The sequence below is a fragment of the Stenotrophomonas sp. YJH_SMC_57 genome (assembly GCF_059369755.1).
Genome location: NZ_JCAFSZ010000007.1, coordinates 107,073 through 163,982 on the forward strand (window position 1 = coordinate 107,073; position 56,910 = coordinate 163,982).

At 66.3% G+C, this 56,910-nt stretch carries 49 protein-coding genes (2 of these 49 running past the window's edge); 31 read left to right on the plus strand and 18 right to left on the minus strand.

The genetic code is table 11. The features are described from left to right. The 3 genes from AC5P7U_RS11165 to AC5P7U_RS11175 form a co-directional block, all read right to left on the minus strand. Positions 1-103 carry the 5' end (the start) of an EAL domain-containing response regulator gene (locus AC5P7U_RS11165; protein ID WP_040009725.1) on the minus strand. The gene continues 1,967 nt to the left of window position 1, outside the view, so the window shows 103 of its 2,070 coding nt (coding positions 1-103); the start codon lies at positions 101-103; the stop codon falls past the left edge of the window. A gap of 91 nt (positions 104-194) precedes the next feature. Continuing rightward, positions 195-1,379 carry a BaiN/RdsA family NAD(P)/FAD-dependent oxidoreductase gene (locus AC5P7U_RS11170; RefSeq protein ID WP_006434527.1) on the minus strand — a complete coding sequence of 395 codons (1,185 nt, stop codon included), beginning with the start codon at positions 1,377-1,379 and terminating at the stop codon, positions 195-197. Continuing rightward, complete coding sequence (locus AC5P7U_RS11175) at positions 1,376-1,924, minus strand: YaeQ family protein (protein ID WP_164088047.1); 549 nt, start codon at positions 1,922-1,924, stop codon at positions 1,376-1,378. The genes AC5P7U_RS11170 and AC5P7U_RS11175 overlap by 4 nt, the downstream gene beginning before the upstream one ends. 124 nt (positions 1,925-2,048) lie before the next feature. Between AC5P7U_RS11175 and AC5P7U_RS11180 the strand changes: the two genes are divergently transcribed. Next, on the plus strand, positions 2,049-2,927 hold the full coding sequence (locus AC5P7U_RS11180; protein ID WP_414555599.1) for a pseudouridine synthase: 879 nt from the start codon (positions 2,049-2,051) through the stop codon (positions 2,925-2,927). 6 nt (positions 2,928-2,933) lie between these two features. Here AC5P7U_RS11180 and AC5P7U_RS11185 read toward each other — a convergent pair whose 3' ends face one another. Continuing rightward, complete coding sequence (locus AC5P7U_RS11185; RefSeq protein ID WP_308309477.1) at positions 2,934-3,422, minus strand: YaiI/YqxD family protein; 489 nt, start codon at positions 3,420-3,422, stop codon at positions 2,934-2,936. 301 nt (positions 3,423-3,723) lie between these two features. On the opposite strand from AC5P7U_RS11185, the gene AC5P7U_RS11190 reads away from it, so the two are divergent. The 4 genes from AC5P7U_RS11190 to AC5P7U_RS11205 all read left to right on the plus strand — a co-directional run bounded on the left by AC5P7U_RS11190 (position 3,724) and on the right by AC5P7U_RS11205 (position 7,563). Next, positions 3,724-3,933, plus strand: coding sequence for a cold-shock protein (locus AC5P7U_RS11190; protein ID WP_004153307.1), 210 nt, complete (start codon positions 3,724-3,726; stop codon positions 3,931-3,933). Between the two features lie 194 nt (positions 3,934-4,127). Beyond that, entirely contained in the window at positions 4,128-4,817 is a 690-nt protein-coding gene (locus AC5P7U_RS11195; RefSeq protein ID WP_006434626.1) for a glutathione S-transferase, read from the plus strand. Positions 4,818-4,849: 32 nt separating this feature from the next. Beyond that, complete coding sequence (locus AC5P7U_RS11200; protein ID WP_312562463.1) at positions 4,850-6,415, plus strand: protein adenylyltransferase SelO; 1,566 nt, start codon at positions 4,850-4,852, stop codon at positions 6,413-6,415. Positions 6,416-7,026: 611 nt separating this feature from the next. Continuing rightward, positions 7,027-7,563 carry an adenine phosphoribosyltransferase gene (locus AC5P7U_RS11205; RefSeq protein WP_164087782.1) on the plus strand — a complete coding sequence of 179 codons (537 nt, stop codon included), beginning with the start codon at positions 7,027-7,029 and terminating at the stop codon, positions 7,561-7,563. A gap of 97 nt (positions 7,564-7,660) precedes the next feature. Here AC5P7U_RS11205 and dbpA read toward each other — a convergent pair whose 3' ends face one another. Both dbpA and AC5P7U_RS11215 read right to left on the minus strand, forming a co-directional pair. Continuing rightward, positions 7,661-9,037 carry an ATP-dependent RNA helicase DbpA gene (gene dbpA, locus AC5P7U_RS11210; RefSeq protein WP_133934431.1) on the minus strand — a complete coding sequence of 459 codons (1,377 nt, stop codon included), beginning with the start codon at positions 9,035-9,037 and terminating at the stop codon, positions 7,661-7,663. An 84-nt stretch (positions 9,038-9,121) separates the two neighbouring features. Continuing rightward, positions 9,122-10,201 (minus strand): YeiH family protein, encoded by a 1,080-nt coding sequence (locus AC5P7U_RS11215; protein WP_006434823.1) that lies wholly within the window; start codon positions 10,199-10,201, stop codon positions 9,122-9,124. Between the two features lie 102 nt (positions 10,202-10,303). On the opposite strand from AC5P7U_RS11215, the gene AC5P7U_RS11220 reads away from it, so the two are divergent. Both AC5P7U_RS11220 and AC5P7U_RS11225 read left to right on the plus strand, forming a co-directional pair. After that, positions 10,304-11,179, plus strand: coding sequence for a LysR family transcriptional regulator (locus AC5P7U_RS11220; protein ID WP_308309212.1), 876 nt, complete (start codon positions 10,304-10,306; stop codon positions 11,177-11,179). Between the two features lie 180 nt (positions 11,180-11,359). Beyond that, a complete protein-coding gene (locus AC5P7U_RS11225) occupies positions 11,360-13,240 on the plus strand; it encodes an ATP-binding cassette domain-containing protein (RefSeq protein ID WP_197564784.1) in 1,881 nt (626 codons plus the stop codon). A 101-nt stretch (positions 13,241-13,341) separates the two neighbouring features. On the opposite strand, the gene AC5P7U_RS11230 is transcribed toward AC5P7U_RS11225, so the two are convergent. Both AC5P7U_RS11230 and AC5P7U_RS11235 read right to left on the minus strand, forming a co-directional pair. Continuing rightward, on the minus strand, positions 13,342-13,803 hold the full coding sequence (locus AC5P7U_RS11230) for a c-type cytochrome (RefSeq protein ID WP_006430887.1): 462 nt from the start codon (positions 13,801-13,803) through the stop codon (positions 13,342-13,344). Positions 13,804-13,812: 9 nt separating this feature from the next. After that, positions 13,813-14,202, minus strand: a complete 390-nt coding sequence (locus tag AC5P7U_RS11235) for a c-type cytochrome (RefSeq protein WP_049457840.1) — start codon at positions 14,200-14,202, stop codon at positions 13,813-13,815. 205 nt (positions 14,203-14,407) lie between these two features. On the opposite strand from AC5P7U_RS11235, the gene AC5P7U_RS11240 reads away from it, so the two are divergent. Genes AC5P7U_RS11240 through AC5P7U_RS11250 form a run of 3 tightly spaced genes read left to right on the plus strand, consistent with a single transcriptional unit; the run spans position 14,408 to position 22,160 of the window. After that, on the plus strand, positions 14,408-15,559 hold the full coding sequence (locus AC5P7U_RS11240) for an efflux RND transporter periplasmic adaptor subunit (RefSeq protein WP_008266938.1): 1,152 nt from the start codon (positions 14,408-14,410) through the stop codon (positions 15,557-15,559). Continuing rightward, complete coding sequence (locus AC5P7U_RS11245; RefSeq protein ID WP_197564783.1) at positions 15,556-19,077, plus strand: efflux RND transporter permease subunit; 3,522 nt, start codon at positions 15,556-15,558, stop codon at positions 19,075-19,077. The genes AC5P7U_RS11240 and AC5P7U_RS11245 overlap by 4 nt, the downstream gene beginning before the upstream one ends. Next, positions 19,074-22,160: an efflux RND transporter permease subunit gene (locus AC5P7U_RS11250; RefSeq protein WP_197564782.1), complete on the plus strand. Its 3,087-nt coding sequence runs from the start codon at positions 19,074-19,076 to the stop codon at positions 22,158-22,160. Before AC5P7U_RS11245 ends, AC5P7U_RS11250 begins: the two co-directional genes overlap by 4 nt. 66 nt (positions 22,161-22,226) lie before the next feature. Here the strand turns inward: AC5P7U_RS11250 and AC5P7U_RS11255 are convergent, their stop codons facing one another. The 7 genes from AC5P7U_RS11255 to ykgO form a co-directional block, all read right to left on the minus strand. Beyond that, positions 22,227-23,072, minus strand: a complete 846-nt coding sequence (locus tag AC5P7U_RS11255; protein ID WP_006430954.1) for a phytanoyl-CoA dioxygenase family protein — start codon at positions 23,070-23,072, stop codon at positions 22,227-22,229. A 49-nt stretch (positions 23,073-23,121) separates the two neighbouring features. After that, the gene (locus tag AC5P7U_RS11260; protein WP_107432021.1) at positions 23,122-24,342 is read right to left on the minus strand and encodes a TraB/GumN family protein; all 1,221 of its coding nucleotides are present in this window, start codon (positions 24,340-24,342) and stop codon (positions 23,122-23,124) included. 4 nt (positions 24,343-24,346) lie between these two features. Further along, entirely contained in the window at positions 24,347-24,877 is a 531-nt protein-coding gene (locus AC5P7U_RS11265) for a GNAT family N-acetyltransferase (RefSeq protein ID WP_006430957.1), read from the minus strand. A 14-nt stretch (positions 24,878-24,891) separates the two neighbouring features. After that, entirely contained in the window at positions 24,892-25,779 is an 888-nt protein-coding gene (locus AC5P7U_RS11270; RefSeq protein ID WP_006430958.1) for a carbon-nitrogen hydrolase, read from the minus strand. A 162-nt stretch (positions 25,780-25,941) separates the two neighbouring features. Further along, complete coding sequence (locus AC5P7U_RS11275) at positions 25,942-26,979, minus strand: agmatine deiminase family protein (protein WP_006430959.1); 1,038 nt, start codon at positions 26,977-26,979, stop codon at positions 25,942-25,944. 39 nt (positions 26,980-27,018) lie between these two features. Continuing rightward, positions 27,019-27,318, minus strand: a complete 300-nt coding sequence (locus tag AC5P7U_RS11280; RefSeq protein WP_404830627.1) for a hypothetical protein — start codon at positions 27,316-27,318, stop codon at positions 27,019-27,021. Between the two features lie 176 nt (positions 27,319-27,494). Then, positions 27,495-27,620: a type B 50S ribosomal protein L36 gene (ykgO, locus tag AC5P7U_RS11285; protein ID WP_005409283.1), complete on the minus strand. Its 126-nt coding sequence runs from the start codon at positions 27,618-27,620 to the stop codon at positions 27,495-27,497. A gap of 197 nt (positions 27,621-27,817) precedes the next feature. Between ykgO and cmk the strand changes: the two genes are divergently transcribed. The 8 genes from cmk to galU all read left to right on the plus strand — a co-directional run bounded on the left by cmk (position 27,818) and on the right by galU (position 36,105). Then, on the plus strand, positions 27,818-28,495 hold the full coding sequence (cmk, locus tag AC5P7U_RS11290) for a (d)CMP kinase (protein ID WP_006430961.1): 678 nt from the start codon (positions 27,818-27,820) through the stop codon (positions 28,493-28,495). Positions 28,496-28,693: 198 nt separating this feature from the next. Next, complete coding sequence (gene rpsA / locus AC5P7U_RS11295) at positions 28,694-30,379, plus strand: 30S ribosomal protein S1 (protein WP_005416230.1); 1,686 nt, start codon at positions 28,694-28,696, stop codon at positions 30,377-30,379. A gap of 88 nt (positions 30,380-30,467) precedes the next feature. After that, complete coding sequence (locus tag AC5P7U_RS11300) at positions 30,468-30,773, plus strand: integration host factor subunit beta (protein ID WP_005409286.1); 306 nt, start codon at positions 30,468-30,470, stop codon at positions 30,771-30,773. A gap of 77 nt (positions 30,774-30,850) precedes the next feature. Beyond that, positions 30,851-31,135: a LapA family protein gene (locus AC5P7U_RS11305; protein ID WP_006430981.1), complete on the plus strand. Its 285-nt coding sequence runs from the start codon at positions 30,851-30,853 to the stop codon at positions 31,133-31,135. A 6-nt stretch (positions 31,136-31,141) separates the two neighbouring features. Beyond that, positions 31,142-32,320 carry a lipopolysaccharide assembly protein LapB gene (lapB, locus tag AC5P7U_RS11310; RefSeq protein WP_006430997.1) on the plus strand — a complete coding sequence of 393 codons (1,179 nt, stop codon included), beginning with the start codon at positions 31,142-31,144 and terminating at the stop codon, positions 32,318-32,320. Positions 32,321-32,323: 3 nt separating this feature from the next. After that, a complete protein-coding gene (locus AC5P7U_RS11315) occupies positions 32,324-33,313 on the plus strand; it encodes an MraY family glycosyltransferase (protein ID WP_006430998.1) in 990 nt (329 codons plus the stop codon). Positions 33,314-33,316: 3 nt separating this feature from the next. Beyond that, the gene (locus AC5P7U_RS11320) at positions 33,317-35,230 is read left to right on the plus strand and encodes a polysaccharide biosynthesis protein (RefSeq protein ID WP_006430999.1); all 1,914 of its coding nucleotides are present in this window, start codon (positions 33,317-33,319) and stop codon (positions 35,228-35,230) included. Further along, positions 35,227-36,105, plus strand: a complete 879-nt coding sequence (gene galU, locus AC5P7U_RS11325) for a UTP--glucose-1-phosphate uridylyltransferase GalU (protein WP_006431000.1) — start codon at positions 35,227-35,229, stop codon at positions 36,103-36,105. The genes AC5P7U_RS11320 and galU overlap by 4 nt, the downstream gene beginning before the upstream one ends. A gap of 562 nt (positions 36,106-36,667) precedes the next feature. Here galU and AC5P7U_RS11330 read toward each other — a convergent pair. The 3 genes from AC5P7U_RS11330 to AC5P7U_RS11340 form a co-directional block, all read right to left on the minus strand. After that, a complete protein-coding gene (locus AC5P7U_RS11330) occupies positions 36,668-37,876 on the minus strand; it encodes an acetyl-CoA C-acyltransferase (RefSeq protein WP_006431022.1) in 1,209 nt (402 codons plus the stop codon). Positions 37,877-37,945: 69 nt separating this feature from the next. Further along, entirely contained in the window at positions 37,946-40,318 is a 2,373-nt protein-coding gene (locus AC5P7U_RS11335; protein WP_197564770.1) for a 3-hydroxyacyl-CoA dehydrogenase NAD-binding domain-containing protein, read from the minus strand. Between the two features lie 53 nt (positions 40,319-40,371). Further along, entirely contained in the window at positions 40,372-41,025 is a 654-nt protein-coding gene (locus AC5P7U_RS11340; RefSeq protein ID WP_006431024.1) for a TetR/AcrR family transcriptional regulator, read from the minus strand. A gap of 325 nt (positions 41,026-41,350) precedes the next feature. On the opposite strand from AC5P7U_RS11340, the gene ndk reads away from it, so the two are divergent. From ndk to AC5P7U_RS11405, 13 genes are all read left to right on the plus strand, one after another. Then, positions 41,351-41,776, plus strand: coding sequence for a nucleoside-diphosphate kinase (gene ndk / locus AC5P7U_RS11345; RefSeq protein ID WP_008265389.1), 426 nt, complete (start codon positions 41,351-41,353; stop codon positions 41,774-41,776). Between the two features lie 10 nt (positions 41,777-41,786). Continuing rightward, the gene (gene rlmN / locus AC5P7U_RS11350; RefSeq protein WP_079221620.1) at positions 41,787-42,992 is read left to right on the plus strand and encodes a dual-specificity RNA methyltransferase RlmN; all 1,206 of its coding nucleotides are present in this window, start codon (positions 41,787-41,789) and stop codon (positions 42,990-42,992) included. Further along, complete coding sequence (gene pilW, locus AC5P7U_RS11355) at positions 42,979-43,764, plus strand: type IV pilus biogenesis/stability protein PilW (protein ID WP_006431060.1); 786 nt, start codon at positions 42,979-42,981, stop codon at positions 43,762-43,764. The genes rlmN and pilW overlap by 14 nt, the downstream gene beginning before the upstream one ends. A gap of 18 nt (positions 43,765-43,782) precedes the next feature. Next, a complete protein-coding gene (locus tag AC5P7U_RS11360; RefSeq protein ID WP_197564771.1) occupies positions 43,783-44,655 on the plus strand; it encodes a helix-turn-helix domain-containing protein in 873 nt (290 codons plus the stop codon). A gap of 65 nt (positions 44,656-44,720) precedes the next feature. Continuing rightward, complete coding sequence (locus AC5P7U_RS11365; RefSeq protein WP_006434876.1) at positions 44,721-45,359, plus strand: YfgM family protein; 639 nt, start codon at positions 44,721-44,723, stop codon at positions 45,357-45,359. Next, on the plus strand, positions 45,359-46,567 hold the full coding sequence (gene bamB, locus AC5P7U_RS11370) for an outer membrane protein assembly factor BamB (RefSeq protein WP_040007922.1): 1,209 nt from the start codon (positions 45,359-45,361) through the stop codon (positions 46,565-46,567). The genes AC5P7U_RS11365 and bamB overlap by 1 nt, the downstream gene beginning before the upstream one ends. Positions 46,568-46,584: 17 nt before the next feature. Beyond that, a complete protein-coding gene (der, locus tag AC5P7U_RS11375) occupies positions 46,585-47,982 on the plus strand; it encodes a ribosome biogenesis GTPase Der (protein WP_495221130.1) in 1,398 nt (465 codons plus the stop codon). A gap of 109 nt (positions 47,983-48,091) precedes the next feature. Further along, on the plus strand, positions 48,092-49,228 hold the full coding sequence (moeB, locus tag AC5P7U_RS11380; protein ID WP_414554809.1) for a molybdopterin-synthase adenylyltransferase MoeB: 1,137 nt from the start codon (positions 48,092-48,094) through the stop codon (positions 49,226-49,228). Between the two features lie 496 nt (positions 49,229-49,724). Continuing rightward, entirely contained in the window at positions 49,725-51,557 is a 1,833-nt protein-coding gene (locus tag AC5P7U_RS11385; RefSeq protein WP_053449528.1) for a monovalent cation:proton antiporter-2 (CPA2) family protein, read from the plus strand. 165 nt (positions 51,558-51,722) lie between these two features. Then, entirely contained in the window at positions 51,723-52,601 is an 879-nt protein-coding gene (gene folD / locus AC5P7U_RS11390) for a bifunctional methylenetetrahydrofolate dehydrogenase/methenyltetrahydrofolate cyclohydrolase FolD (protein WP_495221131.1), read from the plus strand. A gap of 300 nt (positions 52,602-52,901) precedes the next feature. Further along, positions 52,902-54,359 carry an IMP dehydrogenase gene (guaB, locus tag AC5P7U_RS11395; RefSeq protein ID WP_006435286.1) on the plus strand — a complete coding sequence of 486 codons (1,458 nt, stop codon included), beginning with the start codon at positions 52,902-52,904 and terminating at the stop codon, positions 54,357-54,359. 104 nt (positions 54,360-54,463) lie between these two features. Further along, entirely contained in the window at positions 54,464-56,029 is a 1,566-nt protein-coding gene (gene guaA / locus AC5P7U_RS11400) for a glutamine-hydrolyzing GMP synthase (RefSeq protein WP_005413109.1), read from the plus strand. A 581-nt stretch (positions 56,030-56,610) separates the two neighbouring features. Next, positions 56,611-56,910, plus strand: the 5' portion of a protein-coding gene (locus tag AC5P7U_RS11405) for an AAA family ATPase (RefSeq protein ID WP_197562931.1). The gene runs 1,098 nt beyond the window's last position; 300 of the gene's 1,398 nt are visible here — the first part of the coding sequence; the start codon lies at positions 56,611-56,613; the stop codon falls past the right edge of the window.

Below are 56,910 nucleotides of genomic sequence, written 5' to 3' on the forward strand. Positions count from 1 at the left end.
CCGCGATGCCACTGTTGCGCAGGGCGCTGACGATGGCTTCGGCATTCTCGCCGCTGTCATCGACGATCAGCAGGCGGATGGTGATGTCGTTCGCGTTCTGCATGCACTGCTCCCCAATCTGCAAATCTAGATACACGATGCGCGCCGAACCGTCCATGCGCGCACCCCTTGCGCGCATCGAACGGCGATGTGGTTCACACCACGCCGCCGGCCGCGTGGCCGCTGGCCCAGGCCCACTGGAAGTTGTAGCCGCCCAGCCAGCCGGTCACGTCCAGCACCTCACCAACGAAGTGCAGGCCGGGCACGCGCCTGGATTCCATCGTCGAGGACGAAACCTCGGCGGTGTCCACGCCGCCCAGGGTGACCTCGGCGGTGCGATAGCCTTCGGTGCCGCTGGCCACCAACGGGAACGCGCCCAGCAGCTGCGCGGCCTGGCGCAGCACCGGCTCGTCCAGCTGGCGCACCGGGCGGTCGGGCAGCCAGTGTTCGCACAGGCGCTGTGCAAGCCGCTTGGGCAGTACCTCGCCCAGCACCGTGCGCAGCTCGGCGGCGGGCCGCTCGCGCTTCATCTGGCGCAGCCATTCGCCCGCATCCTGGCCGGGCAGCAGGTCCAGCTCCAGCGTGTCGCCGGGTTGCCAGAAGGACGAAATCTGCAGGATTGCCGGGCCGCTGACGCCGCGGTGGGTCAGCAGCATGAAGTTCTGGAAGCTCTTTCCGTTGCAGCGCGCCTCGATCGGCAGGGCGACACCGCTGAGCTCGGCCAGCCGCTCCTGGTGCTTGCCGCTGAGCGTCAGCGGCACCAGCCCGGCGCGGGTCGGCAGCACCGCGTGGCCGAACTGGCGTGCGATCTCATAGCCAAAACCGGTGGCACCCATGCTGGGAATGGACAGCCCGCCGGTCGCGACCACCAGCGAGGCACAGTGGAACAGGCCGTGGCTGGTGTGTACGCGGAAACCGTCGCTGCCGTGCTCGATGCGCTGCACGCTGCAGTCGGTACGGACCTGCACGCCGGCCGCCTGGCATTCGTCCACCAGCATCTTCACGATCTGCTTGGATGAGACATCGCAGAACAGCTGGCCCAGTTCCTTCTCGTGGTAGGCGATGCCGTGCTTGCTGACCAGTTCGATGAAATGCCAGGGCGTGTAGCGGGCCAGCGCCGATTTGCAGAAGTGGGGATTGGCCGACAGGAAGTTGGCCGGGGTGGTACCGGTGTTGGTGAAGTTGCAGCGGCCACCGCCGGACATCAGGATCTTCTTGCCGATCTTGTTGGCATGGTCGATCACCTGCACCTGGCGGCCGCGCTGGCCGGCGGTGATCGCGGTCATCAGCCCGGCCGCGCCGGCGCCGATGACCACCACATCGCAGCGGATCGTGCTCATGCCTTGGCGCGCTTGCGCCAGTTCGGGATGATGTCGAGCTGGATCTGATCGTTGAGAATCTGCACTTCGCCATCCTGGATCAGCACGCTGAAGCGCATCGCACGCTGGATCTGCTGGCCCCACTGCTCGACGAAGGCACCGTCGAGGTCGACCACCGACAGGTTGTCGAAACGCGCCAGTCCCTTGCCCTGCTTGGTCCACCAGATATCGGAGGCGTTGCCACCGTAGTTCACCACCTGCACCTGGCGGCTGCGGTTGCTGGCCTTGCGGATGCGCGATTCGTCCGGATGGCCCAGGTCGATCCACTGCAGGATGTCGCCGGTGTAATCGTGTTCCCACAGGTCCGGCTCATCGTCGGTGCTCAGGCCGCGGCCAAATTCCAGGCGGTCGCCAGCATTGAGGGCGAAGGCGAGCAGGCGCACCATCAGGCGCTCGTCGGTCTCGGACGGGTGCTGGGCCAGGGTCAGGTTGTGGGTCGCGTAGTAGCCGCGATCCATGTCGCTGATCTGCAGTTCGGCCTTGCGGATGGTGGCGGTAAGAGCCATGGGGGATCCGTGGACTAAAGAGGACAATGATAGAGGTTTGCTCCAGGGGTGTCCGTTGCCGGGCTGTCGGCAAAGCGTCAACGTGGCACGCTTGCACGCTCTATCCACCGCAGGAATGGACGCGATGACCCCGCCCAGCCGCTTGCAGCTGCCGCCCGGCCACTGGCCCAGCCTGCTCGATGGCCTGTGCGCGCGTTTCCCGCGCATCGACCGCGCGCAATGGCAGGACCGCTTCGCCCGTGGTCGCGTGCAGGACGCGCAGGGCAGGGCGCTGGCGCCGGACCTGCCCTGGCAGGTGGGGCTGGAGATCCAGTACTTCCGCGAGGTGGCCGACGAGCCGGTGATTCCGTTCGCCGAGACCATCGTCCATCTGGATGCGCACCTGCTGGTGGCCGACAAGCCGCACTTCCTGCCGGTGACGCCGGCCGGCCGGCACGTGCGCGAAACCCTGCTGGCGCGTCTGATCGCCCGCACCGGCAACGCCGAGCTGGTGCCGCTGCACCGGCTGGATCGGCTGACGGCCGGGCTGGTGCTGTTCTCCACGCAGCCGGCCTCACGCGATGCCTACCAGCGGCTGTTCCGCGAACGGCGCATCGAGAAGATCTATGAGGCACTGGCACCGGCCCTGCCGGGCGTGGGGTTCCCACTGCAGCGGCATAGCCGGCTGGTGCCGGGCGAGCCGTTCTTCCGCATGGCCGAAGCGCCGGGCGAGCCCAATGCGCGGAGCCGGATTGAACTGATCGAGGCGGAGGGACCGATCTGGCGCTACCGGCTGCGGCCCGAGACCGGCCGCAAACACCAGCTGCGCGTGCACATGGCCGCGCTGGGCGCGCCGATCGAGGGCGATGACCTGTATCCGCAACTGAGGTCGCGCCCGCAGGGGGCGGTCGAGCTGCCCCTGCAGCTGCTGGCACAGGGGCTGGCCTTCGATGATCCGCTCAGCGGGGAACGGCGGCAGTTCAGCAGCCAGCGCCGCCTGTGCCTGCCGGATCAGGCCGGGTAACGCGGTTCAGCGGCCGGGACGCCGGGCCAGCCAACGGTCCAGTTCGGCGGCGAACAGCTGCCGGTCGCGTGGGCCGAGGGGCGGCGGGCCCCCGGTCTGGACCCCGGCGCCGCGCAGCTCTTCCATGAAATTGCGCATCGACAGCCGCTCGGCCATGTTGTTCGGGGTGTACAGCTGGCCGCGCGGGTTCAGCGCCACCGCCTTCTTCTCCAGCACCAGCGCAGCCAGCGGGATGTCCTGGGTGATCACCAGATCACCGGCGGCAACCCGTTCTACGATGGCGCTGTCGGCCACATCCAGGCCCTGCGGCACCTGGATCGAGCGCAGCCAGCGCGAGGGCGGGGTGCGGATCCACTGGTTGGCGACCAGGGTCAGCTCGATCCCGACCCGTTCAGCGGCCCGGAACAGGATGTCGCGAATGACGCCAGGGCAGGCATCCGCATCCACCCAGATGCGAGGGAGGGCGGGTTCAGCTTGGGTTTCAGCTTCAGTCATTTACCCAGTGTAGGGTAGGAAAAACCTGAATGGGGACTCGGAGTTAGCCACGATCGGCTGTCAGCCCTTGTCACGCCTAGCGGGCAGGGCCTGCCCATGAACGTCCGGGCTATCGCTTTTTGCAGAAAACACGCGTATCGTTCGTCCCACTGTGTTTGCTAGGGTCACCGTGAATCGTGGCCTGGTGCAGTTGATCTCACGATCCGCTCATCGATCCGCTTTACCAACGCCTGCAACTCAGTCTCGGCCCCGATACCCGGTGGCTGCGATTTTTTCAACATGTGTTTCAGGAGTTAGTCAAATGTCTGATCGTCAGACCGGCACCGTCAAGTGGTTCAACGACGCCAAGGGCTTCGGCTTCATCACCCCGGAAAGCGGCCCGGACCTGTTTGTGCACTTCCGTGCCATCCAGGGCACCGGCTTCAAGACCCTGCAGGAAGGCCAGAAGGTTACCTTCATCGCCGTCCAGGGTCAGAAGGGTATGCAGGCTGACCAGGTGCAGGCGGTCTAATCCGTCTGCTACCGTTAGGTAGCCAGAACGCCGGAAGCGAAAGCTTCCGGCGTTTTTTATTGCCCGCCGTTTTGTAGAGTCGAGCTTGCTCGACTGCATTCAACGACGGTCTTTGAGACCAATCGAGAATGGTTCGACTCTACAGAGGGCAGGCACGCCGCGGTACGATGCAGGTCTTCCCAAGGATCATCCTCATGCGCATCGTCCACCACCTGGAAAACTCCCGTTCGCTGCGCGTGCTGTGGATGCTTGAAGAGTTGGGGCTGGACTACGAGCTCCGCCGCTATCCGCGTGATCCGAAAACACTGCTGGCGCCCCCGGAGCTGCGCAACGTGCATCCACTCGGCAAGTCGCCGGTGCTGCAGGACGGTGAGCTGTTGCTGGCCGAGTCCGGTGCGATCCTCGACTACCTTGCCGACCGCTACGACACCCAGCGCCAGCTCTCGCCGTCACCGATGCCGGCCGAAGGCGCCGAGCGCATTGCCTACCGCTACTGGCTGCACTACGCCGAAGGCTCGGCGATGCCGCCGTTGCTGCTGACCCTGGTGATGGGGCGCATCCGCAACGCGCCGATGCCGTTCTTCGCGCGCCCGATCGCGCGCAGCATTGCCGACAAGGCCGAGCGGGGCTTCATCGGCCCGCAGCGGCGCTTGCACCTGGACTGGATGGAGCGCCGCCTCGCCGAAAGCCCGTGGTTCGCGGGTGAGCGGTTCAGCGCGGCGGACATCCAGATGAGCTTCCCGATCCAGGCCGCGGCCGCGCGTGGCGGTGGTCTCGACGACAAGCCTGCACTGCGTGGTTTCCTCAAGCGCATCGGCGAGCGCCCGGCCTACCAGCGCGCCGAGGCCCACGGTGGCCATCTGCAGGCGCTCAGCGGCAATTGAGGCAGGCGGCTGTCGCCCCCATCTTCAAGGTCATGGATACCGACTCCCCCCGTTTCGACAACCGCTTGCTGCACAGTCTGCCGGGTGACCCCGAAGCCGGCCCGCGCCGCCGTGAAGTGCTGGGCGCGGCCTGGTCGCCGGTGATGCCGACCCCGGTGGCGGCGCCCACGTTGCTGGCGTGGGCGCCGGAGGTGGCCACGCTGCTCGGTTTCGAAGCCGCTGAAGTCGAAGGCGAAGGCTTCGCCCGCGTGTTCGGCGGCAATGCGCTGTACGCCGGCATGCAGCCGTGGGCGGCGAACTACGGCGGGCATCAGTTCGGCCACTGGGCCGGGCAGCTGGGCGATGGCCGTGCGATCTCACTGGGTGAACTGGTGGCGCCGGATGGACGCCACTGGGAGCTGCAGCTGAAGGGCGCGGGCCCAACGCCGTATTCGCGCGGTGCCGATGGTCGCGCGGTCCTGCGCTCGTCGATCCGCGAATTCCTGTGCAGCGAAGCGATGCACCACCTCGGGGTGCCGACCACGCGTGCGCTGTCACTGGTCGGCACTGGCGAAGACGTGGTGCGCGACATGTTCTATGACGGCCACCCACGTGCCGAGCCTGGCGCCATCGTGTGCCGCGTGTCGCCCTCGTTCCTGCGTTTCGGTTCGTTCGAACTGCCGGCTTCGCGCGGTGAAACCGTGTTGCTGCAGCAGCTGGTGGATGCCTGCATCGCCCGCGATTTCCCCGAGCTGGAGGGGCAGGGCGAGGCGCTGTATGGCGACTGGTTCACGCAGATCGCGGTGCGCACCGCCGAGATGATCGCGCACTGGATGCGCGTGGGTTTCGTGCATGGCGTGATGAATACCGACAACCTGTCCGTGCTCGGCCTCACGCTCGATTACGGCCCTTACGGCTGGGTCGAGGACTTCGACCCGGACTGGACGCCGAACACCACCGACGCGCAGGGCCGCCGTTACCGCTTTGGTACGCAGCCACAGGTGGCGTACTGGAACCTGAGCCGGCTGGCGCAGGCGCTGGCGCCGCTGTTTGCCGATGTGGCACCGCTGCAGGCCGGTCTGGCCGCCTACCAGTCCACCTTCGTGGCATGCACGCGCCGCGATGCCGCCGCCAAGCTCGGCCTGGCCGCGGCCGACGACGACGACCTGCAGCTCTACCTGCGCTGGCAGCAACTGATGCAGGACGGCGCCATGGACATGACCTTGGCCTGGCGCGCGCTGATGCGCATCGATCCGGCGGCACCGGATGCGGCGGTGCTGGACGCGGTGTACTACGACGAGACGCGCCAGCAGGCGGTGCGGGCGCCGTTGCAGCAGTGGCTGCAGGACTACGCGACGCGGTTGCGGGCCGATCCGCTGTCGGCCAGCGAGCGCGCTGTGAAGATGGCTGCAGCCAATCCGCTGTACGTGCTGCGCAACTGGCTGGCGCAGGAGGCGATCGACCGCGCGGAGCAGGGTGACCTCGGCGGCGTGCATGCGCTGCAGGAGGTGTTGCACGACCCGTACACCGAGCGCCCGGGGCTTGAACACTTCGCCGGCAAGCGCCCGGCGTGGGCCGACAACCGCGCCGGCTGCTCGATGCTGTCCTGCAGTTCCTGAGGATGGGTGTTGGCAGGGCTGCGCCCTGCACCTGCAGAGGCAACAGCCAAAGCCAAAGCCAAAGCCAAAGCCAAAGCGGCTCTGGATTGCTGATGGTCTGGCGGGGCGGTGTGGAACTGCAGGACACGCCGTAAACCCATCCATGGGGGCTCGATGGCGCCATCCATGGCGCCAACGGTCCTGCAGCCCCACACCGCCCCACCTCCGACAGATTCCCGCTGCGGTGGGTGGGTGTCGACCTTGGTCGACACGTGGATCCACGCCAAGCGTGGATGCTTTTCGATTTCAATTCGAAATGTTCGATTCCGACGGAGATTCATCCACGCATGGCGTGGATCTACTGCAGATCGCAGAGATCTGTCGAAGGCGGGGTGGGTCCGGTTGCGGGAGTGTCCGCGGCATGGATGCCGCGGCCAAGCCCCCAAGGATGGGTTTACGGCGTCTCCCGCAACCGGACCCACCCCGCCATCCCTCGGAATGCGGCTTTTGCTTTCGCCTTTGCTTGCGCGGTGGCCTCTGCAGGTGCCGGGCGCAGCCCGGCCGAGACCCCTCAAGAGGCAGGCAACGGCCGGAACAGGTACCCTATGCCGCCATCAGATAGCTAATGTGACATGACCGACGCCCTCGTCGCTCCGCAGTGGGCCTCCCGCCTGCGCGACATCGCCGACTTCCCCAAGCCCGGCATCCTCTTCAAGGACATCATGCCGCTGCTCGCCCACGGCGATGACTTCCGTGGTGCGATCACCGCGATGGCCGACCGTTGGCGCGACCAGAAGCTGGACGCGGTGGTCGGCATTGAATCGCGTGGTTTCATCCTCGGCGCCGCGATGGCGCTGGAACTGGGCGTGGGCTTCGTGCCGGTACGCAAGCCGGGCAAGCTGCCGGGCCAGGTGCTGCGCGAGGAGTACACGCTGGAATACCGCAGCGACTGCATCGAAGTGCACGCCGATGCGCTGCCGGCCGGCGCCCGTGTCGCGATCATCGACGACGTGCTGGCGACCGGCGGCACACTGGTCGCCGCGTTGTCGCTGGTGCGCCGCCTGGGTGTCGACGTGGTCGGTGCCGGCGTGCTGGTCGAGCTGGACGGCCTGGGTGGCCGTGCCCGCTGGGAAGCGGATCTGCCGCTGCACACTGAACTGGTGTTCTGATCGAAGGGTGAGTGCCAACCAAGGTTGGCACCTACCAGAGCGAACCGCCGTCAACCGGTAGTTGCCAACCTTGGTTGGCACCCACCCGGTCAGGCCATTACATCATCCGCACGCGGAATCGACGGCCCTTGATCTTGCCGGCTTCCAGCTTCGCCACGGCCTTGTTGGCCTGCTCGCGGGCAATCGCCACGTAGGAGCGGGTCGGGAAGATCGCGATCTTGCCGATGAACTTGCTCGACAGGCCGGCGTCACCGGTCAGTGCGCCGAGGATATCGCCCGGGCGCAGCTTGTCGGTCTTGCCACCATCGATGCGCAGCGTGCGCATCGCCGCCTGCGGCAGTTCGGCCGGGCGCGAAGTCGCCAGCGGCGTTTTCTGCCAGTCCAGCGGCTGACCCATCTGCGCTTCGATCGCTTCGGCACGGGTCTTCTCGCGGCCGGCCACCAGGCTGATCGCCAGGCCACTGGCGCCGGCGCGGCCGGTACGGCCCACGCGGTGCTGGTAGCTCTCCACGTCGGTCGGCAGTTCGTAGTTGATCACCGCCGCAAGCTCTTCCACGTCCAGCCCGCGCGCGGCCACGTCGCTGGCCACCAGCACGTTACAGCTGCGGTTGGCCAGCAGCAGCAGCACTTCCTCGCGGTCGCGCTGCTCCATGTCGCCGTGCAGGGCGAGGGCGGAGAAGCCGAACTGCTGCAGCGAGTTGGCCACTTCGTCCACGTCCTTGCGGGTGTTGCAGAACACCACCGCCGATTCGGGCGTGTACTTCAGCAGCAGGCCGGCCAGTGCCTTCTGGCGGTGGGCCGGTTCCACCTCGCAGAACAGGTGGCGGATCGCGGGCGCCTGGTCGGCACCTTCCACGGTCACTTCCACCGCATCGCGCAGCAGGTCGCGTGCCATGGCACGGATGCTGTCGGGGAAGGTGGCCGAGAACAGCAGGCTCTGGCGATCCTTGTGGGTGCGGCCGGCGATCTCGCGGATCGGCTCCTCGAAGCCCATGTCAAGCATGCGGTCGGCCTCGTCCAGTACCAGCGTGCGCACCGCACCCAGATTCAGCGCGCGCTTGCGCGCCAGTTCCTGCACGCGGCCGGGGGTGCCGACCACCACGTGCGGGTCGTGGCCTTCCAGCGACGCCAGCTGCGGGCCAAGCGGCACACCGCCCACCAGCAGCAGCAGCTTCAGGTTGGGAATGCCGGTGGCCAGCTTGCGGATCTGCTTGCCGACCTGGTCGGCAAGTTCGCGGGTCGGGCACAGCACCAGCGCCTGCACGCGGATCAGGCTGGGGTCGATGGACTGCAGCAGGCCCAGGCCGAAGGCGGCGGTCTTGCCGCTGCCGGTCGGCGCCTGTGCGATCACATCACGGCCTTCGAGGATGGCCGGCAGGCTCTGCGCCTGCACAGGGGTGAGGGTGGTGTAGCCGAGGGCATCCAGGCCGGGCTGCAGGGCCGGGCTCAGCGGCAGGGTCGAGAAGTCAGTCATGGCGCATTGTACCCGTCCGCGCGGCAGCTCCCGTCCTGGGGCCTTCATCCATGTGGATGCCGACCTGGGTCGGCACGCTCCTGCTCAGCCCAGCACCGCCAGCACGCCCTGGTGGATCGCCAGCCCACCGAACAGCAGCCAGGCGAACAGGATCAGCGCCAGCAGCAGCGGCTTCAGCCCAGCCTGGCGCAGCGCCGAGACGTGGGTAGTCAGGCCGAGTGCGGCCATCGCCATGGCCAGCAGCACAGTATCCAGCTGCACCAGCCCGGCCTGCAGGCCGGCCGGCAGCAGGTGCAGCGAGTTGAACCCGGCCACCGCCACGAAGCCAAACGCGAACCACGGCACCACGATGCGCGCCTTGCTGCCATCAGCGCTGGCCTTGCCGCCACGCGCCAGCCACAGCGACAGTGCGACCAGGAACGGCGCCAGCAGCATCACCCGCACCATCTTGGTGATCACCGCGGTATCGGCCGCCGCTTCGCTGACCGCGCGGCCCGCGGCCACCACCTGGGCCACTTCGTGCACCGTCGCGCCAGTGAACAGGCCGTACTGGCGCGCGTCCATCGCCAGCCAGCCATGCGACTGCATCAGTGCATACAGGGCGGGATACAGGAACATCGCCAGCGTGCCGAACACCACCACCGTCGACACTGCGACGGTGACCTGCGCCGTACGGCCGCGCACCACCGGCTCGGCAGCCATCACCGCCGCCGCGCCGCAGATTGCGCTGCCGGCACCGATCAGCATTGCCGCCTCGCGCTCCATCCTGAAAACACGCACGCCCAGCCAGCAGGCCAGGCCGAAGGTGCTGGCGACCACCAGCACGTCCATCAGCACACCGGTTACGCCCACATGGCCGATGTCCTGGAAGGTCAGGCGCAGGCCGTACAGCACGATGCCGGCACGCAGCAGCCAGTGTTTGGAAAAGCCGACGCCGGCCGCGCTGCTCGGCGCCAGCCGCGGGTAGAGGGTGTTGCCGACCACGATGCCGGCGACGATGGCCACGGTCAGCGCGCTCAGGCCGTGCGCCTGCAGCCACGGAAGCTCGGCCAGGTATAGCGAGGCCGCCGCGATCAGGCCCACCAGCAGAAGGCCGGGCAGGCGCGGTTGCCAGCGCTGGCGCAGGGCGGGCAGGGACCAGGGGGAGAGGGCAGGGGCATTCATGACGTGGACGGGGCTGAAGTGATGGCGCCAGCGTGCGCCAGTGTGATTGACCTGTAAAACGAATAATATTGGTGTAATCTACCTATCAAGCGGGTAATTGCCATGCGCCTGACCTTGCGCCAGCTGCAGGTCTTCGTCGCCATCGCCGACCACGGCAGCACCACCGCCGCCGGTCAGGCCATCGCGCTCTCGCAGTCGGCCAGCAGTGCCGCCCTGCAGGAGCTGGAGGCACATTTCGGCACCCCGCTGTTCGATCGCATCGGCCGTCGTCTGGCCCTGAACGGGCACGGCCGAGCGTTGCTGGAGCCGGCGCGCGCGCTGCTGGTCAATGCCGCCGACCTGGAGCGGCAGCTGGCCGCGGGCGGCGACCCGGCACAGGGCGCACCGCTGCGGCTGGTGCTGGCCGCCAGTACCACCATCGGCAACTACCTGCTGCCACCGCGCATCGCCCAGTTGCTGCGGCAGGCGCCGCAGGCCGAGGTCGACCTGCGCATCGACAACAGTGCCGGCGTGGTCGCTGCCGTGCAGCGGCTGGACGTCGATGCGGGCCTGATCGAGGGCCCGTGCCACGAGCGTGGCTTGCAGGTGACCGCCTGGCAGCAGGATCCGTTGGTGATCGTCGCGGCCGCCGACGCCCCGGCGCGATGGAGATTGGATGAACTGCGCAGCGCCCGCTGGCTGCTGCGCGAACCCGGCTCTGGTACCCGCGAGGCGGTCGAACAGGCCCTGCTGCCGCACCTGCGCGGTTTCGCCCAGACCCTGCAGCTGGGCAACACCGAAGCCATCAAGCAGGCCGCGATCGCCGGACTCGGCCTGGCCTGCCTTTCCCGCCACGCGCTGGAAGAGCCGCTGGCTCTCGGCCGCCTGCGCGTGCTGGACACCCCGCTGCCCACCCTGCAGCGTACCCTGTGGCTGGTACGCCACCCGGGGAAGCACTGGTTGCCGGGCTTGCAGGCGTTGCTGGGGGACTTGGGGTAAGCCATCGATTCCCATGTGTCGACCAAGGTCGACACCCACCAGAGCGGAATGCCGTCCCGGCAGATCGCGATGACCCGCCTGCCACCGTAAGCCGCTTTTGACGTTGCTTTGGCTGCGGCCGTTGCCTCTGCGGGTGCCGGGTGCAACCCGGCCGACGCCCCCAACCCGTACAATATCCGGATGCCTCTGATTACTCTGCAGAACGTCGACTTCAGCGTCGGCGGCCCGTTGTTGCTGGAAAAGGCCGAACTGTCGATCGAGCCGGGCGAACGCATCGCCCTGATCGGCCGCAACGGCGCCGGCAAATCCACCCTGCTCAAGCTGCTGTCCGGCGACCACAAGCCCGATGACGGCGAAGTCCGCGTGCAGCAGGGCGTGCGCGTCACCCGCCTGGAGCAGGAAGTGCCGCACGGCGCTGCCGGTTCGGTATTCGACGTCGTCGCCGATGGCCTGGGCGAACTGGGCCAGTGGCTGGCCGAATTCCACCATCTCAGCCATGCCGAAGTATTCGATGGCGAAGCACTCGGCAACGTGCAGGCCAAGATCGACGCCGCCAACGGCTGGGGACTGGACCAGCGCGTCAGCGAAACCCTGACCAAGCTCGACCTCGACGGCGACGCCGAGTTCGGCCGCCTGTCCGGCGGCATGAAGCGCCGCGTGCTGCTGGCGCGCGCGCTGGTGTCGAGCCCGGACGTGCTGCTGCTGGACGAACCGACCAACCACCTCGACATCGAAGCCATCGATTGGCTCGAAGCGTTCCTGAAGGGCTGGAGCGGCAGCGTGGTGTTCGTCACCCATGACCGCCGCTTCCTGCGTGCACTGGCCACCCGCATCGTCGAGATCGACCGCGGCCAGGTCACCAGCTGGCCGGGCGACTGGGCCAACTACGAGCGCCGCCGCGAGGAACGCCTCAACGCGCAGGCGCAGGAAAACGCACGCTTCGACAAGCTGCTGGCGCAGGAAGAAGTCTGGATCCGCCAGGGCATCAAGGCGCGCCGTACCCGTGACGAAGGCCGCGTGCGCCGCCTGAAGGCGATGCGCACCGAACGTTCGCAGCGCCGTGATCTCAGCGGCAACGTCAAGATGGAAGCCGCACAGGGCGTCAGCTCGGGCAAGAAGGTCATCGACGTCAAGGACATTTCGTTCGCCTTCGGCGAGCGCACCATGGTCCGCGATTTCACCACCACCATCCTGCGTGGCGACCGCATCGGCCTGATCGGCCCCAACGGCAGCGGCAAGACCACGCTGCTGAAGCTGCTGCTGGGCGAACTGCAGCCGGCCAAGGGCGAGGTCAACGCGGGCACCAACCTGCAGATCGCCTATTTCGACCAGTACCGTGCGGTGCTGCGCGAAGACTGGAGCGCGATCGAGAACGTGGCCGAAGGCCGCGATTTCCTTGAGTTCAACGGCAAGCGCAAGCACGTGCACGCCTACCTGCAGGACTTCATGTTCACCCCGGAACGCGCGCGTGCGCCGATCACCCGCCTGTCCGGTGGCGAGCGCAACCGCCTGCTGCTGGCCAAGCTGTTCGCGCAGCCGTCCAACCTGCTGGTGATGGACGAACCGACCAACGACCTGGACGTGGAAACCCTGGAACTGCTGGAAGAGCTGCTGGGTGAGTACACCGGCACCCTGCTGCTGGTCAGCCACGACCGTGACTTCATCGACAACGTGGTGACCTCCACGCTGGTGATGGAAGGCGACGGCGTGATCGGTGAGTACGTGGGTGGCTACAGCGACTGGCAGCGCTACGCGGCCAGCATCGCGGCACCTGCCGCGGCCCCGGCAGCCAAGCCGGCGGCAGCTGCACCGGCCGCCACGGCGGCTGCTCCCGCAGCGCCCAAGCGCAAGCTGGCCTACAAGGAAGCGCGCGAACTGGAACAGCTGCCGAAGACCATCGAGAAGTTGGAAGGCGACGTCGAAGGGCTGACCTCGGCGATGAACGACCCGTCGTTCTACACCCGCAGCAGCGCCGAAGTGACCGCGCACACGCAGCAGCTGGCCAAGGTCCAGGCCGAGCTGGATGCCGCGTACGCGCGCTGGGAAGAACTGGAAGGCTGAGCGCCGGTCGGCGCTGCCGGTGGACAATCAGTAGATCCACGCCATGCGTGGATGGCGGCATCAGTGCGGACCAAGGTCCGCACCCACCGGGGGGCCAGCGGTCATTTGACCCCGTGCAGATCCCGCAGCTGGCTCGGCCGGCTGCCGAAGTACGCCGCCAGATCGGCGATGTCCTGATCACTCAGGTCCTTGGCCTGCGGCGTCATCAGCGCATGCTGGCGGTCACCGGCGCGGTAGGCCTGCAGGGCATGCGCCAGGTAGTCACCGTACTGGCCACCCAGCTTCGGATAGGTCGCATCGATCGGCGCATTGCCGTCCGCCCCGTGGCAGTCGATGCAGCTCTGGTTGGTGGCCTTGCCCTTCACCTTGGCGCGGGCTTCGCCGGCGGCCTCGCGGCCTGCAGGCAGGCCGGCCGATGAAGAAGAACCGTGTTCGCCGCTGGCATGGCCCGGGTCGGCGGCGGATTTTTCGCTGTTTTCCACCTGCGACTGCGAACAGGCGGCCAGCAGCAGGGCAACGGACAGGGCGATGGCATGACGCATCGGATGCGCGGCTTTCGACATGGGCGGGCCTTACTTGACGGTGGACAGGTAAACAGAGAGATCGGCGATCTCCTGTTCGCTGAAGCTCATCGACTGCGCCTGCATCGTCGGATGCCGGCGCTTGCCCTGGCGGTACTCGGTCAGGGCCTGGGCCAGGTACTGCTGGGTCTGGCCGCCGATCTTCGGCACCCGGTAACTGGGGTAGGCGTTCTTGTAGCCGGTGATGCCGTGGCACCCCTGGCAGGTGTAGGCCAGGACGCGGCCATTGTCGAAGTTGCCGGTGGGGGCGGCAGGCGCCGCGGCAGCGGCGGGAGCCGGGGCCGGGGCAGGTGTGGCAGGAGCAGGAGCGGGCTGTGCGGCGGCCCCAAGGGGCAGGAGGACGGCCAGAGCGAGACAAGCGGCGAGCGGCTGCGGGCGCATGGTGTCGTTTCCGGGGATTCGGGTCTGGTCGTTCCGGCGTGGGGTACGGAACGCCCCGAGTATAGCCCCAGGTTTCATCTAGCTGAAATGGGGGTGGGCCGACCAGCGGCGTGAAGGCACCATGACCTTTGGGATATGGTGTGGCCGTGAAGTGGTGCATTACTTTGCTACCACACCTGTCCACGCATCCTCCAGGGACCTGACGATGTCGCACCCAACCTTCCTGTCCGGCCGTCGCAGCGGAATCTGCGCTGCCGCACTGCTGATCTCCACCTCCCTGCTGCTGGGCGGTTGCGCCGCAGGGCCCAATTCCGAAGCCAAGGCCGCCGAGACCAAGGAGGAGAAGAAGGTCGATGCGGTCCCGGTCGAAGTGGCGGTGGCCAGCCACCGCGCCGTGGCGGCCAGCTACACCGGCACCGCCGCACTGGAACCGCGCGCCGAATCGCAGGTGGTGGCCAAGACCTCCGGCGTGGCGTTGGCGGTGCTGGTCGAGGAAGGGCAGCGGGTGACCGCCGGCCAGCCGCTGGTGCGGCTGGACCCGGACCGCGCACGCCTGGCCGTGGCCCAGAGCGAAGCGCAGATGCGCAAGCTGGAAAACAACTACCAGCGCGCACAGAAGCTGGTTGGCCAGCAGATGGTCAGCGCCGCCGATGTCGACCAGCTGCGCTTTGACCTGGAAAACGTCCGTGCGCAGTACCGCCTGGCCACGCTGGAACTGTCCTACACCACGGTGGTGGCGCCGATCTCCGGCGTCATCGCGTCGCGCTCGATCAAGACCGGCAACTTCGTGCAGATCAACACGCCGATCTTCCGCATCGTCGACAACTCGCGGCTGGAAGCCACGCTCAACGTGCCCGAGCGCGAGCTGGCTACCCTGCGTGCTGGCCAGCCGGTGACGCTGGTTGCCGATGCGCTGCCGGGCCAGAGTTTCACTGGCACCGTCGATCGCATCGCACCGGTGGTCGATTCGGGCAGCGGCACGTTTCGCGTGGTCAGCGCCTTCGACGGTGCCGCGCACGCACTTCAGCCCGGCATGTTCGGGCGCATCCGCATCGATTACGACCAGCGTGCCGATGCGCTCGTGGTGCCGCGCCTTTCGTTGCTCGACGACGGTGAGCCGGCGGTGTTCCGGGTGCGCGAAGGCAAGGTCGCACGGGTTCCGGTCAAGCTGGGTTACGCCGAGGGCCCGTGGGTGGAGATCCGTGATGGCCTGGCGGCCGGTGATCAGGTGGTCACCGCCGGCAAGGTCGCCCTGCGCGACGGCACCGCAGTGCAGGTGATCGCCGATCCGAAGGCCAAGGCGAAGACGGTCGCAGCGTCCGCCACGCCGGCAGACAAGGCCGGGAGCAAGCAATGACCGCCCCGGGCCACGACCACGGTGCCTCGCCGGCGAGCGACGGCGCCGCCGCCGGCCTGCGCGGCGGCCTGGTGGAATTCGCCACCCGCCGCCGCGTGACCATCGCCATGTGCACGGTCACCCTGCTGCTGTTCGGCCTGATCGCGCTGGGCAACCTCAAGGTCAACCTGCTGCCCGACCTGAGCTACCCGACGCTGACCGTGCGTACCGAGTACACCGGTTCGGCGCCCACCGAAATCGAAACCCTGATCACCCAGCCGGTTGAAGAAGCGGTCGGCGTGGTCAAGAACCTGCGCAAGCTGAAGTCGGTCTCGCGCACCGGCCAGAGCGACGTGGTACTGGAGTTCGCCTGGGGCACCAACATGGACCAGGCCAGCCTGGAGGTGCGCGACAAGATGGAAGCGCTGAACCTGCCGCTGGAGGCGAAGGCCCCGGTGCTGCTGCGCTTCAATCCGTCCACCGAGCCGATCATGCGCCTGGTGCTGTCGAGCAGGACCGCGCCGGCCAGCGATGCTGACGCGATCCGCGAGCTGACCGGCCTGCGTCGTTATGCCGATGAAGACCTGAAGAAGAAGCTGGAGCCGGTCTCCGGCGTGGCCGCGGTCAAGGTCGGCGGTGGCCTGGAAGACGAGATCCAGGTCGACATCGACCAGCAGAAGCTGGCCCAGCTGAACCTGCCGATCGACACCGTCATCAAGCGCCTGAAGGACGAGAACATCAACATCTCCGGCGGCCGCCTGGAAGAGGGTTCGCAGCGTTTCCTGGTGCGCACCGTCAACCAGTTCGCCGATCTGGAAGAGATCCGCAACCTGCTGGTCACCACCCAGGGAAGCAATGGCAGCGCGGCTGATTCGGCGCTGCAGCAGATGTTCAACATCGCCGCCTCGACCGGCTCGGCGGCGGCCATCGCGGCGGCCTCGGCGGCGCAGAGCGCATCGTCCGGCGGCGGCTCCAGCGTGGTCGCCAACGGGGTGCCGGTGCGCCTGAAGGACGTGGCCACCGTGCGCCAGGGCTACAAGGAGCGCGAAGCGGTGATCCGCCTGGGCGGCAAGGAATCGGTCGAGCTGGCGATCTACAAGGAAGGCGACGCCAACACCGTGTCCACCGCCGAAGCGCTGCGCAAGCGCCTGGAGCAGATCAAGGGCACGTTCCCGGCCGATGTCGAGATGACCACGATCGAGGACCAGTCGCGCTTCATCGAGCACGCCATCGCCGACGTCAAGAAGGACGCGGTGATCGGCGGCCTGCTGGCGATCCTGATCATCTTCCTGTTCCTGCGCGATGGCTGGAGCACCTTCGTGATCAGCCTGTCGCTGCCGGTCTCGATCATCGCCACGTTCTTCTTCATGGGCCAGCTGGGGCTGAGCTTGAACGTGATGTCGCTGGGCGGCCTGGCGCTGGCCACCGGCCTGGTGGTGGATGACTCGATCGTGGTGCTGGAAAGCATCGCCAAGGCGCGCGAGCGCGGCCTGGGCATCCTGCAGGCCGCCATCGCCGGTACCCGCGAAGTGAGCATGGCCGTGGTCGCCTCGACCCTGACCACCATCGCGGTGTTCCTGCCGCTGGTGTTCGTCGACGGCATCGCCGGCCAGCTGTTCCGCGACCAGGCGTTGACCGTGGCGATCGCCATCGCGATCTCGCTGCTGGTGTCGATGACGCTGATCCCGATGCTGAGCTCGCTGAAGGGGCGGCCACCGCTGGCGTTCCCGGAAGAGGCGCCGAATGAACCGTGGCAGCCGCAGAACCGCTGGCAGAAGCCGGTCGCGCTGGGCCGCCGTGGCGTCGTCGCAACCGCGCGCTGGGGCTTCTTCGCGCTGGCCTGGCTGATCGTGCGTGTGTGGCGCGGCGTGGTGGCGGTGGTCGGCCCGGTGATGCGCAAGGCCAGCGATCTGGCGATGAAGCCCTATGCGGGTGCCGAGCGCGGCTATCTGCGCCTGCTGCCAAGCGCGCTGGCCCACCCCGGCAAGGTGCTGGGCGTGGCCACGATCATCTTCGTGGCGACCATGGCACTGGTGCCGATGCTCGGTGCCGACCTGATTCCGCAGCTGGCACAGGACCGTTTCGAAATGACCGTGAAGCTGCCGGCCGGTACGCCGCTGAAGCAGACCGATGCACTGGTGCGCGAGCTGCAGCTGGCGCATGGCAAGGGCGAGGGCGTGGCATCGCTGTACGGCGTCAGCGGCAGCGGCACCCGCCTGGATGCGAGCCCGACCGAAAGCGGCGAGAACATCGGCAAGCTGACCGTGGTGATGGAAGGCGGTGGCAACGCGCGTACCGAAGCGGCCATCACCGAACGCCTGCGCGGCACCATGGGCCAGCATCCGGGCGCCCAGGTCGATTTCGCACGGCCGGCGTTGTTCAGCTTCTCCACGCCGCTGGAAATCGAACTGCGCGGGCAGGACATGGCGACCCTGGAAGTGGCCGGCCAGCGCCTGGCGGCGATGCTGCGCGGCAATGCGCACTACGCCGACGTGAAGTCGACGGTGGAAGAGGGCTTCCCGGAAATCCAGATCCGCTTCGACCAGGAGCGTGCCGGTGCATTGGGCCTGACCACCCGCCAGATCGCCGACGTGGTGGTGAAGAAGGTGCGTGGCGACGTCGCCACCCGCTACAGCTTCCGCGACCGCAAGATCGACGTGCTGGTGCGGGCGCAGGAAGGCGACCGCGCCAGCGTGGAGAGCATCCGTCGCTTGATCGTCAACCCGGGCAGCACGCGCCCGGTCACCCTGGACGCGGTGGCCGATGTGGTCGCCACCACCGGTCCGAGCGAGATCCATCGTGCCGATCAGACACGCGTGGCCGTGGTGTCGGCCAACCTGCGCGACATCGATCTCGGCGCGGCCATGCGCGAAGTGCAGCAGATGGTGGCCGAGCAGCCGCTGGGTGCGGGCGTTGGCCTGCATATCGGCGGCCAGGGCGAGGAACTGGCACAGGCGGCGAAGTCGCTGATCTTCGCCTTCGGCCTGGCGATCTTCCTGGTCTACCTGGTGATGGCTTCGCAGTTCGAATCGCTGCTGCATCCGTTCGTGATCCTGTTCACCATCCCGCTGGCGCTGGTCGGTGCGATCCTCGCGCTGATGCTGACCGGCAAGCCCATTTCGGTGGTGGTGTTCATCGGCCTGATCCTGCTGGTCGGCCTGGTCACCAAGAACGCGATCATCCTGATCGACAAGGTCAACCAGCTGCGCGAGGCCGGCGTGGCCAAGCATGAAGCACTGGTGGAGGGGGCGCGCTCGCGCCTGCGGCCGATCATCATGACCACCCTGTGCACGCTGTTCGGCTTCCTGCCGCTGGCGGTAGCGATGGGCGAGGGTGCCGAAGTGCGCGCGCCGATGGCGATCACCGTGATCGGCGGCCTGCTGGTCTCGACCCTGCTGACCCTGCTGGTGATCCCGGTGGTGTATGACCTGATGGACCGTCGCGGTGATGCGTACTACCGTGAACGCGGCCGCAAGCACGCAGGTGAGATCGAGCCGGGTGCCGCCGGCAGCGCGGCGGGTGCGGAGGAACCGGCATGAGCGTTGCCGAGTTCTCCATCCGCCGTCCGGTCACCACCATCATGTGCTTCGTGTCGCTGGTGGTGATCGGCCTCATTGCTTCGTTCCGGTTGCCGCTGGAAGCGCTGCCGGACATCTCCGCGCCGTTCCTGTTCGTGCAGATTCCTTACACCGGTTCGACCCCGGAGGAAGTGGAGCGGACCATCATCCGCCCGGTCGAGGAATCGCTGGCGACGATGACCGGCATCAAGCGCATGCGCTCGTCGGCGACCTCCGAGGCGGCGCTGATCTTCATCGAGTTCAGTGATTGGGACCGTGATATCGCCATCGCTGCCTCCGATGCCCGCGAGCGCATCGATGCGATCCGCAGCGACCTGCCCGACGACCTGCAGCGCTATAACGTGTTCAAGTGGTCCAGCAGCGACCAGCCGGTCCTGAAGGTGCGCCTGGCCAGTACCACCGACCTGACCACCGCCTATGACATGCTCGACCGCGAGTTCAAGCGGCGCATCGAGCGTATTCCCGGCGTGGCCCGCGTCGATATCACCGGCGCGCCGCCGAACGAGGTGGAGATCGCCATCGATCCGAACCGGCTCAACGCGCACGGGCTGAGCATCAACGAACTGAGCGAGCGCCTGCGCACGCTGAACTTCTCGATCTCGGCAGGGCAGATCGACGACAACGGCCAACGCGTGCGCGTGCAGCCGGTGGGCGAGATCACCGATCTGCAGGAGATGCGTGACCTGGTGATCAACGCCAAGGGCCTGCGCCTGGGCGACATTGCCGACGTTCGGCTGAAACCGGCGCGCATGAACTACGGCCGCCGCCTGGACGGCAACCCGGCGGTTGGCCTGGACATCTTCAAGGAGCGCAGCGCCAACCTGGTGGAGGTCTCACGTGCCGCGCTGGCCGAGGTCGAATCGATCCGTGCCGAGGCGTCGATGCGCGACGTGCAGATCAAGGTGATCGACAACCAGGGCAAGGCGGTGACGTCATCGCTGCTGGAGCTGGCCGAGGCCGGTGCCGTTGGCCTGATCCTGTCGATCACCGTGCTGTTCTTCTTCCTGCGCCACTGGCCTTCGACCCTGATGGTGACGCTGGCGATCCCGATCTGCTTCACCATCACCCTGGGTTTCATGTACTTCGTCGGGGTGACGCTGAACATCCTGACCATGATGGGCCTGCTGCTGGCGGTGGGCATGCTGGTCGACAACGCCGTGGTGGTGGTGGAGAGCATCTACCAGGAGCGCGAGCGCATGCCGGGGCAGCCGCGGCTGGCTTCGATCATCGGTACCCGCAACGTGGCCATCGCGCTCAGCGCGGGCACGTTGTGCCACTGCATCGTGTTCGTGCCGAACCTGTTCGGCGAGACCAACAACATCAGCATCTTCATGTCGCAGATCGCGATCACCATCTCGGTCTCGCTGTTGGCTTCGTGGCTGGTTGCGGTCAGCCTGATCCCGATGCTGTCCGCGCGCATGGCCACGCCCAAACTGGTGCACTCGCAGACCGGCATGATCGCGCGGCTGCAGCGACGCTACGCCACGCTGCTGGACTGGTCGCTGCACCATCGCGGCTGGAGCCTGCTCGGCATCATGCTGGTGGTCCTGGTCAGCCTGGTGCCGATGAAGCTGACCAAGATCGACATGTTCGGCGGTGATGGTGGCAAGGACATCTTCATCGGCTACATGTGGAAGGGCGCCTACACCTATCGGCAGATGTCCGATGAAGTGGCACGGGTGGAGAACTGGATCGACCAGAACCGCGAGCGCCTGCATGTGAAGCAGGTGTACTCCTGGTACAGCGAGCAGGAAGGCAGCTCGACCGTGGTCACCCTGGACGAGAAGTACGCCAAGGACATCAAGGCGCTGCAGGAAGAGCTGCGCAAGGGCCTGCCCAAGTCCGCCCGCACCGACTACTTCGTCGGCAACCAGGGCGGCGACGGTGGCGGCGGTGGCAACCAGGGCGTGCAGGTGCAGCTGGTCGGCGACTCCAGTTCGATGCTGCAGGAGATCGGCCAGGAAGTGGTGCCGCTGCTGGCCCAGCGTGCCGAGCTGCGCGACGTGCGCATCGACAACGGCGAGAAGGGCGGCGAACTGAAGGTGCGCGTCGATCGTGAGCGTGCCGCGGCATTCGGCTTCAATGCCGAGCAGGTGGCCAGCTTCGTCGGCCTGGCACTGCGCGGCGCACCGATGCGCGAGTTCCGCCGCGGCGACAACGAGGTGCCGGTGTGGGTGCGTTTCGCCGGTGCCGAGCAGAGCAGCCCGGAGGACCTGGCCGGCTTCAGCGTGCGTACCGGTGATGGCCGCAGCGTGCCGCTGCTGAGCCTGGTCACCGTCGATGTCGGTTCGTCCGCCACCCAGATCGGCCGTACCAACCGCCAGACCACGCTGACCATCAAGGCCAACCTGGCCGAGAAGGTCACCGCGCCGGATGGCCGCAAGGCGATGGAATCGGTGCTCAAGCCGATGAACTTCCCGGCCGGCTATGGCTTCACCTTCGACGGCGGCGACTACGGCAACGACGACGAGGCGATGCAGCAGATGGTGTTCAACCTGCTCATCGCACTGGTGATGATCTACGTGGTGATGGCGGCGGTGTTCGAATCGCTGCTGTTCCCGGCGGCGATCATGAGCGGGGTGCTGTTCTCGATCTTCGGTGTGTTCTGGCTGTTCTGGATCACCGGCACCTCGTTCGGAATCATGTCCTTCATCGGCATCCTGGTGCTGATGGGCGTCGTGGTGAACAACGGCATCGTGATGATCGAGCACATCAACAACCTGCGGCGCGGCGGCATGGGCCGCACCCAGGCGCTGGTGGAAGGCTCACGCGAGCGCCTGCGCCCGATCATGATGACCATGGGCACGGCGATCCTGGCGATGGTGCCGATCTCGCTGACCAATACGCAGATGTTCGGCAATGGCCCGGAGTACGCGCCGATGGCGCGCGCGATCGCCGGGGGCCTGGCGTTCTCGACCGTGGTCAGCCTGCTGTTCCTGCCGACGATCTACGCGGTGCTGGACGACCTGCGCAGCGCCGTGACGCGCCTGATCCGTCGTGCGCGCGGTCTGGAGAGGGTACGGCCGGGCGCTGCCCGCCTGTAATGCGCGACAAAGTGTTGTGGTGTGGGGGGAGGCCGGTCGTAGTGGGGCGGTCTCCCCCCTTTTTTCTCAGGCCTTGCGCAGGAACAGCGTGCGCCGGGTGTATTCATGTCCGAAGTCGACATGGCCGAACCGCGCGATCTCACGCCGGCCGCGTCGGTAGTAGCGCCATGGTGCCTTCTCTGGCGGCTGGGTCTGTCCGTAGAAGACATCCATGTGGCCGACCGGCATCGACTTCGGGGTCACATGCATCACCACGCTGCGGCGCGCGCCGGACGAAGGGTGCGGGGCGCCGCCATGGAACAACTGCGGGTGCCAGACGATGACGTCACCCGCCTGCACGTGCACCGCTTGCGGTTGCAGGCCGGCATCTTCGCACTGGCGGGCTACCGCATCCTGGTAGGCAGTCCAGCCCTCCGGCGACATGGCGCTGACCGGGCTGTCGCCGAAGACCGTGCGTCGCAGCGTCTGCACATCAATGGGCGGCAGCAGGTGGCTGCCCGGGACCACCCGTAGTGGGCCGTTACTGTCATCAACTGCTTCCAGTGCCGTCCACACCCCCATGTAGCGCTCGCCCGGAGAGGTGCAGAACAGCGGCGTATCGCGGTGCAATGACTGTTCGGATCCGCGCTCGTAGTAGAGGCTGGTGTAGAGCGTAGTGGGTTCACCGAGGAAGCGGTCGCAGACGTCGATGGCCGGGTTGTCGGTGAGCAGGCGGGTCATCGCATCCACTGCCAGGTGCAGGTTGACGACCCGGTACATGCGCTTGTGAACGTCCAGGTTGCGCGTAACCGCTTTTGGGTTGCGCTGTTTGAAGCGCGCGATGCGCTCGTTGATGTCCTGGACCAACGCCGGCGCGATGGCCTGGCGAACTACTACATAACCATCGCGCATCAGCGCGTCATATGCTTCCATCGCTGTGTTCCTCCTTAAACGCCGAGTATAGCCACGTGGGGCGGGACCATCAGCCCGCCACCTTGCCCCAGACCTTGAACGTGGTCAGCCACAGGCCGAGCATGCTGCCGATGTTGGTCAGCATGAAGGTCAGCACCACGCGGGTGACGCGGTTGCGGTACCAGCCCTTCAGGCTCTGCGCATCGTCGCGCAGTTTCAGGAAGTCCTCGTACGCCGGCTTGCGCAGCCGCGCTTCCACCAGCGCCGAGAACGCACCGGTCGGGATGCTCAGGCGGAACGGCTTGAACGGGGCCACCGCGATCGCGGTGAGGATGCTCAGCGGATGGCCGCCGGCGAGCAGGCAGCCCAGGCCCGCCAGGCCACCGGTATACATCGCCCAGGTCGCCAGCAGTTCGGTACCCACGCCCAGTCCACCGCGATAGAAGCCCACGCCGATGCCGGTCGCGACGATGGCCAGGATGCCCAACGTGAACCACGGGATGTTGCGCTTCTTCGGCACCGCCTCCAGTTCCGCGCGCAGCGGCGCCGGTGCCTCGGTGTCGGTTTCCAGGTAGCGCGCCAGCCCGGCCAGGTGGCCGGCACCGACCACGGCCAGCACTTCGCGCTGCTGCGGGTCGTGCTCTTCGCGCAGGCGCGTGGCCATGTAGCGGTCACGCTCGCCGATGATGGTCTCGTACAGCGCCGGGCTCTCGCTGGCGAACTCGCCGAAGCTCGATTCCAGCATGTCGCCCTGCTTGAGCTTCTCGATCTCGTTCTCGCCCACTTCCTCGGATGAGAACAGGCCGGCGCCCAGTCCGGCGACCAGCTTCAGCTTGCCGAAGAAGCCCAGCCGCTGCGACGCACGGCGGAAGGTCAGGCCCACCTCGCGGTCGATCAGGTGTACCGGCAGGTTGCGCTCACGCGCCAGTTCCACTGCGCGCTTGAGTTCAGCGCCCGGCTCGATGTCCAGCTGTTCGGCCAGGCGGCGCTGGTAGGCGGACAAGGCCAGGTTGGCGGCGAACAGGGCGACGCGGCCCTTGCGGATCACCTCCACCAGGTCGAGCTTGGCCAGCGTGTCCGGATCGCTCAGCGCCTGCAGGCGCTGCGGATCCAGTTCGACGGCTACCGCATCGAAGCGGCCGCTGTCGATGGCCTTTTCCACGGCCTCGACGCTGGCGCGGGAGACGTGGGCGGTGCCCAGCAGGGTGTAACGCACGCCGTCGCGTTCGACGACGCGCACCGGCTGGCCGGCAAACAGGTCGTCGCCGGTCTCGGGAAGGGTTTCAGTCATGGATTCATTCATTGGAAGGTGCGGTGTCGGCGCCATCGCCGAGCGCGCGCTGCATCTGCACGGTATCCAGCCAGCGGCCATGCTTGCGGCCGAGGCCGCGGAACACGCCGACCAGCTCGAAACCGAAGCGTTCGTGCAGCTTGATCGAAGCGGTGTTGGTCGGTTCACCGATCACCGCCACCATCTGCCGGTAGCCGCGTGCCACGCAGGCGTCGATCAGGGCCTGCAGCAGGCCGGTGCCGACGCCGTTGCCCTGGAAACGGGCATCGACGTAGACCGAATTCTCGACGGTCCACTGGTAGGCCACGCGGGTGCGGTAGGTGTTGGCGTAGGCATAGCCGGCCACCTGGCCATCGATCTCGGCAACCAGGTAAGGGAAACCACGGTCGATGATGTCGCGCATGCGGCGCAGCATCTCGGTCGCGTCGGGGATGTCGTACTCGTAGGTGTTGACGAAGTCGGTCACTTCCACCGCGTAGATCGCGGTGATCGCGTCGATGTCGGCCGGGCCGGCATCACGGATGAGGACGGCCATGCGCGGGCTCCGGCTCAGTCGATGTAACGCTTGAGCAGGTCGCCGTACGCATCGATGCGGCGATCACGCAGGAACGGCCAGATGCGGCGCACATGCTCGCTGCGCTGCAGGTCCACATCACACAGCAGCACGGTGGCGTCGGTCCCGGCCTCGGCCAGGAATTCGCCCTGCGGGCCCAGCACGTGGCTGTTGCCCCAGAACTGGATGCCCGAGGCGCCCAGCGGCGAGGCTTCGTGGCCGACGCGGTTGCAGCTCAGCACCGGCAGGCCGTTGGCCACGGCGTGGCCACGGTGGCTCAGCACCCAGGCATCGCGCTGGCGCGTCTTCTCGTCCTGCACGTCGTCCGGGTCCCAGCCGATCGCGGTGGGGTAGAGCAGCAGTTCGGCACCAGCCAGTGCCATCAGGCGCGCCGCTTCCGGGTACCACTGGTCCCAGCACACCAGCACGCCGAGGCGGCCCACCGAGGTATCGATCGGGGTGAAGCCGATGTCGCCCGGGGTGAAGTAGAACTTCTCGTAGAAGCCCGGATCGTCCGGGATGTGCATCTTGCGGTACTTGCCGAGCAGGGTGCCGTCCTTTTCGAACACCACCGCGGTGTTGTGGTACAGGCCGGCAGCGCGGCGCTCGAACAGCGAACCGACCAGCACCACGCCATGCTGCTTCGCCAGTGCGCCGAGGCGCTCGGTGCTGGGGCCCGGAATCGGCTCGGCCAGGTCGAACTCGTCCACCGACTCGTGCTGGCAAAAGTACGGGCCGTTGTGCAGTTCCTGCAGCAGCACCAGCTTGGCACCCTGCGCAGCCGCCTCGGCCACGCGTGCTTCGATCACCGCCAGATTGGCGGCGGCGTCACCGTGGTTGCGCTCCTGGATCAGGGCGACGGTAAGGGGGCTGCGCGAGTTCATGCGGGGCGTTCCTGCGGGGGAAAACCAGCATGTTAGCGCGGATGGACGGCGACGGCGTGTCGCGCGCTGAATGGGTGCTGGTAGTGCCGGCCGCTGGCCGGCAATCCCGTGGATCCATCAGGCATTGCATGGTTGCCGGCCAGCGGCCGGCACTACCAATCCTCAGGCCTTCAACAACCCTGCCGGCAGCTGCATGGTGATGCAGTGCAGGCTGCCGTTCTGCCAGATCAGCGAGCGGCAGGGCACCTGCACGATCTCGCGGCCCGGGTGTGCCTGCGCCAGCACGTCGCGGGCCAGGTCGTCGGCCGGGTCGCCGTAGGCCGGCATCAGCACCGCGCCATTGACGATCAGGTAGTTGGCGTACGACGCGGCCAGGCGGCGGCCTTCGTCGATCACCGGCTGTGCCCACGGCAGCGGGAACAGGCGGTACGGCTGGCCATCCTTGGTGCGCAGCGCGGCCAGTTCGTTGCCCATCGCCTGCAGCTCGGCATAGTGCGAGTCGCTCTCGTCGTCGCAGGCCTGGTAGACGATGCTGTCGGCCGAGGCGAAGCGGGCGAGGGTGTCGATGTGGGCGTCGGTGTCGTCGCCTTCCAGATAGCCGTGGTCCAGCCACAGCACGCGGTCCTGCTGCAGCCAGTCGGCCAGGTCGGCACTCAGGCTGGCGCGGTCACGGTCCGGGTGGCGCTCGTGCAGGCACTTCCAGGTGGTCAGCAGGGTGCCTTCGCCGTCGGTCTCGATGCCGCCGCCTTCCAGCGCGAACGGAATGCTGCGCACCGGTGCGTCGTTGAACACGCCGGCCTGATCGAGCACGCCCACCAGCTGGTCATCCAGGGTGGCGTCGAACTTGCCGCCCCAGCCGGTGAAGCGGAAATCCAGCAGCTGGAAGCCGCCATCGGCGCGGCGCAGGGTGATCGGACCGGAGTCGCGCAGCCAGGTATCGTCGTAGGCCGCCGTGGTGAAGTGAACCCTGTCCATGTCGATGCGGTTGGAGCGCAGCCGCATCTCGGCATAGGTTTCCACGTCGTCGTCGGCCACGCAGATCAGCACCGGCTGGAAGCGGGTGATGGCCGCAACCAGGGCGATGTAGGTCTCTTCCACCTGGCCCAGGCGTTCGGCCCAGTCGGTGTCGGCGGTGGGCCAGGCAATCAGGACGCCGCTCTGGGCTTCCCACTCGGCAGGAAAACGAAGGGTCTGGTTCATGGTCTCGCTACACAGGCCCGCCCACGGCGGGTAAAGGGATCAACGGATCGGCGGTTTCGGGCCGACTTCGTTCGGGTCCGCCTGGTTGGCCACCACGTCGATCACCTTCTGCTTCTCGAAGTAGACGGTGAACTGCGGGTATACCCAGCGGTTGATGGTCGGCCATTGCCGCTTCTGCCCGCCGCGCGGCTGCAGCTGTTCGCTTGGCGCACCGAACTGCGCCTGCACCTGCTGCATGCTCTGGCCGCGCACGGGCAGAGCGCCGGCCGGCTTCTCGCGGGCACGGTCGACAAGCAGGGTATCGGCCAGCGCCGGAGTGGCGGCAGCCAGGGTGGCCATCACGGCCAGGGCGGACAGGTAACGCTTCATCTCGATCTACTCCCCAGTGGTCAAGAACGGCGATTACAGCAAAATCGGCAGGAAAAAGCCGCATAAAACAAAAAACCGCCCGAAGGCGGTTTCTTGCATCGGGTCGGCCCCGCATAGGGCCAGCCGCAGCCGGAAGGCTGTGAGGCTTAGCGCTGACGCGCCTTGAAACGCGGGTTCGACTTGCAGATGACGAAGATCTTGCCACGACGACGCACGACCTTGCAGTCACGGTGACGGGCCTTCGCCGACTTCAGGGAGGACAGGACTTTCATGGCATACCTCGGCGTAAACAGTAGTTGTTCGGGTGGAGCGTGGCCGCGATATGCGAAAGACAATCGGCAGTTGACGCTCGTTCAAGCCCGCCATTCTACCGGGCTTTTCCTCGTGGTTTCAAGTGGTTGCACAAAAGATCCCGCTGGGGGCGTCGGGCAGGGGCTAGAATGACCCCTTCACACGCTCTGGGAACCCCATGAATCCACTCGCTCCCGTCCTGACCATCGACGGCCCTTCCGGGGCCGGCAAGGGTACCATCAGCCGCATCGTCGCGCGCCGGATGGGCTGGCATTACCTGGATTCGGGCGCTCTTTACAGGGCGGTGGGCGTGGCTGCGAGCTGGGCTGACATCGACACCTCGGACGCCTCGGCCCTGGTGCGCTGCACGTTCGACACCCACGTTCAGTTTGTTGAACAGGGTGAATCGATGCGGGTCATGGTGAACGGCACCGATGCCACCGACGAACTGCGCCTGGAGACCACCGGGGCGCTGGCCTCGGCCATCGCGGCCATTCCGGAGGTGCGGGCCGCGCTGAAAGAGCGCCAGCGCGCATTCAGGGAGCTGCCCGGCCTGGTCGCCGATGGCCGCGACATGGGCACGGTGATCTTCCCGGACGCCTCCTTCAAGGTCTTCCTGACCGCCAGTGCCGAGGAGCGCGCCGAGCGCCGGCATAAGCAGTTGAAAGACAAGGGGGTTTCTGTTAACTTTGATGACCTCCTGCGCGAGATCATGGCCCGCGACGCCCGTGATGCTCAGCGTACCGTGGCGCCCCTGAAGCCGGCAGACGATGCTGTCCTCATCGACACCACAGGCATCGGCATCGATGATGTCGTTGCCAGAGTGATGGATCTGCTTCCGGTTCCGGCTGCCTGATCCGTTCGCGCGGGAGCACTGCCAGCAACATCGGTGGTGGTCGCGCATAGCAGTGCTGTACCAGCTCCGTCGCGCAATGATGCGTGGCGGTTTTCCTACTACACACGACCTGCGTTTCCGGGGTCGACCAACAGGCGGGCGGTCGCCATTCCCCTGAAGGGGACGCCACCGACCCATGTGTCCAACAGAGTAAATCTAATGACCGAATCATTTGCCGAACTGTTTGAAGCCAGCCAGGCCAACCTGGCCAAGCTGAAGCCGGGCGCCATCGTCAGCGGTACCGTTGTTGAAGTCCGCGGCGACGTCGTGGTGATCAACGCTGGCCTGAAGTCCGAAGGCATCGTGCCGATCGAACAGTTCCGTAACGACGCTGGCGAAATCGACGTCGCCGAAGGCGACATCGTCAAGGTCGCCCTCGACTCGATCGAGAACGGCTTCGGCGAAACCGTCCTGTCGCGCGAGAAGGCCAAGCGCGCGATGGTGTGGGACGAGCTGGAAGAAGCGTTGGAAAAGAACGAAACCATCACCGGCCGCATCAGCGGCAAGGTCAAGGGTGGTTTCACCGTGGACATCAAGGATGTCCGCGCCTTCCTGCCGGGTTCCCTGGTCGATGTGCGCCCGGTGCGCGATCCGGCCTACCTGGAAGGCAAGGAACTCGAGTTCAAGCTCATCAAGCTGGACCGCAAGCGTAACAACGTCGTGGTCTCGCGCCGCGCTGTCGTCGAAAGCGAGCACTCGGAAGAGCGCGAGCAGCTGATGGACAAGCTGCAGGAAGGCGCGATCCTGAAGGGTGTCGTCAAGAACCTGACCGATTACGGCGCGTTCGTGGACCTGGGCGGTATCGACGGCCTGCTGCACATCACCGACATGGCGTGGAAGCGCGTGCGTCACCCGTCGGAAGTCGTGAACGTCGGCGACGAGCTGGACGTCCGCGTGCTGAAGTTCGACCGCGAGCGCAACCGCGTTTCGCTGGGCCTGAAGCAGCTGGGCGAGGATCCGTGGGACAACATCGGTCGTCGTTACCCGGCCAACAGCCGCGTCTTCGGCAAGGTCTCCAACGTCACCGATTACGGCGCGTTCGTCGAGATCGAGCCGGGCGTCGAAGGCCTGGTGCACGTCTCCGAGATGGATTGGACCAACAAGAACGTCAACCCGTCCAAGGTTGTGCAGGTCGGTGACGAAGTTGAAGTCATGGTCCTGGACGTCGACGAAGAGCGTCGCCGTATCTCGCTGGGCATGAAGCAGGTTGCCGCCAATCCGTGGGAAACCTTCGCTGCCACCCACAAGAAGGGTGACAAGGTGTCGGGCCAGATCAAGTCGATCACCGACTTCGGCATCTTCATCGGCCTGGACGGCGGCATCGACGGCCTGGTCCACCTGTCCGACATCAGCTGGAACACCACCGGCGAAGACGTCGTTCGCAACTTCAAGAAGGGCGATACCCTGGACGCCGTCGTCCTGGCTGTCGATCCGGAGCGCGAGCGCATCTCCCTGGGCGTGAAGCAGCTGGAGCAGGATCCGTTCGGCCAGTACATGGCTGCCAATCCGAAGGGCTCCAAGGTCGAAGGCGTGGTGAAGGAAGTCGACGCCAAGGGCGCGATCATCGAGCTGGCTGACGGCATCGAAGGTTACGTCTCGGCACGCGACATCGCCAACGAGCGCGTTGACGACGCCACCCAGCACCTGAAGGTCGGCGACAAGGTCGAAGCCAAGTTCGTGGGCATGGACCGCAAGGGCCGTACCCTGCAGCTGTCGATCAAGGCCAAGGACGACGCGGAAATGCGCGAAGTGCTGGAGGAATACCAGTCCTCTTCGGCTTCCAGCGGCACCACCCAGCTGGGCGCGCTGCTGCGTGCACAGCTGAACGGCAACAAGTCCGAGTAATCGGCCTTACGCTGTACGTTGTTTCCTGGACGGCCCGGGCGTTTGCCCGGGCCGTTTCAGGCTGAGATGCCCCTGATGTGAGCCGGTGATGACCAAATCCGAACTGATCGAAATCCTTGCGCGCCGCCAGGCGCACCTGAAGGCCGATGATGTCGATCTGGCGGTGAAGTCATTGCTGGAAATGATGGGCGGTTCGCTGTCCGCCGGGGATCGCATCGAAATCCGTGGTTTCGGCAGCTTCTCGCTGCACTATCGTCCGCCGCGCCTGGGTCGCAACCCGAAGACCGGCGAATCGGTTGCCCTGCCGGGCAAGCATGTTCCCCATTTCAAGCCGGGCAAGGAGCTGCGCGAGCGGGTCAGCAGTGTGCTGCCGCTGGACGCTGATCCGGCCTGAGCCTACCGTCGCGCCACCGCGTGCGAATCAAGCCGCGAGTCGGATAAGCTACGGACTCCTGCCACTGGAGCTCTCGCATGAAGGTTTTTCGTCTGCTGGTCCTGCTGGCGGTCCTGATCCTTGGGCTGATCATCGGTGCGGTCAACATGACCGCGATGTCGATCAACCTGCTTTTCACTCAATTGCATACCTCGGTAGGCGTGGCGCTGATCGCTGCACTGCTGGTGGGTGTCATCGTCGGTGCCGGTCTGGTGCTGGTAAGCGTGGTCATTCCGCTCTACAGCCAGCTGCGCCGCGCCAACAAATCCGGGGCGGCGACGCCGGCCGCGGGTGTTTCCTCCCAATCTTTTGACGGACGCTGATCGAAGATGGAATTCGTCACCGAGTGGCTGTGGTTTTTCCTGTTCGTCCCGCTGGCTGCAGTGGCGGGATGGGTGATCGGCCGGCGCGGCGGGCAGCGCCACGGTGACAGCCAGGTCAGCCGCCTGTCGAGCACCTATTTCCGGGGCCTGAACTACCTGCTCAACGAGCAGCCGGACAAGGCCATCGAGCTGTTCCTGCATATCGCCGAGCTGGACAAGGAAACCTTCGAGACCCAGGTCGCGCTCGGCCACCTGTTCCGCCGCCGCGGCGAAGTCGATCGTGCCATCCGCCTGCACCAGGGCCTGGTCAACCGCCACGATCTGAGCGATGCACAGCGCGTGCAGGCGCTGCTGGCGCTGGGCGAGGACTACATGAAGTCCGGCCTGCTGGACCGTGCCGAAACCGTGTTCACCGAGCTGGCGCAGCTCGACCAGCGCGCCCCGCAGGCGCTCAAGCACCTGATCGGCATCTACCAGGCCGAGCGTGACTGGGAAAAGGCGATCGACAACGCGACCCGTTTCGAGGACGTGACCGGCGAGCCGATGGGCAAGCTGATCGGTCAGTTCGAATGCGAGCTGGCCGAGCGCTTCCGTGGTGCCGGCAAGCTGGAGGAGGCGAGGGCAGCGATCGCCCGTGCCTACCAGGCCGATGCGATGTCGGTGCGTGCAGGCATCATCGAAGGGCGCCTGGAGACCGATGCCGGCAACGCGGAAGCTGCGGTGCGCGCGTTCGAGCGGGCGGCCCGCAACGATCCGGAATACCTGCCCGAGCTGCTGCCGGCGCTGATGGCGAACTATCGCAAGGTCGGTGACCTCGCGGGCGCGCGTGCCTTCCTGTCGGAGATGACCGAGCACTATCGCGGCATCGCTCCGGTACTGGCGTTGACCCGGCTGATGGAAGAGCAGGAAGGCGTGGCGCCGGCCCGAGCCTATCTGGGGCGCCAGCTCAAGGATCGTCCGTCGGTGCGTGGCGAGTCCGCACTGATCGACCTGACCCTGGCCGAAGGCGCCGACTCCACGGCCACCCTGCATGACCTCAAGCACATCACCGATCAGTTGCTGGTGCGCAACCCGGCCTACCGCTGCACCCGCTGCGGTTTCGGAGCGCGGACGCATCACTGGCAGTGCCCGAGCTGCAAGGAGTGGGGGACGGTCAAGCCGCTGCTGAACTACGCGGTGCTCTGATCCATGCCGTGGTTCGTGATGGGGGCGCTGCTGGGACTGGCCCTGTTGAGCGCAGCCCTGACCTGGGCAGCCCGTGGCTATGCCGTGCGGCAGCAGTTGATGGACCAGCCCGGCGAACGCCGCAGTCATAGCGTGGCGACGCCGCGCGGTGGTGGCATCGCCATCGTCATCAGCCTGCTGGTTACGGCGGGCGTGGCCATGTTCGTCTGGCCGGACGCGGCGCCGAGCCTGCTGGTCGCCAGCCTTGGCCTGGTCCTGGTGGCCGGCATCGGCTGGTGGGACGACCACAGGCCCCTGCCTGCCCTGCGCCGGCTGCTGGTGCACTTCATTGCGGCGGCACTGCTGGCCATGCTGGTCAAGGCGAACGGTGGCAGCTGGCTGCTGGCCGGACTGGTGCTGCTGTTCACCGCTTCGCTGATCAACATCTGGAACTTCATGGATGGGATCAACGGCATTGCCGCCAGCCAGGCGATTGTTGTCGCATTGGGACTGGCGCCGCTTCTGCCCTGGCCCTATTCGCTTGCGGCCCTGGCATTGGGCCTGGCCTGCCTGGGCTTCCTGCCGTTCAATTTTCCGCGGGCGCGGATCTTCATGGGTGATGTCGGAAGTGGCGCGTTGGGCTATGCGGTTGCGGCCGTGCTGGCCATCGCCAGCGTACGCACGGACATCAACTGGCTCCTGCTGCTGGTGCCGGCCTCGGCTTTCCTTGTGGACGCAGGCTTCACACTGCTGGCGCGCATCATTTCAGGACAACGCTGGATGGAACCCCATACCCAGCATGTCTACCAGCGCGCGGTGCAGGCAGGAGCCAGTCACGCCCGGGTGACAGGGATGTACTTTGCTTTGGGTCTGTTCAGTATTACAGTGACTGTTGTCTGCTCCAAATTGCAGCCGAGGTGGGAGGCTGTCGTGGCGATCGCGTGGTTCAGTGCGCTGAGCGTCCTCTGGCTCCTCCTGCGCAATGGATTGCGCCATCGACAAGGAAATACCTGACTTATGGCTTCACCCTGGCGGGACAGAATCCTCGGCCTGATGCCGCGTTCGGCCATCGTCTGCCACGACCTGTTCATGGTCTGGGCATGCTGGCAGCTGCTCCACGCGGGGCGCTACTCGATCCTGCCCAACGCGCCCGAGCTTCCCCTCTGGAACATCGACACCACGCTGGTACTGCTGCTGCAGGGCCTGGTGTTCTGGCGCGTCGGCCTTTACCGCGGACTGTGGCGGTTTGCCAGCGTCAGTGACCTGCTGAACATCTTCAAGGCCAGCTTCATCGGCATGGTCGCGATCGTGCTGGTGCTGATGTGGAAGCGCTTCGATGGCGTGCCGATGTCGGTGCTGGTGATCTATCCGTTCGCGCTGTCGGCCCTGCTGGGCGCGCCACGCCTGCTGTACCGGGCCTGGAAGGACTACCAGGCGCTGCAGTCCGATTCCAGCGCACGTCGTGTGCTGATCCTCGGTGCCGGCCAGGCGGCTGAGACGCTGGTGCGTGACCTGCGGCGCTCGGGCAACTTCGAGCCGGTCGGCCTGCTCGACGACGCCCCCCATCTGCGCGGGGCCAAGCTGCAGGGCCTGCCGATCCTTGGCACCCTGGACGACGCGCCCACCGTGGTCCGCGAGACCGCGGCCAAGCTGCTGGTGATTGCCATCCCCTCGCTGGATGCCGCCGGCATGCAGCGGATCGTGGCCATCTGTGAAAGCACGGGCGTGCCGTTCCGCACCGTGCCCAAGCTCAGCGACATCCTGCAGGGCCAGTCGCTTCCCGGGCAGCTGAAGGAAGTGGCGATCGAGGACCTGCTCGGCCGCAAGCCGATCATGCCGGACTGGAACCTGATCCGTGGCTGGTTGGGTGGACGTACGGTGATGGTCACTGGTGCCGGTGGCTCGATTGGCTCGGAACTGTGCCGCCAGTGCGCGCGCCATGGTGCTGGCCGGATCATCCTGCTGGAGATCAGCGAACTGTTGCTGCTGACCATCGAGGGCGAACTGCGCCGCAGTTTCCCCGATGTCGAGATCGAGGCCGTGCTGGGTGACTGCGGTGACCCGGCCGTGATCCGCCATGCGCTGTCGCTGCATCCGGTGGATACCGCGTTCCACGCGGCGGCCTACAAGCACGTGCCGGTACTGGAGCGCCAGCTGCGTGAGGCGGTGCGCAACAACATCCTGGCGACCGAGAACGTGGCCCGGGCCTGCCTGGAGGCGCGCGTCGAGCATTTCGTCTTCATCTCCACCGACAAGGCGGTGGACCCGGTCAATGCGCTGGGTGCCAGCAAGCGCTATGCCGAGATGATCTGCCAGAGCCTGGACCAGAAGTCCACGCATACCCGTTTTGTCACCGTGCGCTTCGGTAATGTGCTGGCCTCGGCCGGAAGCGTGGTGCCGCTGTTCCGCGAGCAGATCCTGCGTGGCGGGCCGGTGACCGTTACCGATCCGGAAGTCAGCCGCTATTTCATGACCATTCCCGAGGCCTGCCAGCTGATCCTGCAGGCGGCCGCCTCGGCATCGCATGGCGCGATCTACACGCTGGACATGGGCGAGCCGGTGCCGATCCGCCTGCTGGCCGAACAGATGATCCGGTTGGCGGGAAAGCAACCCTACAAGGATATTCCGATCATCTATACCGGCCTGCGTCCCGGTGAAAAGCTGCATGAGACGCTGTTCTATTCGGACGAGGACTACCGTTCCACTGCGCACCCGAAGATCCTCGAGGCCGGCGTGCGCATGTTCTCGCGGGATCTGGTGCTGGCCAACGTGCCGCGTCTGCGCGATGCGGTCTGCAGCTACGACACCGACACCATCAAGGAAGTCCTGTTCGCGACGATGCCGGAGTTCTCTCCAATCGAACAGGATGCTTACATTTCATCCGCTAAAGTCGTGCCCTTTCCAGCACGCGAGGCCAACAGGCACCAATGAGCAAGCGAATTCGCAAAGCGGTTTTCCCGGTAGCTGGTCTGGGGACACGTTTTCTGCCAGCAACCAAAACCGTGCCGAAGGAGATGCTGCCGATCATTGATCGGCCGCTGATCCAGTACGCCGTGGATGAAGCAATCGAAGCGGGCTGCGACACGCTGGTGTTCATCACCAACCGCTACAAGCACGCGGTGGCCGACTATTTCGACAAGGCCTACGAGCTGGAACAGAAGCTCGAGCGCGCCGGCAAGCAGGAACAGCTGGAGCTCATCCGCCACGTGTTGCCCGACGGCGTGCGCGCGATCTTCGTGACCCAGGCCGAAGCACTGGGCCTGGGGCATGCGGTGCTCTGCGCCAAAGCCGTGATCGGCGACGAGCCGTTCGCCGTGCTGCTGCCGGACGACCTGATCTGGAACCGCGGCGCGGGTGCGCTCAAGCAGATGGCCGATCTCAACGAGGCCAGTGGTGCCAGCGTGATCGCCGTTGAAGACGTGCCGCACGAAAAGACAGCGAGCTACGGCATCGTGGCGACCGAGGCCTTTGATGGCCGCAAGGGTCGCATTTCGGAGATCGTGGAGAAGCCGAAGCCGGAGGACGCGCCGAGCGACCTGGCGGTGGTAGGCCGTTATGTGCTGAGCCCGAAGATTTTCGAGTTGCTGGAGCAGACCGGCAGCGGTGCCGGTGGTGAGATCCAGCTGACCGATGCGATCGCGCAGCTGCTGAAGACCGAAGAGGTCGATGCCTATCGATTCGAGGGCACCCGCTTCGACTGCGGTACGCACCTGGGGTTGGTGGAGGCGACGATCCGGTTCGCGCTGGATAACCCGAAGCTGGCTGGCCCGGCGCGGGAGAAGCTGGCGGCGATGCTGGCGGAATAAGGTTTATCAAGCGCTCCGTCAGCGCCTTCCTCCCAAAGTGGGGAGGCGTGGGCAGTCCGCTGCAGGACACGCCGTAAACCCATCCCTGGGGGCTCGATGGCGCCATCCATGGCGCCAACGGTCCTGCAGCGGACTGCCCACGCCTCTCGACAGTTTCCTGCGGGCGCGGACGGGAAGGGCGGAATCAAAGGCAGAAGCAAAAGCAGAAGCAAAAGCAAAAAGGCAGCCAGTGGCTGCCTTTTTTGCTTGCTGGGGTCAGATCCCTTTGCTGCGCAGAGGGCTCTGACCCCAGCTCTTGATCCTGCCTTTGCTCACCCCTCCGCCGCAGGGAGGCTGGAAGGGCCGGGTCGGCAGGGCTGCCCGGGACCGTTGGCGCCATGGATGGCGCCATCGAGCCCCCATGGGTGAGGGCGCTTTGCTTGCGAAGCACTGCTTCGCAAGCGCCCGAACGCACAGCCGCCAGCGGCTGGGCCGGACCCCGGAGGGGGGGGCACGGCGTGTCCCGGGCAGCCCTGCCGACCCGGCCCACGCCATGAAGCCTAACGAGGCAACGCCTTGAACCTTACAGCGCCTCGAAAATGCCCGCCGCGCCCATGCCGGTGCCGATGCACATCGTCACCATGCCGTACTTCTGCTGGCGACGACGCAGGCCGTGCAGCAGGGTCGCGGTACGGATCGCGCCGGTCGCACCCAGCGGATGGCCCAGGGCGATCGCGCCGCCCAGCGGGTTGACCTTGCTCGGGTCCAGGCCGCAATCACGGATCACCGCCAGCGACTGCGCGGCGAAGGCTTCGTTCAGCTCGATCCAGTCCAGCTGGTCCTGGGTCAGGCCGGCCTGCTTCAGCGCCTTCGGGATCGCGGCGATCGGGCCGATGCCCATCACTTCCGGACGCACGCCGGCCACCGAGAAGCTGACGAAACGCGCCAGCGGGGTCAGGCCGTAATCCTTGATTGCCTGCTCCGAAGCCAGCAGCACGGCGCCGGCGCCATCGCTCATCTGCGAGGAGTTGCCGGCAGTGACGGTGCCGCCGAACTGGCCGTTGCGGAATACCGGGCGCAGCTTGGCCAGGCCTTCGGCCGAGGAATCCGGACGCGGGCCTTCGTCGGTGTCGGCCACCTTGTTGCGGGTGATGATGCGCTGGCCATCGGCCAGGTCCGGCAGGTGCGAGACGATTTCGTACGGACTGATTTCGTCCTTGAAGTCACCGTTCTGGATCGCGGCCATGGCCTTCTGGTGCGAGGCGAGGGCGAACGCATCCTGGTCTTCGCGCGAAACCTTCCACTCTTCGGCCACCTTCTCGGCGGTGATGCCCATGCCGTAGGCGATGGCGACGTGGTCATTGTCGAACACGCTCGGTGCCATCGCGATCTTGTTGCCCATCATCGGCACCATCGACATCGACTCGGTGCCGCCGGCCAGCATCAGGTCGGCATTGCCCAGGCGGATCGCGTCGGCGGCCTGGGCCACGGCCTGCAGGCCGGAGGAGCAGAAGCGGTTCACGGTCTGCGCGGCGATGGTGTTGGGCAGGCCGGCCAGCAGCACGCCGATGCGCGCCACGTTCATGCCCTGCTCGGCTTCCGGCATGGCGCAGCCGATGATCGCGTCATCGATGCGGTTGACGTCCACGCCCGGCGCCTGCGCGACGACGCTGCGCAGCACGTGCGCAAGCATGTCGTCGGGGCGGGTGTTGCGGAACATGCCCTTGGGCGCCTTGCCCACCGGGGTACGGGTGGCGGCGACGATGTAGGCGTCCTGGATTTGCTTGGTCATTGCAGTGATCTCTTGAATAGGGGTTGGAAGAGGTTGCCGGCCAGCGGCCGGCACTACCGATGTCTTCCGTCAGTTCCGCAGCGGCTTGCCGGTCTTCAGCATGTGCGCGATGCGGGCCTGGGTCTTTTCCTGCTGGGCCAGTTCGACGAAGTGCTTGCGCTCCAGGGTCAGCAGCCACTCTTCGTCCACCAGGGTGCCGCGGTCGACCTTGCCGCCGCACAGCACGGTGGCGATGCGTTCGGCGATCTCGTAGTCGTACGGGCTGATGAAACGGCCTTCCAGCATGTTGACCAGCATCATCTTGAAGGTGGCGATACCCACGTCACCGGCCACCTGGATGCGGCGTGCCGGCAGCGGCGGACGGTAGCCCGCTTCGGCCAGCGCACGGGCTTCGGCCTTGGCGATGTGCAGCGCCTCGTAGCTGTTGAACACCACCTTGTCGGTGCTGCGCAGCAGGCCCAGTTCCTTGGCGTTGACTGCCGAGTTGGAGACCTTGGCCATCGCCACGGTCTCGAAGGTCTTCTTCAGTTCGGCGAACACGTCACCACCCGGGCCGGCGGCCTGCGAGGCGCGCACGGCCAGTTCCTTCAGGCCACCGCCGGCCGGCAGCAGGCCGACGCCGGCCTCGACCAGGCCGATGTAGCTTTCCAGGAAGGCCACGGTCTTGGCGCTGTGCATCTGGAACTCGCAGCCGCCACCCAGGGCCAGGCCGCGCACGGCAGCCACCACCGGTACCAGCGAGTACTTGATGCGCTGGCTGGTGCGCTGGAAGTTGGCGACCATCTCTTCGAACTGGTCGACCTTGCCGGCCTGCAGCAGGCCAAGCGCACCGGCCAGGTCGGCACCGGCGGAGAAGGGTTCCTTCTGCTGCCAGATCACCAGGCCCTGGAAGTCCTTCTCGGCGCGGCTGACGCATTCCTGCAGGCCGTCCAGCACCTGATCGGACACGGTGTTCATCTTGGTCTTGAAGCTGACCACCGCGATGCCGTCGCCGTCATGCCACATGCGCAGGCCGTCGTTCTCGAACACGGTCTCGCCAGGCGCGAACGTCTCGCCCAGCAGCGGATCGGGGAAACGCTGGCGCTGGTACACCGGCAGCGACGAACGCGGCAGCTTGGCGTTGCGCGACGGGCTGTAGCTGCCCTCGGCCGCATGCACGCCGTCGCGGCCATCGAACACCCAGTCCGGCAGCGGGGCGTTGCTCATGCTCTTGCCGGCGACGATGTCATCGGCGATCCACTGCGCGACCTGCTTCCAGCCAGCGGCCTGCCAGGTTTCGAACGGGCCCAGCGACCAGCCGTAGCCCCAGCGGATGGCCAGGTCGACGTCGCGCGCGGTCTCGGCGATGTCGGCCAGGTGGTAGGCGCTGTAGTGGAACAGGTCGCGGAAGGTCGCCCACAGGAACTGCGCCTGCGGGTGCTGGCTCTCGCGCAGCTTGGCGAACTTCTCGGCCGGGTTCCTGATCTTCAGGATCTCGACCACCTCCGGTGCAGCGGCGCGATCAGCCGGGCGGTAGTCCTGCTTTTCCAGGTCCAGCACCATGATGTCCTTGCCGACCTTGCGGAAGATGCCGGCGCCGGTCTTCTGGCCCAGTGCGCCCTTGGAAATCAGCGCGTCCAGCCACTTCGGCGACTTGAAGAATTCATGCCACGGATCGTTCGGCAGGGTGTCGCCCATGGTCTTGATGACGTGGGCCATGGTGTCCAGGCCGACCACGTCGGAGGTGCGGTAGGTGGCCGACTTCGGGCGGCCGACCAGCGGGCCGGTCAGGCCGTCCACTTCATCGAAGCCCAGGCCGAACTGCTGGGTGTGGTGGATGGTGGACAGGATCGAGAACACGCCGATGCGGTTGCCGATGAAGTTCGGGGTGTCCTTGGCGTACACCACGCCCTTGCCCAGGGTGGTGACCAGGAATTCTTCCAGGCCTTCCAGCACGGCGGCGTCGGTGGTGGTGGCCGGGATCAGCTCGGCCAGGTGCATGTAGCGCGGCGGGTTGAAGAAGTGCACGCCGCAGAAGCGGTGGCGCAGCTGCTCGGGCAGCACGTCGGCCAGCTTGTTGATGCCCAGGCCCGAGGTGTTGGAGGCCAGCACCGCGTGGTCGGCCACGAACGGCGCGATCTTCTTGTACAGGTCCTGCTTCCAGTCCATGCGCTCGGCAATGGCCTCGATGATCAGGTCGCAGTCCTTCAGCTGCTCCAGGCCGGACTCGTAGTTGGCCGGGGTGATGGCTTCGGCCAGCGACTTGCTGGCCAGCGGCGCCGGGCTCAGCTTGCCCAGGTTGGCGATCGCCTTCAGCACGATGCCGTCGGCCGGACCTTCCTTGGCGGGCAGGTCGAACAGCACGGTGTCGACGCCGGCGTTGGTGAGGTGGGCGGCGATCTGGGCACCCATGACGCCGGCACCCAGCACGGCGGCGCGGCGGACTAGCAGGGAATTGGACATGGTGTAGGGCCTTTGTTGGTCAGCAGTTACTGGGTGGGTCACACCCGGTGGAATCACGGGGAAGCGGGCAGGGCGCTGGCGCGTGCGGCGGCGCGGAACCCGGCTTCGGCGAAATGGATCAGTTCGTGGGCGGCATGGGCACGATGCGCCGCTTCGGTGACACCGGCGGGACGCTTGATCAGCCCGAAGTCGGCCATGGCATAGGTGAGCGAGCCGGCCAGGAAGTCCAGGCGCCAGTACAGCTCTTCCTTGCTCAGGTCGGGCGCGCATTCGGCAATCGCCTTGCCGAACGCACGCAGCACGTGGCCGTAATGGTCGGACAGGAACTTGCGCAGGTTGTCGTTCTTCTCGGCGTAGGCGCGGGCGATCACGCGCACGAAGGCGCCGCCGTTCTGGCGGTCCTGGGCCAGCGCCAGCGCCGGCTCGACGAAGGCGGCCAGCACCGGGCGCAGCTGCCCGGGATGTTCGCTGCGGGCGCGCTCGAGCTGGGCCAGGCGGGCGCCGGTCATCTCGTCCATGCGGCGGCGGAACACCTCGTTGACCAGGTTTTCCTTGGAGCCGAAGTGGTAATTGACCGCCGCGATGTTGACGTCGGCCTGGCTGGTCACCTGGCGCAACGAGGTGCCGGCGAAGCCGTGCTGGGCAAACAGCTCCTCGGCGGCACCGAGGATGCGGTCCTTGGTCGAGAAGTGGGCGGGCTTGGCCATCGGCGGGCAGACCTTAATCAAACGATTGTTTGATACTAGAACCAGACGGTAGCGTATGGCATTTTGCAGTGCAGCAAAAATGCCCGGGGCGGTCAGAATCCGCTCAGGTGGGTGAATGGGCGCAAAGGGTGGTGCCGGCCGCTGGACGGCAACCGTGGGCAGCCCGGCGGGCGCCAGCCTGCCGGCCGCCGGTCGGCACTACCACGCCAGCGCTTTATCTTTTACAATTCGCCTACGTTTATCAGGCTAAGCCCGCGTCCCGACGCGGGTTTTTTTCATGTTACCCTTCGGGCCATCAGCGGCCCGATTCCATTGGAGACATCCCATGGCGCTGGAGCGCACCCTTTCGATCATCAAGCCGGACGCCGTTGCCAAGAACGTCATCGGCGAAATCTACGCCCGCTTCGAGAAGGCCGGCCTGAAGGTCGTGGCCGCCAAGTACAAGCAGCTGTCGCGCCGTGAAGCCGAAGGCTTCTACGCCGTGCACCGCGAGCGTCCGTTCTTCAACGCGCTGGTCGAGTTCATGATCTCCGGCCCGGTGATGATCCAGGCCCTGGAAGGCGAGAACGCCGTCCTGGCCCACCGCGACCTGCTGGGCGCCACCAACCCGAAGGAAGCCGCTGCGGGCACCATCCGCGCCGACTTCGCCGAATCCATCGATGCCAACGCCGCCCACGGCTCGGACTCGGTCGAGAATGCCGCGATTGAAATCGCCTACTTCTTCGCCGCCACCGAAGTCGTTTCGCGCTGAGAGTAATGCCGTGAACGAGGTCGTACAGTCCCCCGCCATCCAGCCGCTGCCGAAGTCGGCACCCACGGCTGGCAAGCAGAACCTGCTCGACCTCGATCGCGCGGGCCTGGAGAAGTTTTTCGTCGAGGTTCTCGGCGAGAAGAAGTTCCGTGCCCATCAGGTGATGAAGTGGATCCACCATCGCTACGTCACCGACTTCGATGAAATGACCGACCTCGGCAAGGTCCTGCGCGCCAAGCTGCAGGCCCATGCCGAGGTGCTGGTTCCGAACATCGTGTTCGACAAGCCTTCCGCCGACGGCACCCACAAGTGGCTGCTGGCGATGGGCGTGGATGGCAAGAACGCCATCGAGACCGTGTACATCCCCGACAAGACCCGCGGCACGCTGTGCGTGTCCTCGCAGGTCGGTTGCGGCCTGAACTGCACGTTCTGCTCCACCGCCACCCAGGGCTTCAACCGCAACCTGACCACCGCCGAGATCATCGGCCAGGTGTGGGTTGCCGCACGCCACCTGGGCAACGTGCCGCACCAGATGCGCCGCCTCACCAACGTGGTGATGATGGGCATGGGCGAGCCGCTGATGAATTTCGACAACGTCGTGCGCGCCATGAGCGTGATGCGCGACGACCTGGGCTACGGCCTGGCCAACAAGCGCGTGACCCTGTCGACCTCCGGCCTGGTGCCGCAGATCGACCGCCTGTCGACCGAAAGCGACGTGTCGCTGGCGGTGTCGCTGCATGCGCCCAACGATGCGCTGCGCGAGACCCTGGTGCCGCTCAACAAGAAGTACCCGATCGCCGAGCTGATGGCCTCGTGCGCACGCTACCTGCGCGCCAACAAGCGCCGCGAATCGGTCACCTTCGAATACACCCTGATGAAGGGCATCAACGACAAGCCCGAGCATGCCCGTGAATTGGCCCGCCTGATGCGCCAGTTCGACAACGCGGTGCAGGCCAAGGATTCGGGCAAGGTCAACCTGATTCCGTTCAACCCGTTCCCGGGCACCCGCTACGAGCGTTCGGAAGAGGCGCACATCCGTGCCTTCCAGAAGATCCTGCTCGACAGCAACGTGCTGACCATGGTCCGCCGCACCCGTGGCGACGACATCGACGCCGCCTGCGGCCAGCTCAAGGGCCAGGTGATGGACCGCACCCGCCGCCAGGCGGAGTTCAACAAGACGCTGCAGGCGGGGAAGGGGAGCGATGCCGCGGCCTGACCGCCTCTGGCTGGCCCTGTTCGCAGGCGTGCTGGCCCTCTCGGTCGGCGGCTGCAAATCCCAACCCAAGGCCAAGCTGGGCCCCAGCGTGGCGCCGGTGTACTCGGTCCGCGATCCGGACAACGTCCGTCGCCAGGTACGCTGGCAGGATCTGCTCGCACTGGCCGCCCGCGACATGCAGGTTGGCAATCTCGATGCGGCCGAGCGCAAGGCCCGTGAGGCGCAGAAGCTGGCGCCGGAGGCCCCGGACGCGCTGGTGCTGCTGGCCGGCATCGACGAGCGCCGGGGCCGCACCCCGCAGGCCGGCGAGAGCTTCCGCAGGGCCGCCGAACTGGCGCCGCAGCGTGGCGACATCCTCAACAATTACGGTGCCTGGCTGTGCCAGCAGGGCCGGCCGGCCGAGTCACTGGTCTGGTTCGACCGCGCGCTGCAGGCGCCGGGCTATGCCACGCCAGCCGAGGCACAGGCCAATGCCGGCGGCTGCGCACTGGATGCCGGCCAGTTCGAACGTGCCGAACGCGACCTTCGCGCGGCGCTGACGACACTGCCTGACAACCCGGTCGCACTCGAGGCGATGGCCCAGCTCAGCGTCCGCCAGGGCCGCTACATGGAGGCCCGGGCCTTCGCCGAACGTAGGATTGCGGCTGCACCCGCAACGCGTTCCGTGTTACAACTTGCGTCTGAAATCGAAGCGCGGCTGGGCGATCGGGCGGCATCTGATCGCTATCTCCAGCGGATTCGACAGGAATTTCCGCAGGAAGCGGGCTCCTAACTCCAGGGTTGATGCATTGTGATTGATGACCAGACTGTGAGCGCTCTCGAGACTGCGGCCGGCTGCGGCACCCGCCTGCGCCAGGCCCGCGAAGCGGCCGGACTGACCCTCGAGGATGTCGGCACGCGCCTGCGCATGCCGGTCCAGGTGGTCAAGTCGCTGGAAGAGGAACAATGGCAGAAGCTCGGCGCGCCGGTGTTCGTGCGTGGCCAGCTGCGCAGCTATGCGCGCCTGCTCAACGTGGATGTGAGCCAGTTGCTGGAGCAGGCCCAGGTCGGCCCGGTGGTCCCGCCCACCCTGGTCAGCCATACCCATACCCCGCGCGCGCGTCGCATTGCCGAGAACCTCGGCCGGCGCATGCTGTATGTCGGCATCACCGCGGTCCTGGCCGTGCCGGTGTGGTTCGCCACCCGTGGCCACTTCGACGGTAGTGCCACCCCGTCGCCGAACACCGCCTCGCTGGATGCGATCCCGGCCGCCGTGCCGGTGGCTCCGTCCGCCGCAGGCGTCGAGCCGGCCACCCCGGTTGACGTGGCGAGCGCCCCGGCCAGCAAGCCGGCCGCGACCCCGTACGTGGCCTCGCTGGCCCCGGTGCCGCGTTCGGCCCCGGCGCCGGCCGCTGCTGCCAACACGCTGGACATGCAGTTCAGCGGCGACAGCTGGGTCGATATCGGCGGCCCGGACGGTGCCACCGTCGAGAAGGCGCTGATCAAGTCCGGCGAAAGCCGTAGCTTCACTCCGGGCCAGGTGACCCGGGTGACCCTGGGCAACGCCTCGGCGGTCCAGGTTCAGCAGAACGGCGCTATCGTCGATCTGACCCCCTACCAGCGAGCCAACGTGGCACGCTTTCAGGTATCCTCTGAAGGCTCCGTAGTCCCGGTTTCGCACTGAGGCGCGGTTTCACCACCTTCGATTAAACCCAATGGTCCCTCCCGATGGGCGGGGCGAGAGTACGCATGGCGATCGACGATCTGCTCGACGAGCACGAACAAAGTGAACGCGTCCGCAGCTGGCTGCGGAAGAATGGCGCCAGCATCCTTGGTGGCGTGGTCATCGCCATCGGTGCCATCGCCGGCTGGCAGTGGTACCAGAAGGATCAGGGCGGCAAGCTGGCCTCGGCCAATGTCGAGTACCAGAAGGCGCTGCTCGGCCTGCAGCAGAACAAGCTCGACGATGCCTCCAAGGCAGTGAAGGCGCTTGAAGCCGGCCCGTCCAGCATCTACGGCGACCTCGCGGCGCTGCAGCTGGCCAAGGCCCAGGTCGACGCCGGCAAGAATGAAGAGGCGCTGGCCACCCTGCGCGGCGTGAAGGTCGAAGGTGACCTGCAGCGCGTGGTCGACCAGCGTGTGGCACGCCTGCTGGTGGCCACCGGCAAGAGCGACGAGGCGATCAAGCTGCTGGGCAGCGCCACCGACAGCAGCAGCCTGGAAATCCATGGCGATGCGCTGATGGCGCAGGGCAAGCGTGACGACGCCCGTGCACAGTACGAGAAGGCGCTGAAGTCGCTGGACGTGGCAGCGCCGCAGCGGCGCCTGCTGGAAACCAAGGTTATGGATGCCGGCGGCACGGTCGCCGCCCCTGCGGAGTCGGTTTGATGAGTCAGAAGGTCATGATCACCCGCGTCGCCACCGTGCTCCTGATGGGCATGGCCCTGACCGGCTGCAGCACCGTGAAGGGCTGGTTCGCCGGCAAGGACGCGGCAGCGAAGAAGGCCCAGGAGCCGGCTGAACTGGTCAAGTTCGAGCCCAGCGTCAAGGTCAACAAGGCCTGGTCGGTCAACCTCGGCAAGGGCGAGCGCCGCATCGGCGTGCGCCAGGGCCCGGCGGTGGCCAACGGCCACGTGTTCGCCGCGGCGATCACCGGTGGCGTGCACGCCATCGACCTGCAGACCGGCAAGAAGGTCTGGACCTGGGAGCCGAAGAAGGAAAAGAAGAAGCCGAAGCTGCGCCTGTCCGGCGGCCCGGGTGTCGGTGAGAACCTGGTCGTGATCGGCACGCTGGATGGCCAGGTCATCGCCCTGGACATCAACGACGGCAGCGAGAAGTGGCGCGCCCGTGTTCCGGGTGAAGTCATTGCCGCACCGGCCGTGGCCCAGGGCCTGGTGTTCGTGCGCAGCAACGATGGCCGCGTGACCGCCTTCGATGCCGGCAACGGCACCCAGAAGTGGTTCAACCCGAGCGAACTGCCGGCGCTGACCGTGCGCGGCAACGCGCCGGTGGTCACCGGCCCGGGCGTGCTGTTCATCGGCAAGGACGAGGGCGCGGTTGCGGCCCTGGCCCAGCAGGATGGCCGTACCCTGTGGGAACAGAACATCGGCAACGGCGAAGGCCGTACCGAGCTTGAGCGCATGGCCGACGTTGACGGTGCTCCGGTACTGGAGGGCAACACCCTCTACGTGAGCAGCTTCAAGAACCAGACCATGGCCATCGAAGGCCCGACCGGTCGCCCGCTGTGGGCGCGCGACCATGGCGGTGCCGGTGGCGTGGCGGTGTCGTCCGGCAATGTGTTCGTCACCGACAACAAGGGCGGCGTGTTCGGCCTGGACAAGGCGACCGGCGCGGCCATGTGGTCGCAGACCGAGCTGGCGCGTCGTTCGCTGACCGGCCCGGTGCTGCAGGGTGATTACGTGGTCGTCGGTGACTACAAGGGATACGTGCACTGGTTGAAGACCTCCGATGGTGCGATGGCGGCACGGGCGAAGAGCGGCGGTGACGCCCTGCTGGCCCAGCCGGTCGTCGCAGACGGGGTGCTGCTGGTGCAGAACGTTGATGGCAAGCTGACCGCCTTCCGGTTGGCAAATTAAAAATTGGAGTAATCGCGATGCTGCCTTTGGTCGCCCTGGTTGGACGGCCGAATGTCGGCAAGTCGACTATTTTCAATGCGCTGACGCGCACCCGTGACGCGCTGGTCCATGACCAGCCCGGCGTCACCCGCGACCGCAACTACGGTGTCTGCCGTCTGGACGAGGACAACCATTTCCTCGTCGTCGACACCGGCGGTATCGCGGAAGAGGAAGAGGGCCTGGCCGGTGCCACCACCCGCCAGGCCCGCGCCGCTGCGGCGGAAGCGGACCTGATTCTGTTCGTGGTCGACGCCCGTGAGGGTACGTCGGCAATGGACGACGAGATCCTGGCCTGGCTGCGCAAGCTGTCGCGCCCGACGCTGCTGCTGATCAACAAGATCGACGGCACCGACGAGGACAGCGTGCGTTCGGAGTTCGCCCGTTACGGCTTCGGCGAGATGCTGACCCTGTCGGCCGCGCATCGCCAGGGCCTGGACGACCTGCTGGACGAAGTGATCCAGCGCCTGCCCGAAGAAGGCAGCGGCGAAGAGCTGGACAACGATCCGAACCGCATCCGCATCGCCTTCGTCGGCCGCCCCAACGTGGGCAAGTCGACCCTGGTCAACCGCATTCTCGGCGAGGAGCGCATGATCGCTTCCGACGTGCCGGGCACCACCCGCGATTCGATCGCGGTGGACCTGGAGCGTGACGGCCGCGAGTACCGCCTGATCGATACCGCCGGCCTGCGCCGCCGCTCGCGCGTGGACGAGGTCGTCGAGAAGTTCTCGGTGGTCAAGACCATGCAGTCGATCGAGCAGTGCCAGGTGGCCGTGCTGATGCTGGATGCCACCGAAGGCGTGACCGACCAGGACGCCACCGTGCTCGGTGCCGTGCTCGACGCCGGCCGCGCGCTGGTGATTGCCATCAACAAGTGGGATGGCCTGACCGAGTACCAGCGCGAGCAGGCCGAGACCCTGCTGTCGTTGAAGCTGGGCTTCGTGCCGTGGGCCGAATCGGTGCGCATCTCGGCCAAGCATGGCTCGGGCCTGCGCGAGCTGTTCCGCGCCGTGCACCGCGCGCACGAATCGGCCAACAAGACCTTCACCACCAGCGAAGTGAACAAGGCGCTGGAAGTGGCGTACGAGACCAACCCGCCGCCGACCATCCGCGGCCACGTCTCCAAGCTGCGTTACGTGCACCCGGCCGGCGCAAACCCGCCGACCTTCATCGTGCACGGCACCCGCCTGAAGGAGCTGCAGGAATCGTACAAGCGCTACCTGGAGAACTTCTTCCGCAAGCGCTTCAAGCTGATCGGCACCCCGGTGAGCTTCATCTTCCGCGAGGGTACCAACCCGTACGAGGGCAAGAAGAACGTCCTCACCGAGCGGCAGGTCAAGGCCAAGCGGCGCTTGATGAAGCACGTCAAGGGCAAGTGATGCAGAAGAAGGCGGCCGCAGGGCCGCCTTTTTCGTTGCGCCGGCACCGCCCCCACGATTGCGGATATCGATCAAGGCGGCCTGGCGGCACCTGCGCGATAATGCGCCCATGAGCATCCGAGAGCTTTCCCCCGCGCAGGCGCGCGAGCGCCTGGCCCACGGCGCCGTGCTGATCGATGTGCGCGAGGCGCACGAACGGGCCGGGGGCATGGCCGAAGGTGCGCGTGGCGTGGCCAGGGGCGAGCTGCAGGCCGATCCGGCCTCGCATCTGCCGCGGCACGACCAGGAAATCCTGCTGATCTGCCAGAGCGGCAAGCGCTCGGCCGATGCCGCGCAGTTCCTGCAGGGGGCCGGGTACTCCAACGTCGCTTCCGTGACGGGCGGTACCGTGGCCTGGCGCGAGCAGTTGTTGCCGCTGGTGCAGCCGCTGACCAGTGCGGCCGACCGCGACTTCTACGACCGCTATTCGCGCCACCTGCTGCTGCCGCAGGTGGGCGAGGCCGGCCAGCGTCGCCTGCAGCAGTCGCGGGTGCTGGTGCTGGGCGCGGGTGGGCTGGGCGCACCGGCCGGCTTCTACCTGGCTGCGGCCGGGGTAGGGCATCTGCGCTTCGCTGACCACGACCGCGTGGAGCGCAGCAACCTGCACCGGCAGATCGTGCACACCGAAGCCAGCGTCGGCCAGCTCAAGGTCGATTCCGCGCGTGAGCGGCTGTTGGCATTGAACCCGTCGATCGAGGTCGAAGCGGTGCCGGAACGGGTTACTTCCGAGAACGTGGATGCGCTGCTGGACGGCGTGGACGTGGTGCTGGACGGCTCGGACAACTTCCCGCTGCGCTACCTGCTCAACGACGCCTGCATCAAGCACGCCACGCCACTGGTGTATGCCGCCATCGAGCGCTTTGACGGCCAGGTAAGCGTGTTTGACGCCGGCCGCCAGCGCGGCGTGGCGCCGTGCTACCGCTGCCTGTTCCCCGAGCCGCCACCGCCGGAGTTCGCGCCGAACTGTTCCGAGGCGGGGGTGCTGGGCGTACTGCCTGGCCTGGCCGGGGTGCTGCAGGCCACCGAGGTGCTGAAGCTGCTGCTGGGCATCGGCGAGCCGCTGGTCGGCCGCCTGCTGCGTTTCGATGCGTTGGGCATGCGCTTCCGCGAGACCGGCATCCGGCCCGACCCGCACTGCCCGGTGTGTGCGCCGGGGGTGCCGTTCCCGGGGTATATCGATTACGCCGCGTTTTGCCGGGGTGGGTGAACCCGCGGGGGAGTGCATTGGTGGATGCCGACCTTGGTCGGCGCTCCCGTGCCAACCAAGGTTGGCACCTACCGAAGCGGATGCATGGTTGGCACCTACCGAAGGGAATGCATGGTTTCGGGATCCGGCATCCGGCCGGACCCGCAGTGCCCGGTGTGTGCGCCGGTGGTGCCGTTCCCGGGGTATATCGATTACGCCGCGTTTTGTCGGGGTGGGTGAACCCGGCTGGGGGAGGCTTTGGTAGATGCCGACCTTGGTCGGCGCTCTCGTGCCAACCAAGGTTGGCACCTACCGAAGGGGGTGGAAGGTTGGCACCTACCGAAGCGGGTGCAAGGTTGGCACATGCCGAAGCGGGTGTGCGGTTTCGGGATGATGCTTGGGGTCAGTCCCCACATCGTTCCACCTCCAAGACAATCCGGCGCAACATGCGTGCTATTGCCGTCATCGGCATTGCTCTATTGTTGAACCCGATTCTGGATCTTGGGGAAAGCACCGCATGGCGGTAGAAGCAGCGACCAGCGAGCTGGTCAAGGTCGTGGCCCTGTTGGGCGCGGCGGTGGTGATGGTGCCTTTGTTCCGCCGGGCCGGCCTGGGCTCGGTGCTGGGCTACTTCGCCGCCGGCCTGGCGATCGGACCGTTCGGGCTGGGCTGGTTCTCCGACCCGCAGGCGATCCTGCATACCGCCGAGCTCGGCGTGGTGATGTTCCTGTTCGTGATCGGCCTGGAAATGCGGCCCTCGCACCTGTGGAGCCTGCGCAAGGAAATCTTCGGGCTGGGCACGCTGCAGATCGTCACCTGTGCGCTGGTGCTGACCAGCATCGCCAAGCTGTTCGGCTTCCCCTGGCAGGTGGCCTTCATCGGCGCCACCGGCTTCGTGCTCACCTCCACCGCGGTGGTCATGCAGCTGCTGGCCGAGCGCGGTGACATCGCGCTGCCGTCGGGGCAGAAGATCGTTTCGATCCTGTTGTTCGAAGACCTGCTGATCGTGCCGTTGCTGGCGCTGGTGGCATGGATGGCGCCGAGCGCCGGCAGCGCCGATGGCGAAGGCTCGCGCTGGCTGTCGGTAGCGATCGGCGTGGGTGCCATCGTCGGCCTGGTGCTGGTCGGCCGCTTCCTGCTCAATCCGCTGTTCCGGGTGCTGGCCGAATCGAAGGCACGCGAGGTGATGACCGCCGCCGCGCTGCTGGTGGTGCTGGGTGCGGCGCTGCTGATGCAGTTGTCCGGCCTGTCGATGGCGATGGGCGCGTTCCTGGCCGGCGTGCTGTTGAGCGAGTCGACCTTCCGCCACCAGATTGAGGCGGACATCGAACCGTTCCGCGGCATCCTGCTCGGCCTGTTCTTCCTCAGCGTGGGCATGGCGCTGGACCTGAGCGTGGTGGCCGCGCACTGGCAGCTGATCCTCGGCCTGGTGCTGGCGTTGATGGCGGCCAAGGCGCTGTGCATCTACGTGGTGGCGCGCATCATGGGCAGCGATCATGCGCAGGCGCTGGACCGTGGCGTGCTGATGGCGCAGGGCGGCGAGTTCGCGTTCGTGCTGTTCTCCGCCGCCGCATCGGCCGGCGTGATCGACCTGGACATCAATGCCAACTTCACCGCCGTGGTGGTGCTGTCGATGGCGCTGACCCCGCTGGTGGTGCTGGTCTACAAGCGCGTGGCGCCGAAGCCGACGGTGAACATGGATGGCGTGGACGAGGCCGATGGGCTGTCTGGCAGCGTGCTGCTGATCGGCTTCGGCCGCTTCGGCCAGGTCGCCAGCCAGTCGCTGCTGGCGCGCGACGTGGACGTGACCATCATCGACAACGATGTGGAGATGATCCAGAGCGCGGCGCGGTTCGGTTTCAAGATCTATTACGGCGATGGCACGCGACTGGACGTGCTGCATGCTTCGGGTGCCGCCACTGCGCGCGCGATTGCAGTGTGCGTGGACAAGGCCGAGGCGGCCGACCGCATCGTCGAACTGGTGGCGCATGAATTCCCGCAGGCCAAGCTGATGGTGCGTTCGTTCGACCGCGAACATTCGCTGCGGCTGATCCATGCAGGTGTCGATTTCCAGATCCGCGAGACGTTTGAGTCGGCGGTGCTGTTTGGCCAGGCAGCGCTGGTGGAACTGGGTGCGGATGAGGATGACGCGGTGGAGATTGCCGAGCAGATCCGCCGCCGCGACGCCGAGCGTTTCGAGCTGGAGATTGCCGGTGGCGGTCTGAATGCCGGCGCGCGGATGATCTACGGCAACAGCCCGCAGGGCGTACCGACGCCGACCCCGTTCACCGCACCGAAGCGCGCGAGCAAGACGCTGAACCCGCAGGACGTGCCGGAAGAGGAAGAATAGAGCCGGGTAGTGCCGGCCGCTGGCCGGCAATTACGGAAACGTTCCGACGTCATGAGATTGCCGGCCAGCGGCCGGCACTACCGGGGCGCGTGTCGACGCGTGGCGGTGGGCGAGGGGGCCTGAATCGGGGACAATAGCGTCCCCGCCGCCCCACGCCTGCTCCCGATGACCGATTCCGCCCCCCAGCATCCTGCCCGCATCCTCGATGGCCGCCGCATCGCCGAGGACCTGCTCGACAGCCTGAAGGTGCGCGTCGACGCCCGCGTGGCCGCCGGTGGCCGCCGCCCGGGCCTGGCCGTGGTGCTGGTGGGCGGCGACCCGGCTTCGACCGTGTACGTGCGCAACAAGCGCCGCGCGGCCGAGAAGGTCGGCATCGAAGCGCATGACTACGATCTGCCGGCCGGTACCACCGAAGCCGAGTTGCTCGACCTGATCGACCAGCTCAACGCCGACCCGAAGATCAACGGCATCCTGATCCAGCTGCCGCTGCCGGGCATCCCCGACGCGCGCCGGCTGATCCAGCGCATCGACCCGCGCAAGGACGTGGACGGCTTCCACCCGGAAAACGTCGGCCACCTGGCCCTGCGCGAGTTCGGCCTGCGCCCGTGCACCCCGCGCGGCATCACCACGCTGCTGGGCCACACCGACCAGCCGGTGCGCGGCCGCAACGCCACCATCGTGGGTGTGAGCAACCATGTCGGCCGGCCGATGGGCCTGGAGCTGCTGATTGCCGGCTGCACCGTGACCAGCTGCCACAAGTTCACCCCCAAGGACGTGCTGGAACAGGCCGTGCGCAACGCCGACATCCTGGTGGTGGCGGTGGGCCGCCCGGGCATCGTGCCGGGCGAGTGGGTGAAGCCGGGCGCGGTGGTGATCGACGTGGGCATCAACCGCCTGGATGACGGACGCCTGGTGGGCGACGTCGGGTTTGAAGCGGCCGCCCAGCGCGCCAGCTGGATCACCCCGGTGCCGGGTGGCGTGGGCCCGATGACCGTGGCCACGTTGATGCAGAACACCCTGGAAGCGGCCGAAGCGCTGAGCTGACCTTTTGGGGTGGTGCCGACCGTTGGTCGGCACAATGCGGACATGCGGATGACCCGCTCCTGGTAGGTGCCAACCTTGGTTGGCACACATACATCGGGGCCATCGGCCCATCTGGGGTCCAGTTGCCGGACGGGCCGTGCCAACCAAGGTTGGCACCCACCAAAGGCGGTATGCCACCGGCGGCCCGGATAGCCCCCTGAATGGATCGCCGCCCGCGCGACACTGCGTCGCATCTACCCCCTGCCACAGGGCGCGAAAACAGGGTAAAATGTCGCGCTTCCCCACATCTCGGGTATGCCGATGCTGCGCATCCAGGCTGAAGCACTCACTTACGACGACGTCTCGCTCGTCCCCGCCCATTCGACCATCCTGCCCAAGGACGTCAACCTCGAAACGCGGTTGACTCGCGACCTGAAGCTGAAGCTTCCGATCCTGTCCGCAGCCATGGATACCGTCACCGAAGCCCGCCTGGCCATCGCCATGGCCCAGCTCGGCGGCATGGGCATCATCCACAAGAATCTCAGCCTGGAACAGCAGGCCGCGGAAGTGGCCAAGGTCAAGAAGTTCGAGGCCGGTGTCATCCGCGACCCGATCACCGTCGGCCCGGAAACCACCATCCGCGACGTGCTGGCCCTGACCCAGGCGCACAACATCTCCGGCGTGCCGGTGGTGGGCAGCGACGGCCTGCTGGCCGGCATCGTGACCCACCGCGATATGCGCTTCGAAACCGAGCTGGACGATCCGGTCCGTCACATCATGACCAAGAAGGATCGCCTGATCACGGTCAAGGAAGGCGCCGCGTCTGACGAAGTGCTGCAGCTGCTGCACCGCAACCGCATCGAAAAGGTGCTGGTGGTCAATGATTCGTTCGAACTGCGTGGCCTGATCACCGTCAAGGACATCCAGAAGAACACCGACTTCCCGAACGCTGCCAAGGATCTGTCGACCCGCCTGCTGGTCGGCGCGGCCGTCGGCGTGGGTGGCGATACCGATCGCCGCGTGGAAGCGCTGGTCGCCGCCGGCGTGGACGTGATCGTGGTCGATACCGCGCACGGCCACTCGCAGGGCGTGCTGGACCGCGTCAGCTGGGTCAAGAAGAACTTCCCGAACGTGCAGGTCATCGGTGGCAACATCTGCACCGGCGAAGCCGCACTGGCGCTGCTGGACAGCGGCGCGGACGCAGTGAAGGTCGGCATCGGCCCGGGCTCGATCTGCACCACGCGCGTCGTCGCTGGCGTTGGCGTGCCGCAGGTCACCGCGATCGACCTGGTGGCCGAAGCGCTGCAGGACCGCATCCCGCTGATCGCCGACGGTGGCATCCGCTACTCGGGCGACATCGGCAAGGCGCTGGCCGCCGGTGCCTCGACCATCATGGTCGGCGGCCTGCTGGCCGGTACCGAAGAATCGCCGGGCGAGACCGAGCTGTACCAGGGCCGTTCGTACAAGAGCTACCGCGGCATGGGTTCGCTGGCTGCCATGGAGAAGGGGTCGAAGGACCGCTACTTCCAGGACGCCGCCACCGCCGACAAGCTGGTGCCGGAAGGCATCGAAGGCCGCGTGCCGTACCGCGGCCCGGTGGGCGGCATCATCCACCAGCTGATGGGCGGCCTGCGCGCCACCATGGGCTACGTGGGTTGCGCCACCATCGACGACATGCGCACCAAGCCCAAGTTCGTCAAGATCAGCGGCGCCGGCCAGCGTGAGAGCCACGTCCACGACGTGACGATCACCAAGGAACCGCCGAACTACCGCGCCTGACGCGGGCCGGGCAAAGAGGAACGAGGAAGCTGATTCCCGTTCCTCTTTTTCCATCTGCTGCTGCAAATCTGATTTCGTTTTCCCTACTGCATTGCCAGGGCGCCATGACCAACATCCATAACGACAAGATCCTGATCCTCGATTTCGGCGCGCAGTACACGCAGCTGATCGCCCGCCGCATCCGCGAGCTGGGCGTCTACTGCGAAATCTGGGCCTGGGACCACAACCCGGCCGAGATCGCCGCGTTTGGCGCCAAGGGCATCATCCTGTCCGGCGGCCCGGAATCGACCACGCTGCCGGGCGCCCCGGCCGCGCCGCAGGAAGTGTTCGACAGCGGCCTGCCGATCTTCGGCATCTGCTACGGCATGCAGACCCTGGCCGCGCAGCTGGGCGGTGCCACCGAAGCCGCTGATCAGCGCGAATTCGGCCACGCCGAAGTGAACGTGATCAACCCGGATGCACTGTTCAAGGGCCTGAGCGACCACGGCGGCGAGCCGAAGCTGAATGTCTGGATGAGCCACGGCGACCACGTCTCCGTTGCGCCGCCGGGCTTCACCATCACCGCCACCACCGACCGCATTCCGGTGGCCGCCATGGCCAACGAAGAAAAGCGCTGGTACGGCGTGCAGTTCCACCCGGAAGTGACCCACACCCTGCAGGGCCAGGCGCTGCTGCGCCGCTTCGTGGTGGACGTGTGCGGCTGCCAGACCCTGTGGACCGCCGCCAACATCATCGACGACCAGATCGCCCGCGTGCGCGAACAGGTGGGCGATGACGAAGTGATCCTGGGCCTGTCCGGCGGCGTCGATTCGTCCGTGGTGGCCGCGCTGCTGCACAAGGCCATCGGCGAGAAGCTGACCTGCGTGTTCGTGGATACCGGCCTGCTGCGCTGGCAGGAAGGCGACCAGGTGATGGCGATGTTCGCCGAGCACATGGGCGTGAAGGTGGTGCGCGTGAATGCCGCCGACCGTTACTTCGCCGCGCTGGAAGGCGTGAGCGACCCGGAAGCCAAGCGCAAGATCATCGGCAACCTGTTCGTTGAGATCTTCGACGAAGAGTCGAACAAACTGAAGAACGCCAAGTGGCTGGCGCAGGGCACCATCTACCCGGACGTGATCGAGTCGGCCGGCAGCAAGACCGGCAAGGCGCATGTGATCAAGAGCCACCACAACGTGGGCGGCCTGCCGGAGCACATGAAGCTGGGCCTGGTGGAGCCGCTGCGCGAGCTGTTCAAGGACGAAGTGCGCCGCCTGGGCGTTGAGCTCGGCCTGCCGCGCACCATGGTCTACCGCCATCCGTTCCCGGGCCCGGGCCTGGGCGTGCGCATTCTGGGTGAAGTGAAGCGCGAATACGCCGAGCTGCTGGCCAAGGCCGATGCCATCTTCATTGATGAGCTGCGCAAGGCGGATCTGTACGACAAGACCAGCCAGGCGTTTGCTGTGTTCCTGCCGGTGAAGTCGGTGGGCGTGGTGGGCGATGCGCGGGCGTATGAGTGGGTGATTGCGCTGCGGGCTGTCGAGACGATCGACTTCATGACCGCGCATTGGGCGCATCTGCCGTATGAGTTCCTGGGTACGGTGAGCAACAGGATCATCAATGAGTTGCGGGGGGTGTCGCGGGTTGTCTATGACATCTCGGGGAAGCCGCCGGCGACCATTGAGTGGGAATGAGTTGAAAGAACGAGGGCGCCGAGAGGCGCCCTTGTTGTTTGTGGGGGCGCAGAGCAGATTCAGTCCGCACCAATCGTTCAAATCAGATAGCAATTCGAATCACATGTAACGAAGCAGAGGGTTTTCCCGTCTAGAGTGCATGTTGCTTAGGATGATAGGTCTGATACAGGACGCTGGCTATCGATGGCCATAAAAGGGAGCGAGAGGAACTGGCAGGCCTTTTCTCACTTTGTAGCTCGCCGATTAATAGTTCCAGTTGTTCAGTACTTTCGCTCAGTCCAGTACTTACATCTGGATTGGGTGAAGACATGTGGGCTGTGGCAAATTTGGATCAGGTCTCTCCATGCTCGGTTGTTGCGGGTCACTCTTCCTCAGGCCCTGCTGTGCCACCAAGAACAGGTCGCTGCTCCGAGAGTAAGGGCAAAAGTTCGCCATTCGCTTGTTCTGCAAGATGCGGCAATATGGCAACGCTCGCGTTAAAGCTGTAGCCTAGCTTGAACGAAGATGTGTAGTTTCAAAGCCACTGCGGTGGCAGCCAAATGCACAACTAACTAATTCACTTAGAGAAGCAGGCTACATCAATGCTGACGCATCTCCGCATAAAGAACTTCAAGGCATGGAAGGACACTGGCGCAATTCGTCTGGCGCCGCTGACAGTGATCTTCGGTGCAAATAGCGCTGGAAAAAGCAGCCTGGGACATTTGTTGCTCGGCTTGAAGCAGACCGCGCTGCTAACGGATCGTCGTCGGGCCTTGCATCTGGGTGATGCGAACTCGCTGATTGACTTGGGCACGTTTGCTGACTGTCTACACGGCCATGATCTGAAGGCAAAGCTTGAGTTTGCGCTGGGCTGGCGCTTGCCGCAACCCGGAGAATTCCGT

What these genes read in the sequence shown, in the direction of transcription:
- AC5P7U_RS11170 (WP_006434527.1), bottom strand. Translation starts at nt 1,379, where the DNA reads ATGAGCACGATCCGCTGCGATGTGGTGGTCATCGGCGCCGGCGCGGCC.
- AC5P7U_RS11175 (WP_164088047.1), bottom strand. Translation starts at nt 1,924, where the DNA reads ATGGCTCTTACCGCCACCATCCGCAAGGCCGAACTGCAGATCAGCGAC.
- AC5P7U_RS11180 (WP_414555599.1), top strand. Translation starts at nt 2,049, where the DNA reads ATGACCCCGCCCAGCCGCTTGCAGCTGCCGCCCGGCCACTGGCCCAGC.
- AC5P7U_RS11185 (WP_308309477.1), bottom strand. Translation starts at nt 3,422, where the DNA reads ATGACTGAAGCTGAAACCCAAGCTGAACCCGCCCTCCCTCGCATCTGG.
- AC5P7U_RS11190 (WP_004153307.1), top strand. Translation starts at nt 3,724, where the DNA reads ATGTCTGATCGTCAGACCGGCACCGTCAAGTGGTTCAACGACGCCAAG.
- AC5P7U_RS11195 (WP_006434626.1), top strand. Translation starts at nt 4,128, where the DNA reads ATGCGCATCGTCCACCACCTGGAAAACTCCCGTTCGCTGCGCGTGCTG.
- AC5P7U_RS11200 (WP_312562463.1), top strand. Translation starts at nt 4,850, where the DNA reads ATGGATACCGACTCCCCCCGTTTCGACAACCGCTTGCTGCACAGTCTG.
- AC5P7U_RS11205 (WP_164087782.1), top strand. Translation starts at nt 7,027, where the DNA reads ATGACCGACGCCCTCGTCGCTCCGCAGTGGGCCTCCCGCCTGCGCGAC.
- dbpA (WP_133934431.1), bottom strand. Translation starts at nt 9,037, where the DNA reads ATGACTGACTTCTCGACCCTGCCGCTGAGCCCGGCCCTGCAGCCCGGC.
- AC5P7U_RS11215 (WP_006434823.1), bottom strand. Translation starts at nt 10,201, where the DNA reads ATGAATGCCCCTGCCCTCTCCCCCTGGTCCCTGCCCGCCCTGCGCCAG.
- AC5P7U_RS11220 (WP_308309212.1), top strand. Translation starts at nt 10,304, where the DNA reads ATGCGCCTGACCTTGCGCCAGCTGCAGGTCTTCGTCGCCATCGCCGAC.
- AC5P7U_RS11225 (WP_197564784.1), top strand. Translation starts at nt 11,360, where the DNA reads ATGCCTCTGATTACTCTGCAGAACGTCGACTTCAGCGTCGGCGGCCCG.
- AC5P7U_RS11230 (WP_006430887.1), bottom strand. Translation starts at nt 13,803, where the DNA reads ATGTCGAAAGCCGCGCATCCGATGCGTCATGCCATCGCCCTGTCCGTT.
- AC5P7U_RS11235 (WP_049457840.1), bottom strand. Translation starts at nt 14,202, where the DNA reads ATGCGCCCGCAGCCGCTCGCCGCTTGTCTCGCTCTGGCCGTCCTCCTG.
- AC5P7U_RS11240 (WP_008266938.1), top strand. Translation starts at nt 14,408, where the DNA reads ATGTCGCACCCAACCTTCCTGTCCGGCCGTCGCAGCGGAATCTGCGCT.
- AC5P7U_RS11245 (WP_197564783.1), top strand. Translation starts at nt 15,556, where the DNA reads ATGACCGCCCCGGGCCACGACCACGGTGCCTCGCCGGCGAGCGACGGC.
- AC5P7U_RS11250 (WP_197564782.1), top strand. Translation starts at nt 19,074, where the DNA reads ATGAGCGTTGCCGAGTTCTCCATCCGCCGTCCGGTCACCACCATCATG.
- AC5P7U_RS11255 (WP_006430954.1), bottom strand. Translation starts at nt 23,072, where the DNA reads ATGGAAGCATATGACGCGCTGATGCGCGATGGTTATGTAGTAGTTCGC.
- AC5P7U_RS11260 (WP_107432021.1), bottom strand. Translation starts at nt 24,342, where the DNA reads ATGACTGAAACCCTTCCCGAGACCGGCGACGACCTGTTTGCCGGCCAG.
- AC5P7U_RS11265 (WP_006430957.1), bottom strand. Translation starts at nt 24,877, where the DNA reads ATGGCCGTCCTCATCCGTGATGCCGGCCCGGCCGACATCGACGCGATC.
- AC5P7U_RS11270 (WP_006430958.1), bottom strand. Translation starts at nt 25,779, where the DNA reads ATGAACTCGCGCAGCCCCCTTACCGTCGCCCTGATCCAGGAGCGCAAC.
- AC5P7U_RS11275 (WP_006430959.1), bottom strand. Translation starts at nt 26,979, where the DNA reads ATGAACCAGACCCTTCGTTTTCCTGCCGAGTGGGAAGCCCAGAGCGGC.
- AC5P7U_RS11280 (WP_404830627.1), bottom strand. Translation starts at nt 27,318, where the DNA reads ATGGCCACCCTGGCTGCCGCCACTCCGGCGCTGGCCGATACCCTGCTT.
- ykgO (WP_005409283.1), bottom strand. Translation starts at nt 27,620, where the DNA reads ATGAAAGTCCTGTCCTCCCTGAAGTCGGCGAAGGCCCGTCACCGTGAC.
- cmk (WP_006430961.1), top strand. Translation starts at nt 27,818, where the DNA reads ATGAATCCACTCGCTCCCGTCCTGACCATCGACGGCCCTTCCGGGGCC.
- rpsA (WP_005416230.1), top strand. Translation starts at nt 28,694, where the DNA reads ATGACCGAATCATTTGCCGAACTGTTTGAAGCCAGCCAGGCCAACCTG.
- AC5P7U_RS11300 (WP_005409286.1), top strand. Translation starts at nt 30,468, where the DNA reads ATGACCAAATCCGAACTGATCGAAATCCTTGCGCGCCGCCAGGCGCAC.
- AC5P7U_RS11305 (WP_006430981.1), top strand. Translation starts at nt 30,851, where the DNA reads ATGAAGGTTTTTCGTCTGCTGGTCCTGCTGGCGGTCCTGATCCTTGGG.
- lapB (WP_006430997.1), top strand. Translation starts at nt 31,142, where the DNA reads ATGGAATTCGTCACCGAGTGGCTGTGGTTTTTCCTGTTCGTCCCGCTG.
- AC5P7U_RS11315 (WP_006430998.1), top strand. Translation starts at nt 32,324, where the DNA reads ATGCCGTGGTTCGTGATGGGGGCGCTGCTGGGACTGGCCCTGTTGAGC.
- AC5P7U_RS11320 (WP_006430999.1), top strand. Translation starts at nt 33,317, where the DNA reads ATGGCTTCACCCTGGCGGGACAGAATCCTCGGCCTGATGCCGCGTTCG.
- galU (WP_006431000.1), top strand. Translation starts at nt 35,227, where the DNA reads ATGAGCAAGCGAATTCGCAAAGCGGTTTTCCCGGTAGCTGGTCTGGGG.
- AC5P7U_RS11330 (WP_006431022.1), bottom strand. Translation starts at nt 37,876, where the DNA reads ATGACCAAGCAAATCCAGGACGCCTACATCGTCGCCGCCACCCGTACC.
- AC5P7U_RS11335 (WP_197564770.1), bottom strand. Translation starts at nt 40,318, where the DNA reads ATGTCCAATTCCCTGCTAGTCCGCCGCGCCGCCGTGCTGGGTGCCGGC.
- AC5P7U_RS11340 (WP_006431024.1), bottom strand. Translation starts at nt 41,025, where the DNA reads ATGGCCAAGCCCGCCCACTTCTCGACCAAGGACCGCATCCTCGGTGCC.
- ndk (WP_008265389.1), top strand. Translation starts at nt 41,351, where the DNA reads ATGGCGCTGGAGCGCACCCTTTCGATCATCAAGCCGGACGCCGTTGCC.
- pilW (WP_006431060.1), top strand. Translation starts at nt 42,979, where the DNA reads ATGCCGCGGCCTGACCGCCTCTGGCTGGCCCTGTTCGCAGGCGTGCTG.
- AC5P7U_RS11365 (WP_006434876.1), top strand. Translation starts at nt 44,721, where the DNA reads ATGGCGATCGACGATCTGCTCGACGAGCACGAACAAAGTGAACGCGTC.
- bamB (WP_040007922.1), top strand. Translation starts at nt 45,359, where the DNA reads ATGAGTCAGAAGGTCATGATCACCCGCGTCGCCACCGTGCTCCTGATG.
- der (WP_495221130.1), top strand. Translation starts at nt 46,585, where the DNA reads ATGCTGCCTTTGGTCGCCCTGGTTGGACGGCCGAATGTCGGCAAGTCG.
- moeB (WP_414554809.1), top strand. Translation starts at nt 48,092, where the DNA reads ATGAGCATCCGAGAGCTTTCCCCCGCGCAGGCGCGCGAGCGCCTGGCC.
- AC5P7U_RS11385 (WP_053449528.1), top strand. Translation starts at nt 49,725, where the DNA reads ATGGCGGTAGAAGCAGCGACCAGCGAGCTGGTCAAGGTCGTGGCCCTG.
- folD (WP_495221131.1), top strand. Translation starts at nt 51,723, where the DNA reads ATGACCGATTCCGCCCCCCAGCATCCTGCCCGCATCCTCGATGGCCGC.
- guaB (WP_006435286.1), top strand. Translation starts at nt 52,902, where the DNA reads ATGCTGCGCATCCAGGCTGAAGCACTCACTTACGACGACGTCTCGCTC.
- guaA (WP_005413109.1), top strand. Translation starts at nt 54,464, where the DNA reads ATGACCAACATCCATAACGACAAGATCCTGATCCTCGATTTCGGCGCG.